General features: G+C 70.1%; 41 protein-coding genes, 1 tRNA gene and 1 pseudogene. 21 read left to right on the forward strand and 22 right to left on the reverse strand.

Going from position 1 to position 44,263, the window contains the following annotated elements:
* Positions 1-541: 541 nt before the first annotated feature.
* A complete protein-coding gene (locus AB0J42_RS33635; protein ID WP_364301743.1) occupies positions 542-1,021 on the reverse strand; it encodes a GntR family transcriptional regulator in 480 nt (159 codons plus the stop codon).
* Positions 1,022-1,122: 101 nt separating this feature from the next.
* Here AB0J42_RS33635 and AB0J42_RS33640 point away from each other — a divergent pair, with 101 nt between their 5' ends.
* Together AB0J42_RS33640 and AB0J42_RS33645 are read left to right on the forward strand one after the other, a co-directional pair.
* Positions 1,123-1,404 carry a hypothetical protein gene (locus AB0J42_RS33640; RefSeq protein ID WP_364301745.1) on the forward strand — a complete coding sequence of 94 codons (282 nt, stop codon included), beginning with the start codon at positions 1,123-1,125 and terminating at the stop codon, positions 1,402-1,404.
* Positions 1,376-1,918 carry a hypothetical protein gene (locus AB0J42_RS33645; RefSeq protein WP_364301747.1) on the forward strand — a complete coding sequence of 181 codons (543 nt, stop codon included), beginning with the start codon at positions 1,376-1,378 and terminating at the stop codon, positions 1,916-1,918. Before AB0J42_RS33640 ends, AB0J42_RS33645 begins: the two co-directional genes overlap by 29 nt.
* A gap of 235 nt (positions 1,919-2,153) precedes the next feature.
* Here the strand turns inward: AB0J42_RS33645 and AB0J42_RS33650 are convergent.
* Positions 2,154-2,238, reverse strand: a tRNA-Tyr gene (locus AB0J42_RS33650).
* Positions 2,239-2,490: 252 nt separating this feature from the next.
* Between AB0J42_RS33650 and AB0J42_RS33655 the strand changes: the two genes are divergently transcribed.
* Both AB0J42_RS33655 and AB0J42_RS33660 read left to right on the forward strand, forming a co-directional pair.
* A complete protein-coding gene (locus AB0J42_RS33655) occupies positions 2,491-2,982 on the forward strand; it encodes a YajQ family cyclic di-GMP-binding protein (RefSeq protein WP_364301749.1) in 492 nt (163 codons plus the stop codon).
* A 299-nt stretch (positions 2,983-3,281) separates the two neighbouring features.
* Complete coding sequence (locus tag AB0J42_RS33660; protein WP_364301751.1) at positions 3,282-3,866, forward strand: FMN-binding negative transcriptional regulator; 585 nt, start codon at positions 3,282-3,284, stop codon at positions 3,864-3,866.
* Between the two features lie 156 nt (positions 3,867-4,022).
* Here the strand turns inward: AB0J42_RS33660 and AB0J42_RS33665 are convergent, their stop codons facing one another.
* A complete protein-coding gene (locus AB0J42_RS33665; protein ID WP_364301754.1) occupies positions 4,023-5,696 on the reverse strand; it encodes a M14 family metallopeptidase in 1,674 nt (557 codons plus the stop codon).
* Between the two features lie 229 nt (positions 5,697-5,925).
* Here AB0J42_RS33665 and AB0J42_RS33670 point away from each other — a divergent pair, with 229 nt between their 5' ends.
* The 8 genes from AB0J42_RS33670 (at position 5,926) to AB0J42_RS33705 (ending at position 15,766) form a co-directional block, all read left to right on the forward strand.
* Positions 5,926-7,668, forward strand: coding sequence for a helix-turn-helix domain-containing protein (locus tag AB0J42_RS33670; protein ID WP_364301756.1), 1,743 nt, complete (start codon positions 5,926-5,928; stop codon positions 7,666-7,668).
* 263 nt (positions 7,669-7,931) lie between these two features.
* On the forward strand, positions 7,932-9,398 hold the full coding sequence (locus tag AB0J42_RS33675) for an ABC transporter substrate-binding protein (RefSeq protein WP_364301758.1): 1,467 nt from the start codon (positions 7,932-7,934) through the stop codon (positions 9,396-9,398).
* A 216-nt stretch (positions 9,399-9,614) separates the two neighbouring features.
* Positions 9,615-11,081, forward strand: a complete 1,467-nt coding sequence (locus tag AB0J42_RS33680; RefSeq protein ID WP_364301760.1) for an amidohydrolase family protein — start codon at positions 9,615-9,617, stop codon at positions 11,079-11,081.
* A gap of 228 nt (positions 11,082-11,309) precedes the next feature.
* Entirely contained in the window at positions 11,310-12,236 is a 927-nt protein-coding gene (locus AB0J42_RS33685) for an ABC transporter permease (protein WP_364301762.1), read from the forward strand.
* Positions 12,202-13,095 (forward strand): ABC transporter permease, encoded by an 894-nt coding sequence (locus AB0J42_RS33690; protein WP_364301764.1) that lies wholly within the window; start codon positions 12,202-12,204, stop codon positions 13,093-13,095. Before AB0J42_RS33685 ends, AB0J42_RS33690 begins: the two co-directional genes overlap by 35 nt.
* An 8-nt stretch (positions 13,096-13,103) precedes the next feature.
* Complete coding sequence (locus AB0J42_RS33695) at positions 13,104-14,069, forward strand: ABC transporter ATP-binding protein (protein ID WP_364301767.1); 966 nt, start codon at positions 13,104-13,106, stop codon at positions 14,067-14,069.
* Positions 14,066-15,055 (forward strand): oligopeptide/dipeptide ABC transporter ATP-binding protein, encoded by a 990-nt coding sequence (locus AB0J42_RS33700; RefSeq protein WP_364301769.1) that lies wholly within the window; start codon positions 14,066-14,068, stop codon positions 15,053-15,055. Before AB0J42_RS33695 ends, AB0J42_RS33700 begins: the two co-directional genes overlap by 4 nt.
* Positions 15,056-15,208: 153 nt before the next feature.
* Positions 15,209-15,766: a Chromate resistance protein ChrB gene (locus tag AB0J42_RS33705; protein WP_364301771.1), complete on the forward strand. Its 558-nt coding sequence runs from the start codon at positions 15,209-15,211 to the stop codon at positions 15,764-15,766.
* A gap of 41 nt (positions 15,767-15,807) precedes the next feature.
* Here AB0J42_RS33705 and AB0J42_RS33710 read toward each other — a convergent pair whose 3' ends face one another.
* From AB0J42_RS33710 to AB0J42_RS33725, 4 genes are all read right to left on the reverse strand, one after another.
* A complete protein-coding gene (locus AB0J42_RS33710) occupies positions 15,808-16,017 on the reverse strand; it encodes a hypothetical protein (protein WP_364301773.1) in 210 nt (69 codons plus the stop codon).
* Positions 16,018-16,026: 9 nt separating this feature from the next.
* Positions 16,027-16,821 carry a hypothetical protein gene (locus AB0J42_RS33715; RefSeq protein ID WP_364301775.1) on the reverse strand — a complete coding sequence of 265 codons (795 nt, stop codon included), beginning with the start codon at positions 16,819-16,821 and terminating at the stop codon, positions 16,027-16,029.
* A gap of 304 nt (positions 16,822-17,125) precedes the next feature.
* Positions 17,126-19,378 (reverse strand): hypothetical protein, encoded by a 2,253-nt coding sequence (locus tag AB0J42_RS33720; RefSeq protein WP_364301777.1) that lies wholly within the window; start codon positions 19,376-19,378, stop codon positions 17,126-17,128.
* Between the two features lie 162 nt (positions 19,379-19,540).
* Positions 19,541-19,756, reverse strand: a complete 216-nt coding sequence (locus AB0J42_RS33725; protein ID WP_364301779.1) for a hypothetical protein — start codon at positions 19,754-19,756, stop codon at positions 19,541-19,543.
* A 173-nt stretch (positions 19,757-19,929) separates the two neighbouring features.
* On the opposite strand from AB0J42_RS33725, the gene AB0J42_RS33730 reads away from it, so the two are divergent.
* Positions 19,930-20,394 carry an NUDIX domain-containing protein gene (locus AB0J42_RS33730; protein ID WP_364301823.1) on the forward strand — a complete coding sequence of 155 codons (465 nt, stop codon included), beginning with the start codon at positions 19,930-19,932 and terminating at the stop codon, positions 20,392-20,394.
* Here the strand turns inward: AB0J42_RS33730 and AB0J42_RS33735 are convergent.
* The 8 genes and pseudogenes from AB0J42_RS33735 to AB0J42_RS33770 all read right to left on the reverse strand — a co-directional run bounded on the left by AB0J42_RS33735 (position 20,369) and on the right by AB0J42_RS33770 (position 31,003).
* A complete protein-coding gene (locus AB0J42_RS33735; RefSeq protein WP_364301781.1) occupies positions 20,369-21,862 on the reverse strand; it encodes a hypothetical protein in 1,494 nt (497 codons plus the stop codon). The two genes, AB0J42_RS33730 and AB0J42_RS33735, sit on opposite strands and share 26 nt — an antisense overlap.
* A 1-nt stretch (position 21,863) precedes the next feature.
* The gene (gene htpX / locus AB0J42_RS33740) at positions 21,864-22,715 is read right to left on the reverse strand and encodes a zinc metalloprotease HtpX (RefSeq protein ID WP_364301783.1); all 852 of its coding nucleotides are present in this window, start codon (positions 22,713-22,715) and stop codon (positions 21,864-21,866) included.
* Positions 22,716-22,798: 83 nt separating this feature from the next.
* Positions 22,799-24,346, reverse strand: coding sequence for an NADH-quinone oxidoreductase subunit N (locus AB0J42_RS33745; RefSeq protein WP_364301785.1), 1,548 nt, complete (start codon positions 24,344-24,346; stop codon positions 22,799-22,801).
* Positions 24,343-25,950 (reverse strand): NADH-quinone oxidoreductase subunit M, encoded by a 1,608-nt coding sequence (locus tag AB0J42_RS33750; protein ID WP_364301787.1) that lies wholly within the window; start codon positions 25,948-25,950, stop codon positions 24,343-24,345. The genes AB0J42_RS33745 and AB0J42_RS33750 overlap by 4 nt, the downstream gene beginning before the upstream one ends.
* 61 nt (positions 25,951-26,011) lie before the next feature.
* On the reverse strand, positions 26,012-27,895 hold the full coding sequence (locus AB0J42_RS33755) for an NADH-quinone oxidoreductase subunit L (RefSeq protein WP_364301789.1): 1,884 nt from the start codon (positions 27,893-27,895) through the stop codon (positions 26,012-26,014).
* A gap of 485 nt (positions 27,896-28,380) precedes the next feature.
* Positions 28,381-28,683: pseudogene (gene nuoK / locus AB0J42_RS33760) on the reverse strand (NADH-quinone oxidoreductase subunit NuoK); the annotation flags it as partial.
* Positions 28,683-29,582: an NADH-quinone oxidoreductase subunit J gene (locus tag AB0J42_RS33765; RefSeq protein WP_364301792.1), complete on the reverse strand. Its 900-nt coding sequence runs from the start codon at positions 29,580-29,582 to the stop codon at positions 28,683-28,685. The pseudogene nuoK and the gene AB0J42_RS33765, both read right to left, overlap by 1 nt.
* Positions 29,582-31,003, reverse strand: a complete 1,422-nt coding sequence (locus AB0J42_RS33770; protein WP_364301794.1) for a 4Fe-4S binding protein — start codon at positions 31,001-31,003, stop codon at positions 29,582-29,584. Before AB0J42_RS33770 ends, AB0J42_RS33765 begins: the two co-directional genes overlap by 1 nt.
* Positions 31,004-31,153: 150 nt before the next feature.
* Between AB0J42_RS33770 and AB0J42_RS33775 the strand changes: the two genes are divergently transcribed.
* From AB0J42_RS33775 to AB0J42_RS33800, 6 genes are all read left to right on the forward strand, one after another.
* Entirely contained in the window at positions 31,154-32,359 is a 1,206-nt protein-coding gene (locus tag AB0J42_RS33775) for a serine/threonine-protein kinase (RefSeq protein ID WP_364301796.1), read from the forward strand.
* Positions 32,360-32,579: 220 nt separating this feature from the next.
* Entirely contained in the window at positions 32,580-33,692 is a 1,113-nt protein-coding gene (pstS, locus tag AB0J42_RS33780) for a phosphate ABC transporter substrate-binding protein PstS (RefSeq protein WP_364301798.1), read from the forward strand.
* A 6-nt stretch (positions 33,693-33,698) separates the two neighbouring features.
* Positions 33,699-34,679 (forward strand): phosphate ABC transporter permease subunit PstC, encoded by a 981-nt coding sequence (pstC, locus tag AB0J42_RS33785; protein ID WP_364301825.1) that lies wholly within the window; start codon positions 33,699-33,701, stop codon positions 34,677-34,679.
* On the forward strand, positions 34,676-35,578 hold the full coding sequence (gene pstA / locus AB0J42_RS33790) for a phosphate ABC transporter permease PstA (RefSeq protein ID WP_364301800.1): 903 nt from the start codon (positions 34,676-34,678) through the stop codon (positions 35,576-35,578). The genes pstC and pstA overlap by 4 nt, the downstream gene beginning before the upstream one ends.
* A gap of 15 nt (positions 35,579-35,593) precedes the next feature.
* Entirely contained in the window at positions 35,594-36,370 is a 777-nt protein-coding gene (gene pstB, locus AB0J42_RS33795; protein ID WP_364301802.1) for a phosphate ABC transporter ATP-binding protein PstB, read from the forward strand.
* 23 nt (positions 36,371-36,393) lie between these two features.
* Positions 36,394-37,131, forward strand: coding sequence for a response regulator transcription factor (locus AB0J42_RS33800; protein ID WP_364301804.1), 738 nt, complete (start codon positions 36,394-36,396; stop codon positions 37,129-37,131).
* On the opposite strand, the gene AB0J42_RS33805 is transcribed toward AB0J42_RS33800, so the two are convergent.
* The 7 genes from AB0J42_RS33805 to AB0J42_RS33835 form a co-directional block, all read right to left on the reverse strand.
* Positions 37,128-37,427 carry a hypothetical protein gene (locus AB0J42_RS33805; RefSeq protein WP_364301807.1) on the reverse strand — a complete coding sequence of 100 codons (300 nt, stop codon included), beginning with the start codon at positions 37,425-37,427 and terminating at the stop codon, positions 37,128-37,130. The genes AB0J42_RS33800 and AB0J42_RS33805 overlap by 4 nt on opposite strands.
* Positions 37,384-38,163: a GNAT family N-acetyltransferase gene (locus AB0J42_RS33810; protein ID WP_364301809.1), complete on the reverse strand. Its 780-nt coding sequence runs from the start codon at positions 38,161-38,163 to the stop codon at positions 37,384-37,386. Before AB0J42_RS33810 ends, AB0J42_RS33805 begins: the two co-directional genes overlap by 44 nt.
* 43 nt (positions 38,164-38,206) lie before the next feature.
* Entirely contained in the window at positions 38,207-39,151 is a 945-nt protein-coding gene (locus AB0J42_RS33815) for a hypothetical protein (protein WP_364301811.1), read from the reverse strand.
* A gap of 83 nt (positions 39,152-39,234) precedes the next feature.
* Positions 39,235-40,176 carry an NADH-quinone oxidoreductase subunit NuoH gene (gene nuoH, locus AB0J42_RS33820; protein ID WP_364301813.1) on the reverse strand — a complete coding sequence of 314 codons (942 nt, stop codon included), beginning with the start codon at positions 40,174-40,176 and terminating at the stop codon, positions 39,235-39,237.
* Positions 40,169-40,711 carry an NADH-quinone oxidoreductase subunit C gene (locus AB0J42_RS33825; RefSeq protein ID WP_364301815.1) on the reverse strand — a complete coding sequence of 181 codons (543 nt, stop codon included), beginning with the start codon at positions 40,709-40,711 and terminating at the stop codon, positions 40,169-40,171. The genes nuoH and AB0J42_RS33825 overlap by 8 nt, the downstream gene beginning before the upstream one ends.
* Positions 40,708-41,160: an NADH-quinone oxidoreductase subunit B family protein gene (locus tag AB0J42_RS33830; RefSeq protein ID WP_364301827.1), complete on the reverse strand. Its 453-nt coding sequence runs from the start codon at positions 41,158-41,160 to the stop codon at positions 40,708-40,710. Before AB0J42_RS33830 ends, AB0J42_RS33825 begins: the two co-directional genes overlap by 4 nt.
* 96 nt (positions 41,161-41,256) lie before the next feature.
* Positions 41,257-41,628, reverse strand: a complete 372-nt coding sequence (locus tag AB0J42_RS33835) for an NADH-quinone oxidoreductase subunit A (RefSeq protein WP_364301817.1) — start codon at positions 41,626-41,628, stop codon at positions 41,257-41,259.
* Between the two features lie 86 nt (positions 41,629-41,714).
* On the opposite strand from AB0J42_RS33835, the gene AB0J42_RS33840 reads away from it, so the two are divergent.
* Both AB0J42_RS33840 and AB0J42_RS33845 read left to right on the forward strand, forming a co-directional pair.
* A complete protein-coding gene (locus tag AB0J42_RS33840) occupies positions 41,715-43,175 on the forward strand; it encodes a polysaccharide deacetylase family protein (RefSeq protein ID WP_364301819.1) in 1,461 nt (486 codons plus the stop codon).
* Positions 43,176-43,421: 246 nt separating this feature from the next.
* The coding region (locus AB0J42_RS33845) for a 2-oxoacid:acceptor oxidoreductase family protein (RefSeq protein WP_364301821.1) at positions 43,422-44,263 on the forward strand (842 nt) is incomplete at its 3' end.

Consider the following 44,263-nt stretch of genomic DNA (forward strand, 5'->3'; position numbering starts at 1 on the left):
GATCAACGAGCCGCAGCCCGCCACCATCGAGACTATGGAGGACCGGCAGGCAAGCAACGCAGCATGACGTGTGTCATCCGGTTTGACAGCTACCGCCGAGGCTGTCTTGACCGCAGGCTCACCGTTCAGCTTCCAGACGCTGGAGCACCCCCCGGCATGGAGCTGGGCCGCAACAACCCTGCTCAGTGAGCCGTGCTGAGGAACGAAGCACGGATCGTCGATCGCCCCCAGCAATCTACGGCGGCCGGCCAGGCAGTGGCGATCGTAGGGCTGTATCTGTGCGGCGGCGTGGCAACCCCGGTCAGAGCGTTCGGTCGGTACGGCGGGACGGCGTGCGGTGCCCGGCCCGGTGTCCCGCCGCCGTCCGGGACCGGCCCCCAGGCCGCACGCCCGGACGGCGGGCGGGCGGAGGGCCGGGGGTACGGCGGCGCGCCGCGCCGCCGCTTGATACCTAAGAGATCAATTCGGCAACGCACCGCGGGTTGTATCCGCTCTGCTGCGCCGGGGATCACTGGCGTCGTGCGGTGTTGGCAGCCTCGGCCTATCCCTCGGGCCAGTCCTCGCGCTTGGAGACGTACGTGCCCTTCTGCGGCACGGTGAAGACCCAACCGAGTTCGCGCATGTAGGCGACCGCCTGCCTGATCGTTCCCGGCGCTCTCTCGAATCGCTGCCCAAGCGTCTTCTCACTGGAGATGAGGCGGTTTGGGGCGTAGACCCCTGCCTTGATCTCCTCGATGATCTCGTTGGCGATCTGCTGATAGACCGGGATCTTGCGGGGGCTCTGGGGTGCGCTCTTCGGCCCGACGAAGGTGCCGCGTCCTTGCTCGGTGTAGACGGCGCCCTCTTCCTTGAGGAGCTGGATCGCTCGACGGACCGTCTGTCGTGTTACGCCGTAGGTCCTCACCATCTCTGCTTCGGAGGGCACGGCAGAGCCGGGCACGAGATCGCCGGAAGCGATGCGCTGCCTGATCTGGTCCGCTATCTGCACATATAGGAGTACAGGCCCCTCACGGTCGAGCACGCTCAAACACTAAGCAAGCGCCCACATGTGCTATTGGTGCGCTACTCACAGATGCAGGAGCGTGTACAAGTGCTAGAGGAGACCATACCTTTAGAGGTACGATGCGCGCCGTCCTCCACCACGTCCTTGAATACGCGGTAGAGCTGGAAGAACTGCCGTCCAACCCACTGCACCGGATCAAGTGGAAGCTCCCGAAGACGACCGAGACCGTGGATCCGCGGGTTGTGGTCAACCCTCGCCAGGCCAGGGAACTACTCATCGCGCTGACCTACGTCGGCAAGCGCCAACGCGATGGGAAGGGACGGGGCCGGCGCTTGATGGCCATGTTCGCCTGCATGTACTACGCCGCTCTCCGTGCCCGGCGAGGCGGTCAGCCTTCGTGAGCAGGACTGCCACCTACCGCCAGAGGGCTGGGGACGGCTCATCCTCGATGGCTCCCGCCCTGAGGTGAACCGCCGGTGGACTGACACGGGCGACGCTCACGAACTGCGCGGTCTCAAGCATCGAGGCGAGGATGACGTCCGCCGAATCCCGATACCTCCGGAGCTGGTCAAGATCCTTCGGCAACACATCGCAGAGTTCGGCGTCGCCCCTGACGGGCGGCTGTTCCGTAGCGAACGCGGCGGCGTAGTCGCCTCGACGGCCTACACCGAGGTCTGGCAGGAAGCCCGCGCCCTGGCTCTCACGCCCGCCCAGGTCGCCTCACCGCTCGCCCGGCGACCTTACGACCTTCGGCACGCGGCCGTCTCGCTCTGGCTCAACGGCGGCGTACCGGCTCCGGAGGTGGCTGCCCGTGCCGGTCACGGCGTGGATGTCCTGCTCCGGGTCTACGCCAAGTGCATCGACGGCCAGGAGGACATCGTCAACCAGCGGATCGCGGACGTACTCACGGCATGAGATCACGAGCAGCACTCCTCGAAAGGCTCCGGCTTCCCCGGGGCCTTTCGGCGTTGCAGGGCCGCATCATCCCCCGCATACTCCGGATCATGGGCGTCCACCTGGGGAAACGCACCCGGATCCATCCCGCGTATATCCCGCGACCACCGACAAACGGCCGCTCAGAGCGGCATCCGGCTGCACGCCCCTGAAACGCAGAAGAGGCCCCGTAGGGCCTCTGACCTGCTGTTACTGCTGGTGGCAGGTGCAAGGTTCGAACTTGCGTAGGCTGAGCCGACGGTTTTACAGACCGCTCCCTTTGGCCACTCGGGCAACCTGCCGTGTCGTCCGCTCTCGCGGTGACAGGAATAAAGGATAGCGGACTTCCGCAGTGCACGTGACACCAGTTTGTCCCGACCCGGATCGGGTCACCCGACCCGCGCCCCGCCCGAGGTCAGCCTCGCCCGGCGGAGGTTTTCCACAGGGCCGGAGGCGGGCCCTGCACCTGGCGGGGATGCTGGCTAGGCTCGGACGCTGGACGCGTTCGGAGGAGGACGCTCACCGTTGCTGACGCAGCTGAGAGGAAGTGTGCTTTGGCCGATTCATCGTTCGACATCGTGAGCAAGGTCGACCGGCAGGAGGTCGACAACGCGCTCAACCAGACCGCCAAGGAGGTCGGGCACCGCTTCGACTTCAGGGGTACGGGCGCGAGCATCAGCTGGTCTGGCCAGGAGAGCATCGAGATCAAGGCCAACAGCGAGGAGCGGGCGAAGGCCGTGCTCGACGTGTTCAAGGAGAAGGTGGTCAAGCGCGGCCTCTCCCTGAAGATTCTCGATGCGGGCGAGCCCAAGCTGTCCGGCAAGGACTACAAGATGCTGGTCGGCCTGAAGGAGGGCATCGACCAGGAGAACGCGAAGAAGATCGCCAAGATGATCCGCGACGAGGGGCCGAAGGGCGTCAAGGCGCAGATCCAGGGTGAGGAGCTGCGGGTCAGCTCGAAGAAGAAGGACGATCTGCAGGAGGTCATCGCCCTGCTCAAGGGCAAGGACCTCGACATCGCCCTTCAGTTCACCAACTACCGCTGACTGCGGCAAGACGAGCTGGTGTTGCGTCGCTGGGAGGTTCGCGGAGGGCACATCCGGGGCACACGGCCGAGCGTGGCGTCCACGAGGGCGCGCGTCTTCTCCTGTGCCTCGGGCCACTCTCCTACGTGACCGGGGGCCGAGGGTGGGTGGCCGGCGCGCATCGGCGATCGTCGTGACGCGCGGCGTTGTGCTGCCCTCATGAGTAGGCCGGCCCGGTTGTCGGGACGGGCAACGGCGGCTGTCCAAAGTTGTCCCCCGGCACGCTGACACCCGGCGCGGTCCGCCGGTTCCATGGATCTGTGCTGGAACAAGAGATCTTCGCCTTGGACGATCCCGCCGACATGCGCGCCCTCATCGCGGAGCAGGGCTGGGCGCTGCTGGTCAGCGACGGTGGCCCCGTGGTGTCGCATGTGCCGGTCATCCCTGACCCCGCGACGGCGGGGCCGGAGATCGTCGGGCATGTGGCCAGAGCCGATGCCGAGTTGCACGGGCTGGGCGAGCGGCCCGTCGCCGTGGTGGTGCAGGGGCCGCACGGATACATCTCCCCCACGCTCTACCGCGCCGGACCGTACGTGCCGACCTGGAACTATGTCACCGTGCATCTGTACGGCACACCGGAGATCCTCGGCGCCGAGGAGACGTACCAGGTGTTGTCCGACAGCGTGGACCACTACGAACGCGACCGGCCGGAGCCGTTCCGGCTGGCGTCCGTCGAGGAGTACGCGCACCGGCTGCTCCCGGCCGTGACCGGGTTCCGCCTCGTCCCCGACCGGGTCGTCGGCAAGGCCAAGCTCAGCCAGGACAAGCCCGTCGAGATCGTCGACCGGGTGATCGCCGGCCTCGATGACCCCGTCCTGTCGGCCGCGATGCGCGAAGTTCGCTGATTCCTCATGGTGCGCGGCCGCTCGCCCTCGCACCGCCGGATCCGGACGCCGCGGTCCTCTGGGGCGTCGCGCGCTGCGGCGCGGCACGCCGGAAGGCCGGGTCACGAGGTCCGGCGCGAGCGATGCACCGGACCCGGGGACGGCCGTCATGCGGTGCTAGGAGCCCAGATTCACTCCGGCCCGCGCCGTGCCGGCACGTGGGTGGCTCGCGGTGACCGACACCGACGCGCCTGAGGGCGCGGAGACCAGCCACTCGGCGGCGGCGAGATCCGGCGTGCCGGGATTATGCCCCCACCAGGTGGTCGTGCTCTTGGCGCTGACACGTCCGTCGAGCTGCCCGAGGTCCTGAGCAAGTTCCCCGGCGAGCAGGGTGGCGTTGTCGGGGAGGGTGATCTCGACGGTCAGCGACCCGCACGCCTTCCGGTCCAAGGCGCGCTGCGAGACATAGGTAGGCAGCCAGCCACTGTTGCGGACGACGAGCTGTACGCGGTGCACACCGGGCGAAACCTCTTCGGTGGCCAGGGAGCGCACCTCCAGCTTGGGAGAGCTGAGCGCGAGATAGATCACCCACTCGGAGTGCGGCGCCACTTCCTCTTCGATCCGGTCGAAGGGCGGGTTGTACCAGTAGTTGATCATGTCCCAGCCCCCCAGCTCCACGGTGCCGAGCTGCGGATGCTCGAAGGGGTACCAGTCGACGAAGCCGCGGCCGCCGAGTTCCTCGTCACTCCAGCGGATGAGCGCCAGGTCGTCCTCGACGGGATGGTCCACCAGCCACTTGGAAGGGTGGTACGGCTTACGCCCGACCGCCTTGAGGGGGTTCCAGAACTCGGTGATCCAGGAGAACAGGCCGAGCTGGTTGTAGTACCAGCCGAGCTGGCCGCCTCTGAAGTACGTCGGCTGATGCTTCAGGTCGTGGAAGGACATGGCCGTGTAACCGGTCAGTTCTGTCGCCTTCTCCCCGAACTGCTCGTATACCTGCAGGTCGAAGTGGGGCATGCCGTCTTCGGCGTTCATCGGCGCCCGCAGGTGCAAGCCGCCGAACGTATGGCAGGTGACGAAACCGGTCAGGTTCGGCCGATCAGTGACGGCCCGCATGATGGCCTGGATCTCCGGCTCCGAGCCGGGGAACGGCCCGGCGTGGACGGGGACCTCGGGGGCGGCGCCCCAGTCGGTCGGGAGGTTCTGGCCCAGGTCGAGCCCTTCCAGAGGCGCGGCGGGCCGTACCGTCGCTCCGTCGTAGCCGACGATCTCGCCTTCCTGGAAGATGCGGTAGTACTCCCCTCCGTACTCGTCGGGCTCCCGGCGGACGAGCAGCCGCGGTTCGTCGGGATGGGGCTTCCACGGCCCGTCCGAGTCCTGGACGCGCATGAACAGGACTCTCCCGTCCCCGTCGATGTCGCGCAGCTGCAGCCCGGGTTCCTGTGTCTCCCGCGGGTGTGGGCGGACGCTGGACCGGATGTAGCGTCCCTCGTCGAGCATGTGCTCAACGCCGTCGGGGTTGAGACGGGGCACGATGTAGAGCACACGTGTGTCGAGCAGCCGTGTGATCCTCTCGTCGCTCCCATAGCCGTTCAGCACCCGGTCGGCCAGGTGGAGAGCGGCGAAGGAGGCGGTCATCTCGGCGGCGTGGATGTTCGCCTCGACGAGAAATCCCGGCTTTTCGTGATCGGGCCCGGTCGCCGTGTTGGTGAGGGTGAGCAGCCAGATGTCGCGCCCCTCCCAGGACTGGCCGATGCTGGTGAGTTCGGCCAGGTCGGGCCGGCTCTTGGTCCAGGAGTGCAACAATGCGGTCAGTTCGTCGTGCCTCAGGAACCGCTCATAGGTCAACATGGCCCTGAGTCTCCGACGGCGGCGTCCGACGCGTCTTTGTCGGGACGCCCAAGTTTCCCCGCCCGGGCTTGGCCTTCCCCATGCCGAATCCCATGTCACCAGGGCCGCCGCTCGGCCGGTCGCCAGGCGTCCGCACAGCCCACGCCGCGCTTGGGGCTATTGAGTGCTTTGTGGCTTTCTGATACCAACTATGGCTATTTGCACGTATAAATCGAAGAAGGGGGAGCCCGTGTCCAAGACCGACATGATCCCCGACGGCACTATGGCCAGCCCGTACCGTCCACCGCTGGGACAGGTGCTGGAGACACTCGGTTCGCACGTGCTCTCCGCCGCCTACGTTCACGACGTGAACGCTCCGATCGGCGAGCCCGTAGTCCATGACCCGGACGACCAGCTCGACGACGGTCCCGCGTGCGTGCTGCTCGCCGTCGGCGCGCGACCGTCCAGCCCGGAGACTCGCGACCTCGTACTGCAGGCGGCGGCCCGGAATTACCACGCCGTCGTCGTCAAGGACCGGGGTGCGGAACTCGGCGAGCTCATCGCCACCGCCCGCGAGGCGGGAGTGTCACTTCTGGTGGCGTCGACGGGAGTCCCCTGGCGCCAGCTGGACGCCCTGCTGACCGCGGCGATCTCCGGCCCGGGCGCCGCCACCGCCCCGTACTCCTCCGTCGGCATGGGGGACCTGTTCGCCCTGGCGAACGCGATCGCCACCACCATCGGCGGCGCCACCTGCATCGAGGACGTCCAGGGCAACGTGCTCGCGTACTCCAATCTGCCCGGGCAGGAGATCGATGAGATCCGCAAGCAGGGCATCCTCGGGCGGAAAACACCGCGGCGGCCGACCAACCGACTCGAGTACAGCCGGGTGTTCCGCGCCAAAGGGCCGGTACGCTTCGCCAGTCTCGGTCCAGGGCACATGCCGCGGCTGTCCACGGCGGTACGCGCGGGAGCCCAGCTCCTGGGCTTCATCTGGGTCCTCGACGGGGCGCCGCCCGTCGTCCCCGGGGCCATGCGGCTCCTTCAGGACGCGGCCCGCATCGCGGCACCGCACATCCTCCGGGCGCGCAACCCCAGCGAACCGCAGCGGTGGCAGCGTGCCGAGACCCTCCGCGCCCTGCTCGCCGGTGACATATCCGAGTCCGCAGCGGCCGCGCGGCTCGGCCTCCCCCCGACCTCCCGCGTCGCGATCATGGCCTTCGCCCCGGCGCAGCCGCTCTCAGAGCTCGGTGCGTCCGTGACGACCGTCGTCGACCTGGTCAGTCTCGCCTGCGAGGCGTGGAATCCCCAGGCCGTCTGCACCACCAGTTGGAGCGCGGTCTATGCGCTGATCCCCGTGCCGGACAACACACCATCGGCCCGGCTGGTCCGATTCGCCACAGAGGCCGCCGAATCCGTCCACAAGTCCGCCGGGATCCGCATGTACGTCGGTGTCGGCCCTGTCGCGAACCGGCTGGAGGAGGTCCCCAAGTCCTGCCGCCTCGCGGACCGGGTGGTCCGCGTGCTGGCCGAAACCGAGGGTGACGCCGTACGTGTCGCCACCGACGAACAGGTACGCAGCCGGATCGCCCTCCTTGAGCTCGCCGACAGGGAAGACGCGACGACCGACCGGCTGCTCGCACCGGTGCGGCGCATGCTGGAGCACGATGCCATGCACGCGTCCATGCACACCAGGAGCCTGCTGTCCTACCTGGACGCGTTCGGCGAAGCCGGCAAGGCCGCGGCCGAGCTGTCCATCCACGAGAACACGCTGCGTTACCGCATCCGCCGTCTGCAGGAGCTGTTCGGGGTGAACCTCGCGGATCCCACCGAGCGGCTCGTCATCTGGCTTCAGCTCCGTCTCCTCCGCGTGCGCGGCGAGATCTCGCCGGATGCGCGACGGGAACTGCTCGGAGAGTACAAGAGCTCCGAGGCGGAGACCGTGAGTGATCAGAGGAGCCCTGTTCCAGGGGACAACGGGGCCGTTACCCCTTGAACCCTTTCGACAACGACCCGTGCAGGTGGTCTATGTCACCCTCGGTTCCGGGCGAGTGACCCTCGCGAGACCCGGCGGCCGTCGTCTTCTCACTCACGCGGAGCATCCACGGAGGTGCCAACATGTATGTCTCACCGGCTGGAAGACGGCCACGACGCTGGGCGACAGCGGCTGCTTGCGCTCTGATCCTTGCCCTGACGGCCTGTTCCGGTGGTTCCGGCGGCGCCGCCGCCACCTCAGGTGAAAAATCCTACGCGGTCGGCGTGACCTCCTACTTCCTCGCCCATCTGACCCCCGGCAAGTCGGGCGGGAGCAACATCGACTACGCGCTTTTCTCGCCCTTGACGAGCATCGACAGCGCCACGGGCGAGGCTGTCAACCTGGTCGCCGAGTCGATCGAGACGACGGACAACACCACCTGGACCATCAAGATCAAACAGGGCTGGACCTTCCAGAACGGCGAGGAGGTCACGGCGCAGTCGTTCGCCGACTCGTGGAACACGACGGCGTACGGGCCCAACGCCTTCACCAACAACTACATGTTCGCCGACTTCGCCGGGTACGCCGAGCTCAACCCGGCCGACGGCGAGCCCTCGGCCAAGACTCTGTCCGGGGTCAAGGTCGTCGACCCGTACACGCTGGAGGTGACTCTCAACAAGCCGCTGTCGCTCCTGCCGTACGTGCTCTCCCAATCGACCTTCGCACCGATGCCGAAGGCGGCATTCGCCGACCTCGACGCGTTCGACCGCAAGCCCATCGGCAACGGCCCCTATCAGGTCGACGGCGAGGGCATGACGACCGGCGCCACCAAGCTGGTTCTGCGGAAGTTCGCGGCGTACGCGGGAACCCCCGGGAAGGCCGACCAGATCGAGGTCCGCTCGTACCAGGACGAGGGGGCGGCCTACCGGGACCTCCAGGCGGGCACCATCGACGTCACGCTGGTGAGCGGCAACAACTTGACCGACGCCGCGCAGAAGTACCAGGACCGGCTCGTCCGGGTTCCCTTCCCCGCCGTGATCTATCTGGGCTTCCCCCTGTGGGACAAGCGCTTTGCCGATCTTCGTGTACGACAGGCGTTCTCCCAGGCCATCGACCGGGACACGATCGTGAAATCCCTGCTGGGCGGTTTCGGTGCGCCCGCCCGCGGACTGGCTGACGAGAACCTTCCCGGTGGCGGTGCGGAGGAATGCATGTCCTGCGCCTACGACCCGGCGAAGGCGAAGGCGCTGCTCGACGAGGCCGGCGGGTGGAGCGGCCCGCTCACGCTCTGGACGTACCAGGACCCCATGAATACGGTGATCTTGGAGGCTCTCGCCAACCAGCTCCGGACCAACCTGGGTGTCCCGGCCGTGACGACCCAGGTCCAGCCTGTCGACCAGATCTACCCGAACCTCAGCGCCCAGAAGATCGACGGGCCGTTTCTCCTGTACACGGGCGCCGTCTACCCCCACCTGTACGCGCTGGCCAACCAGTTGTTCACCAAGGGCTCCGGCTACAACGTGACCGGCTTCGACAGCCCCGAGTTCGCGTCGCTGCTCGACAAGGCCTCCTCTGCGGCACCCGACGAGGTGATCCCCCTGACCGGGCAGGCCGCGAAGAGCGCGATGGACGGCCTGCCGCTGACGCCCATCTACCGCCCCGAAGGCGGCCTGGTCCACTCCCAGCGGATCGGCGACGTACAGCCCGAGTTCCTAGGCGGCGTCGCACTCTCGGCAGTCACGGTGAAGTGACGGAACCCACGCTGCCGATTCAGCCCTGGCAGGGCCACGGGGACGGGCCGAAGCCCCTTTCCCCGCCCGCCAGGGCTGCGCGCGTCGCAGAGCTGTCCTCGCTGGTTGCGGCGGCTCCAGCCCGCGGTCGGGCTGTCGCGTGGGACAAACCACTCCCCGAGGGTCGTCCGCTTTCAACGATGAACGTACGGCACCGCCACTCCTAGCGTCATGCCCATGTCCTCTCTCTTGCTGCGCAACGCGCGGGTCGGCTTGAGCGGGCCGGTCCGCCACGTCCTGATCACCGATGGCCGGGTCGCCGAGGTGAGCGCCGAGCCGTGCCCGGCCGACCAGTCGGTGGACGTCCAGGGCGCCACGCTGCTGCCCGGACTGTGGGACGCGCACGTGCACGCCGTCCAGTGGGCGCAGGCCCGCCGCCGGGTCGACCTGAGCGGCGCGCGCTCGGCGCGAGAGGCCGTCTCGCTGATGCTGCCCGGTTCCGGGCTCAGCGTCGGGTACGGCTTCCGCGACGGTCTGTGGCCCGACACTCCCAGTAAGGAGATGCTGGAGACGGCGGCCCCTGGCAGACCCATCGTGATGATCAGCAATGACCTCCACACCGCCTGGCTCAGCCCCGCCGCGCTCGCCCTCATCGGCAGGGGTGACCACCCGACCGGGGTGCTGCGCGAGCAGGAGTGCTACGCCGCCGTGGCCGCGCTGCCCCCGCCGCCGCTCGACGAGCTGGACCGCTGGGTCGCGGAGGCCACCACGGCCGCCGCGGCGCGGGGTGTGGTCGGGATTCAGGACTTCGAGCTGGCCGACAACGTCACCGATTGGAGCCGGCGGGCGCGCGCCCACCGGCTCGACACACGAGTCGTCTGCACGATCCCGAAGCACCGGCTGGACGAGGCCATCGGCAGGGGCCTGCGCACTGGCGATCCGGTGGCGGGCTCCGGCGGGCTGCTGGAGGTCGGCCCCGTGAAGATCTTCGTGGACGGCTCGCTCAACACCAGGACCGCCTACTGCGACACCCAGTACCCAGGCACGGACTCGTACGGGCTGCTGGAGACGCCCCCGGAGGAGCTGCACGCCACGATGGCGCTGGCTGCGGCGCACCACCTGCACCCGGCCGTGCACGCCATCGGCGACCTGGCGGCGAGCATCGCGCTCGACGCGTTCGAGAGCGTCGGCTGCCCCGGCCGGATCGAGCACGCCCAGTTGCTGCGGCGCACGGACCTCGCCAGGTTCGCCAAGCGCGACCTGGTGGCGAGCGTGCAGCCCGCGCACGCCCCCGACGACAGGGACGTGGCCGAGCTGCACTGGCCGGGACGGACCGGCCGCGCCTTCGCCTACGCCGACCTGCTGGCCGCCGGCGCGACGCTGGAGTTCGGCTCGGACGCGCCCGTCGCACCGCTGGATCCGTGGGACGGCATCGCCTCAGCGGTCGCCAGGACCGACGACGAACGCGCCCCCTGGCATCCCGAGCAGGCGGTCCCGCTGACGGCCGCGCTGCCCGCCGCCAGCAGGGGCAGGACCGGGGTGCGGCCCGGCGACCCGGCCGATCTCATGCTCACCGCGTGCGACCCGGCCGGGCTCACGCCGGCGGAACTGCGCGAGATCGAGATCGTCGGAACACTCCTCGGCGGGCGGTGGACGTACAGGTCATCCGCTGTGCTGGGTGACAAAGCAACCGACCGGGGTTGAACTTTCTCAACAATGTCACGTCCTGTAACACTGTGGGACTCTCGTGCTCTCCCCCAGCCTTATGGAGACCACGCATGAAACCTCATTCACGTCGCTCATGGGCGGGAGATGACCTCCACGCCCGGATCTTTCAACCCGCCGTGGGTCCGGCCCCCTCGACCAGGGCCAGCGGGGTAGCACCCCGGTTCCTCCGCGGGGTACGGCCGGCGGCGGTCAAGGTCGGCTGAGATGGGGGCATACGCGCTGCGCAGGACGTTGACGGCGATCCCCGTCCTGCTCGGCACCACCTTCATCATCTACCTGGCGGTCTACGCCTTGCCGGGCGACCCCATCCGGGCGCTGGCCGGTCCCAACCAGATGATCTCCCCCTCGGTCGAGGCGGCGCTGCGCGAACGGTTCCACCTCGACGAGCCACTGCTCGTGCGGTACGGCCACTACCTCGGCGGGCTGCTGAGCGGTGACCTGGGCACCAGTTTCTCCGGCCGGCCGGTGGCCGAGATCATCGCGGCCAGCTGGCCGGTCACCGTGCAGCTCGGCGTCACCGCCTGGCTCATGATGACCGTCGCCGGGGTGCTGATCGGAGTACTGGCCGCGATCCGGCGGGGCGCCACCGACGTGGCCGTCCTGGCCGGCACCACGGTCATCATGGGGGTGCCGTTCTTCGTCGTCGCGTACGTCGCCCAGATCGTGTTCGGCGTCCAGCTCGGCTGGCTGCCCGTCGCCGGCACCGACGCGGGCTGGCCGCTCGCCTACCTGCTGCCCGGCCTGACCCTGGCGCTCTACGGGCTGCCGCAGGTGGCCCGGCTGACCCGGACCAGCGTGCTGGACAGCCTCGGCGCCGACCATGTCGACACGGCCGTCGCCAAAGGCCTGCCGCGCCTGGCCGTGCTCGCCCGGCACGTGGTGCGCAACTCGCTGATCCCGGTGGTGTCGCTGCTCGGGGTCAGCCTCGGCTACCTGCTGGGCGGGACCGTGCTGGTTGAGGGCATCTTCAACCTGCCCGGGCTCGGCTACCAGATCTACACCGCTATCCCGCAGCACGACGGCCCGGTCGTCGTCGGCATCGGGACGCTGCTCGTCATCGTGTTCATGCTGGTCAACCTCCTGGTGGATCTGCTCTATGGCCTTCTTGACCCTCGAATCCGCCTCGACTGAGGCGCCGCCGGCGGTCCGCTCCGGGCCGTGGCAGGCGCTGCGCCGCAGGCCCGCATTCCTGCTCGCGGCCGCCGTCTGTGCGGTGGTGTGCCTGATGGCCGCCTTCCCGCAGCTGTTCGCCGGCTGGTTCGGCGCCGGCGACCCGCGCGCCTGCGACCTGGCCCGCAGCGGGCAGCCGCCCGTCGCCGGTCATCCGTTCGGCTTCGACATCCAGGGCTGCGACCTGTACGCCAACGTCGTGTACGGGGCGCGCTCCTCCGTCCTGGTGGCCGTGATCGCCACCGCCGGCATGCTGGCGATCGCCGTGCTGCTCGGCTGCCTGGCCGGCTACTTCAGGGGCTGGGTCGACGCCGTCATCGGCCGGATCATGGACATCTTCTTCGGCTTCCCCGCCCTGGTCGGCATGATCGTCATCCTGCAGACGCTCAGCGTGCACAACGAACTCACGGTCGCGGCCGTGCTCGTGCTGTTCGGCTGGCCGCCGCTGGCCCGCGTCATGCGCGGCTCAGTACTGGAGACGGCCACCAGCGAGTACGTCGCCGCCGCGCGCGGAGTCGGGGCCACCACGCCGCGCATCCTGCTGCGCCACGTGCTGCCCAACTCGTTCGGGCCCGTCGCGGTGCTGACCGGCCTCAACGTGGGCGCCGTCATCGCCTCGGAATCCGCACTCACCTTCCTGGGCGTGGGCCTGCGCACCCCGGCCATCTCCTGGGGCGTGCAGCTCAACACCGCCCAGCAGTACTTCACCACAGCGCCGCACCTGCTGATCTTCCCGTCGGTGTTCCTGACGGTGACGGTCCTCGGCTTCGTCATGCTCGGCGACGCGATGCGCGACGCCTTCGACCCCCGGCTGCGCTAGGAGACGCCATGTCACCCGTACTCGCCGTTTCCGACCTCCACGTACGTTTCGGCGCCGCGCACGTCGTCAACGGAGCCGGGTTCTCCGTCGCCGCCGGGGAGACCCTCGCGCTGCTCGGCGAGTCGGGCAGCGGCAAGAGTGTGACGGCGCGCGCCGTCATGGGCCTGGTCCGGCCGCCGCGTGGCCAGGTCACGGCCGGGACGGTGCTTCTGCACGGGAGGGACCTCCTCACGCTGCCCGAGGAGGAGCTGCGCAAGCTGCGCGGCACCACGATCTCCATGGTCTTCCAGGACGCGCTGTCCGCGCTCAACCCGGTGCTCAGCGTCGGCTACCAGATCGCCGAGCTGTTCCGGGTGCATCGCGGCATGACACGCAAGGAGGCCCGGCGCGCGGCCACGGACGTCCTCGGGCAGGTGCGCATCCCCGACGCCAAGCGGCGCGCGGACGACTACCCGCACCAGTTCTCCGGCGGCATGCGCCAGCGGGTCGGCATCGCGCTGGCCATCGCACTACGGCCGGAGGTGATCATCGCCGACGAGCCGACGACCGCGCTCGACGTGACCGTCCAGGCGCAGATCCTCCGCCTGCTCGGCGAGATCCAGCGCGAGCACGGCACCGCGCTGGTGCTCATCACGCACGACATGGGGGTGGTCGCCGACGTCGCCGACCGGGTCGCCGTCATGTACGCGGGGCGGGTCGTCGAGCAGGCCACCGCCGCCGAGGTGTACGCGGCGCCGCGCCACCCCTACACCGAGGCGCTGCTGGGCGCCATCCCGCGTCCTCAGCTGCGCGGCCGCCGGCTCTCCGTCATCCCGGGCTCGCCTCCCGACCTGTCGGCGCCCGACCCCGGCTGCCGCTTCCGTCCCCGCTGCCGGTACGCCGGTGACGGGTGCACGCGAGCGCCTGTCGAACACGACCTCGGCGACGGCAGGCACACCGCCTGCCACGAGTGGGAAAGGGTGGGCAGCGCATGAGCGAGACCGTGCTCCGCGTCACCGACCTGGTGAAGCACTTCCCCGTCCGGCGCGGGCCGATGCGGCGCACCGTGGGTGTGCTCAAGGCCGTGGACGGCGTCAGCCTGGACCTGCGGGCCGGCGAGACGCTCGGCATCGTCGGCGAGTCGGGCTGCGGCAAGTCGACGCTGGCGCGCATGCTCACCGCGCACGAGCGGCCCACCTCCGGGACGGTGGAGGTGCTCGGCAGGCCGCTGCACCAGCTGCGGGGCGGCGAGCTCCGCCGCGCCAGGCGGCACGTGCAGCTCATCTTCCAGGACCCGTCGGGCTCGCTCGACCCGCGGATGACGGTGTCGGCGTCGGTGCGCGAACCGTACGACGTCAACCCCGACCTGGCGCCGCGCGGCGACGTCGACCGGCGGGTGCGCGAGCTTCTGGAGGTGGTCGGCCTCAACCCCGACCACGGCGGCCGCTACCCGCACCAGCTCTCCGGCGGGCAGCGGCAGCGGGTCGGCATCGCCAGGGCGCTGGCCCTGCGGCCCGAGGTGCTGGTGTGCGATGAGCCGGTGTCGGCGCTCGACGTCTCGGTGCAGGCGCAGATCGTGAACCTGCTGGAGCGGCTACGCGACGAGTTCGGGCTGGCGTACGTGTTCATCGCGCACGACCTCGGCGTGGTGCGGCACCTCGCCGACCGGGTCGCCGTCATGTATCTCGGACGGATCGTCGAGACCGGCTCCCAGGACCGCGTGTATGAGCACGCCGCTCACCCCTATACCCGGGCCCTGCACGCCGCCGCCCCCGCCCCCGACCCCGCGCTGCGCGGCACCGGTGGCGACCTGCTGGAGGGCGAGCCGCCGAGCCCGATCGACCCGCCGCGCGGCTGCGCCTTCCACCCGCGCTGCCCGATCGCGGTGGACCGGTGCGCCGGCCAGGTGCCGAAGCCGGTCGAGCTCAGCCCCGGCCACCTCGCCTTCTGTCATCTCGCCGCGGACCGTGCCGGCGTTTGATGTCCGGAGCCCCGAAGCCAGCTCAACTCGGGCACGCGGCGCCCGACCGTGAGCGCCCCGGCATCATCGCGATACGGGACATGACGTACCAGATCGTCCGAGCCCTGCCACGCGCGACGGTACGATCGGGGGTGCGGCACGCGGAGGAGGCGCATGATGGGTGGCACCGACGGTCACGTCACCTGGCTCATGCTGATCTACCGGGTGCCGAGCGAGCCGACCCGGCTGCGCGCCGCCGTCTGGCGCAAGCTGCGCAGCCTGGGCGCCGTCTACGTACAGAACTCCGCCGCCGTCGCGCCCCGCACCCCGCAGAGCGAGCGGATGCTGCGGGCGCTGCGCAACGAGATCATAGAGTCGATGCACGGGCAGGCGTTCCTGATCAGCACCTCCTCCGTCCTCGGGGAGGCCGATCTGGTGGCGCTCTACAACGCCGCACGCGACGACGAGTACGAGGAAATCCTCGACAAGTGCGAGGACTTCCACGCCGGCGTCGAGAAAGAGGTGGTCGCCCAGCACTTCACCTACGGCGAGCTGGAGGAGAACGAAGAGGATCTCGCCAAGCTCAAGGGCTGGTACGAGAAGGTGAAGGCGCGCGATGTGCTGGGCGCCAAGCGTGCCGCCGAGGTGGCCAAGGCGATCGAAGACTGCTCGAAGGTCCTGGAGGAGTTCGCCGCCCGGGTCTACGAGGCCGAAGACAGCGCGATCTTCTAACCGGGCGGGCGCGACGGCCCGCCCGGTTCGCAGGCCGGCCGCTACTTGCGCACGTCGATCAGCAGCGCGACGACGAATGCGGCCATCAGGGCCACACCGAGCACCGGCGTGAACACCAGCTCGGCCAGGCCGGTGGTGAGCAGGACCACCGTGCCGAGGGCCAGCGTGGTCGCGACGGCGGCGGCGACCTTCCAGTCGTCTCCGACGATCAGGTCGTACCAGAACTGACCGAATCCACGGATGAAACCCACGATGTCCTCCTAGACCTGCTGACTTTCGGGCACCTTCGGAGCGGCCACAGGCCCAGGGCGCCTGAGCACCGCGACCATCACCCGCGACAGCACGAACCACATGACGATGAGCACCGGGATGGCCAGGTCGGCACCCGGCCAGGCCAGGCTCTCGCGGCTCTCGGTGAAGATGCCGATGCCCTCGACCGCCCAGTAGGTGCCGAACCCGGCCAGGAGCAGGCCGACGCCGTACTTGAGGGTGTTCTCCGGGACTCTCGACAGCGGGCCACGGACGGCGACGCCGACGACGAGGACGAGCAGCATGCCGACGACGGCGGCGCCGATGGCCACCGGCATGTTGTTCGCGCTCAGGCCGAAGGTGATCACGATGAACACCACCTCGACGCCTTCGAGGAACACCCCCTTGAAGCTGATCATGAAGGAGAACCAGTCGAGACCGGAGGACTTGACCTCGCCCGCCTGTTTCGCGGCTGCCACCTCCTCGGCGAAAACCTGGTCCTCGTCATTCATGGCCTTGCGCCCGGACGAACGCAGGATCGCCTTGCGCAGCCATTGCAGACCGAAGATCAGCAGCAGACCACCGATCGCGAGTTGCAGTGCCGCCTCCGGCAGCCAGGTGGCGAGCGCGTAACCGGCTGCGACGGTGAAGGCGGCAAGCGCGACCAGGGCAGCACCCACACCCAGGAGTGTCGAGCGCCAGCTGCGGGTCATGCCCATGGCCATGACGATCGTCATCGCCTCGACCATTTCCACGATCGAGGCCAGCAGCACCGCCGCAACCAGGCCCCATGCGGCCGCATCCATCGGCCCCACTTCCTTTCACGAAGATGTAACCATCGTTAGTCTGTACATCTATCCATGGATAAGTCCACGCTAAGACGAACATTGGTTCCCAAACGTCACGAGCGTCACACATCGCGGGCAGCACGGCTCGGGACCGGTAGCCTCCAGCGCCGGCGAACGGACCGATCCGGCGTGTCCTGCCGGATGCGGCGCAGCTCAGCGATCGATGGCGGCACGGCGGACTTGATGGCTTATCTGAGGCCGACAGGCGAAGAGGACAGCGGCATGCCGAAGCCCGCACTGTCCCGGCGGAGCGGAAGCGGCGTTACTTCCTCGCGGCTTTGCGGTAGGTGACCACGTCGTCGCCGCGGCCCGGGTAGGCCATGATCAGGAGGCGCTGGCCGTAGGGTCGCTCCCCCTTCCAGGTGAACCAGTCGTAGTGGACGCGGATCCGGTAGTGCCCCTTGCGGCCGTCGAGTGAGAGGTCGGGGAGTGGGGTGCCGCTCATCGGGTCCGAGAGCTCGATGGCGCCGGTCGGGCTGTCGTAGCCGACCTCGACGACATGGTCCCAGCCCTTGGTCTCCACGGGCGGGCGGCGGGGGTAGGTTTCGACGGTCACGCAGACGTCGAAGTCCGAGTGCGTCAGGACGATCAGGTGCCCGGGGCGGGCGGCGACCAGGCCGTTCTCCTGGGCCTTGTCCAGCAGGTCCAGCGAGGACGGGTCGTAGTCCTCCGTGTGCTCGATCGCCTCCATGACGCCGTAGTCGGTCCGCTGGGGTTCCCTGATCACGGTGCGTCTGGCGGGCTTGATGCGGGGGCGGTGGCGTGGCTGGGAGTCGCACATGCGCTGCGCGTCCGCCTTCCATTCCGCCACCTCCCGGTCCAGGTCCTCTTGTGCGGCCCTGAGGGTGGCGGCGGCGCTGGGGCAGATGTCCGCCAGCACCGGCGTCAGGGCCTCGCGCTGCAGCCCTTCCCGGGCCAGTTCACGGGGGTCGTCGCGGGTGTAGACGCCGCACAGCCGGCGGCCCTGGGTGAGGATGATCTGGTCGGGGGTGGTGTCGGGGAAATGGAGAGGTGTGCCCCGTTCTCGGATGCGGCAGACGTACCTCTCCTCGGGCGTGAGTACGCGCTCTTCCCCCGTCCAGGGTTCGGGCGGCGCGCAGTCGGCGGCGGTGGTGACGCGGCCGCGGGCCTGGTCGGAGACCGGGAGGAAGCTGAGGACGACGGCGGCGGCGATGGCGGTCACGAGGACGTGGCGGCGCATGCGCAGGCCGGGCGGTGCGCCGTACAGGAGTTGCAGGAGGAGGGCGGAGGCGAGGAGTGCGGCGCTGTACCAGAGCGGCGAGATGCCGAAGGACAGCTCGCCCTGCTCACCGGTGACGAACAGGCTGTCGGGGAAGAGCGGCAGCTCGTCCGGGAAGAACTCCCAGCGGAGGTCGGCTGCGACGGTGAGCGCGCTGACCGCGCCGGCCGCGGCGAGCAGGACCAGAGTGAGAACGGTGACGCGGACGAGGCGGAGGGTGCGGCGCAGGACCACGGCCAGGACGAGCAGCGCGGGCGCGCCCACCCCGACGAGCACGTCGATCCCGACCCAGGCCAGCGCCGCCTCGTCGCTGGTGTACTCGAAGACGACCCGCCGCACCTCGCCGCGCGGGCCGATCCAGAACGGCATGCCCTGCGCGAGGTTGACGGCCGCGGGGACGAGCGGGAGCGCGATCGCCACGGCGGGGAGCGGCCACGCCCTGGGCGGCATCCTGACGGCCTGGCGTGCCGCCGGGGCCGCGGGCGCGCCCGCCAGTTCGTGGGCGGTGCGGGCCTCCCAGACCAGGCCGAACACGTTGACCGCACCTAGCAGGGCATACGCCATTATCGGGTACGAGACCTCGCCGTAAGAGAAGTCAGTAGCCGACGTGGGCTGCAGCACCGACATCAGCAGCGCGAGAACCCCGACGCGCACCGTGCCCCGGCTCCAGCGGGGATCCCTCGCCTGGGCGGCCAGCAGCGGCACCATCCACGCCGGCCAGAGGATGCCCTGCAGCCACAGGACGGTGTACATCCAGGTGGAAAAGAAGGCCAGGATCTCGCTGAGGGCGCCGGCGAGACCGGCCACCGCGGAGATCAGCCCCGTCACCAGGATGAGGAGCCGCCACCAGGCGGGCACGGTGTCCCGCAGCACGCGGAAGAAGAGCCAGACGATGACCGGCTGGACGACGCTTCCGAGGAGGAACAGCCACCCTGTCCACGACCCCGCCCACAGGAAGAGCAGGGGGTAGGGGAGCAGGGAGAGGCCGACGCTCACGTACAGCAGGACACGCAGCAGGCGGACCGGCCTGTCGCCGGCGGGCTGCGCGCCGCGCTCCGGCCCGCGCAGCACCTGCCAGTACGCCCACGCCTGCACCACCGCGACCGGCGCCGCCACGAGTGCGCTCCACCAGAGCTGGGAGGCACGGCTGAACGGGTCGCCCCGCGTGACGATCTGCCAGAGGAGATCGGTGTCGAGCGCGGCCAGGACGGCGAGGACGGCGAGGTACAGCACGGCGGCGAGCGCGGCGAGGCGCCCGAAACGGTAGCGGCGCACGGTGCTTCCCGGGGGATGAGGTGGAGAAAACGCTCAACCTTAACGGGATCCCGTAAAAAGGATCAACGATGTCTATAGACGAGCTCTTCCAGAACCAGCTCGTTCCAGCACCCCCGGCACCGTCAGCAGCGCGACTTGTAGCCGTTCGAGGCGTCCGGGGCGTCACTTCGGCGACAGCAGGCGGTAGCCGACCCCGCGCACGGTCTGGATGAGCGCCTGCGCGCCGTCGGACACGCCCGTGACCGCCACGCCTTCGCGTCCGAGAGCCTCGGCCAGCGCCTCGGCCCCGGCCGTGTCGGGGTCGGCCACCAGCAGCACCGGCACCGAAGGCGCCCCCTGCCGCGCGCCCCCGTCGAGCGGCGTCCGGGGCTGGGTCACCCGGATCGCCGGGTGCCTGTGGGCCTGGTCATGGTCGGTGTTCTGCTCCAGCGGAGTTCGGGAATGGACGCACCTTGATGGAACCGGTCGCACGTGAACAGCCGGCGAACAGCGGCTGACGGCCTCAGAAGGGTTTGCCTAAACCTCGTGACGTAGGCTTCGTCGGCGTGACGATGATCCCCCTGCGCCGGTTCACCGCGCGCGCCCTGCCGATCGACGATCTGGACCGTGTCCTGCTGCTCCACGGGTTCGACCCGGCCCGGCCCGATGAGCTGTTCTGGTTCACGATCGGCGGGGCGGTGGAGGGCGGGGAGACCCTCCAGGAGGCGGCGGCGCGCGAGCTGTTCGAGGAGGCCGGCATCCGGGCGCCGGCGTCGGCGTTCACCGGGCCTCACGGCAGCGGCACGGTCGAGTTCTGCTTCGACCGGTACGCGATCGTCCAGGATCAGACGTTCTTCGCGGTGCGCGTCGGGCGGGCCGAGGTGTCGTTCGACCACATGGAGCAGATCGAGAAGGACACCACGATCGGGCACCGCTGGTGGAGCGCCGAGGAGCTGGAGGCGACCGGCGAGGTGGTCTTCCCGGCCGACATGGCGGCGATCCTGCGGACGATCACGTCGGGCGGAGCACCCGCGTAGCGCCCGCGATCAGCGCCGTGGCCAGGATCCACCCCGACACGATCAGCCCGTAGGCGAGCGCCTGCGTCCAGCCCGCCGGATCGAACATGTCCCGCTGCCCGAACGTCGACCAGGGCAGCAGCAGGTCGAAGGTGTAGGCGAACGGGTCGAAGCCGGGGGCCTCGTCCGGTTTGAGCGGCCGGGGCGGGTTCAGCCCGAACACGACGGTGCCGATCAGCAGCAGGATCCCGAACCAGACGGCCGCCAGCCAGGGGCGGTACCCGTATCCGACGGTGACGTCCAGCAGCCGGCCCCACAGCCGCCCGCCCGGCCCCTCCGTCTGCCGGCGGCTGCGCAGCTTGGCGAGCTGGGCGCGGCGGGCCAGCGCCTCGTTGCCGTCGCGCCGGTACCACGCCGCGAGCTGCTCGTACGGCTGCGGCCGGAACCCTTCCGGGTCGCGGCTCACCCAGTCGATCCGCCGGGTGACGCCGCTGCCGCGCAGCCGCTCGTACGTGAGGCCGTTCAGGCGCAGCTTCTCCGGCCAGGTCTCGGGCGAGTCCTGCAGCGTGCCGACGGTCGAGTGGGCCAGCGTCACCACGCCGTCGATCGGCTCGTCCGGTTTGAGGTAGAGCTCGCGGGCCTCCAGGTGGCTGGCGTGCAGCGCGTACGGGGTGTCGGGGCTGCGGATGACGCCCCTGATCGCGAGCAGGCCGTTCACCCGCGACCCGCGCAGCCGCACGCAGCCCAGCGCCAGGAAGCCGTCGGTGCACCGCATCGCGTCCTCGACCACCATGCCCTCGGCGTCGAGCGCGATCCTGCCCGGGTTGCGGATCTCCGTGCCCGCCAGGGAGAGCCCGCCGTTCAGCCGGGCGCCGGCCAGCCGCACCATGCCGGTGACGCGGGCGTTGCCGAGGAAGGCGACCGAGTCGACGATCATGCCGGTGGCCTGCAGCGCCGGCTCCTCGTCGTGCGGGTGCTCCATGATCGTGCCGGCCATCCACACCCCGGTCGCGAACTGGGCGCGCATCACCTTCACCGGCCCGGTGATGTGCGAGCCCGACAGGCTCAGGTGCCCCTCGACCCGCATGCCGACCCCGCCGAACGAGGGCATCCGGCAGTCGGTCACCCGTACGGTCCGCGTCCGGGAGTCGGTGAGCCGGACCGGGCCTTCCAGGTGGCACCCGCTGAGCACCAGCTCGTGCTCGACCGTACCGCCCAGAATCTCCAGGGAGCCGGTGATCCTGGCGCCGCTGATCCGCACCGCCGGGACCGCGCCGGCGCCCGCCCCGCGGGCGCCGAGCAGCAGCTTCGCGATCACTTCCGCCCGGACTGTGCGCTCGGGCCCCCACGTGTCGCCGTCCTTCGGCGCGTTGGCCCCGGGTGTACGGGTCGGGACCGGTTGGTGGTTACCGAACTCCACCGGTCTGCCGGTCGGGAAGGCGTTCCACACCCTCCGCTCGGCCTCGGTCAGGCGTAAGGATCGGGCCATGTCAGCGCCGGTAGCCGGCCATCCTCTCCAGCCTGGCCACCCGCTCGGAGGTGGGCGGGTGCGTGGAGAACAGCCGGCCGAGACCGGCCCCGCTGAACGGGTTGGCGATCATCATGTGGGAGGCGGAGGTGAGGCGGCTGTTCTCCGGCAGCGGCAGCCTCCGCGCGCCCATCTCGATCTTCCGCAGGGCGGAGGCGAGGGCCAGCGGGTCACCGGTCAGCCTGGCCCCGGACTCGTCCGCCTGGTATTCGCGGGTGCGGGAGATCGCCATCTGGATGACGCCGGCCGCGACCGGGCCGAGCAGCATCATGAGCAGCGCCCCCAGGAAACCTGGACCCTCGTCGTCGTCGGACCCGCCGAAGAACACGGCCACATAGCTGAGCCAGGTGATCATCGTGGCGAGCGCCGCCGCCACCGAGGAGATGAGGATGTCGCGGTTGTAGACGTGGGACAGCTCGTGCCCGATGACGCCGCGCAGCTCGCGCTCGTTCAGGAGCTGGGTCAGCCCGTACGTGACGCAGACGGCGGCCTGGCGGGGGCTGCGGCCGGTGGCGAACGCGTTGGGCTGGACGGTGGGCGAGATGTACAGGCGGGGCATCGGCTGGCGAGCCTCCGTGGAGAGCTCGCGGACGATCCGGTAGAGCGTGGGCTGCTCGACCTCGCTGACCGGCCGCGCCCGCATCGCCGACAGCGCGATGCGGTCGGAGAAGAAGTAGGCGAAGCCGTTCGTCACGAGGGCGAGCACGAACGCGATCTGCAGACCGGTGCCGCCACCCAACCACCAGCCCACGGCGATGATCGACGCGGACAGGCCCCCGAGCAGGAGCGCGGTGCGCAGACCGTTGTGGTGCAAGGTTCCCCCCTTTCGTGGACCGGGTGCACCCCGTACAACGACCACCACCCACCCCAACGTTCCCCGGGCAGGCGCGTCCGGGATCAGCCGGACAGGAGGGACAGATCCAGCACCAGCTGGGGCGCGACCGAGAACAGCACCGCGGCCGCCACCGCCACGCCCGCCGCCGCCCACGCCGCGGGGAACGCCCGCCGCGCGACCGGCGCCGGCTCGGGCACGAACAGCCGGGCCGCCCAGACCACGTAGTAGTAGAGCCCGATCACCGTGTTGACCGCCATGACCACGGCCAGCCAGCCCGCCCCGCCGTCGACGATCTCCCGGAACACCACCACCTTGGCGAACAGCCCCGCCAGCCCCGGCGGCAGCCCCGCCAGGCAGATCAGGCAGAACGCCAGCGCCAGCCCCGCCGCCGGCCGCCGGAACACCAGGCCCCGGTAGTCGGCGAGCTCGTTCCGTACGGCGGTCCGCGCGACGAGCATGACCACCGCGAACGCGCCCAGGTTCATCGCCGTGTAGATGACCAGGTAGGCCACGGACGCCCCGACCGCGCTCGTCATCCAGCCCTGCCCCGGGGTGTGCAGCGCCACGGCGAGCGGCGCCAGGATGTAGCCCGACTGCGCCACCGACGACCAGGCCAGCAGGCGTACGGCCGAGGACTGCCGCATCGCCAGCAGGTTCCCCGCCGTCATGGTGAGGGCCGAGACGACGGCGACGATCGGCGCCCAGGACGCCTCCTGCCCGGGCAGCGCCGCCACCAGCACGAGGATGAGCCCCGCGAACCCGGCCGCCTTGGAGATCACCGAGAGCAGCGCCGCCACCGGGATGGGCGCGCCGTGGTAGACGTCCGCGGCCCAGGAGTGGAACGGCACCGCCGCGATCTTGAAGGCGAAGCCCGCCACGACGAGGACGATCCCCACCGTCACCACCCCGGGCAGCCCGTGCTCCGCCGCCATGAACGACTCCGCGCCCTCCGGCCACCCCGGCGCCGGGGCCTCACCGCCGAGCACCGCCGCCAGCGGGGACAGGAACACCGTGCCGCCGACCCCGTACAGCAGCGACACCCCGAACAGCATGACCGCCGTCGAGACCACCGACACGAGGAACAGCTTGACCGCCGCCTCCGAGGCGCGGCCGTCGTACCGCTTCAGCGCGGTCAGCGCGAAGACCGGGAGCGAGACCAGCTCCAGCGCCACCACCAGCATGATCAGGTCACGGGCGGCAGGCAGCGTCACCGCGCCCACCAGCATGCAGAGCAGCAGGAAGTACCACTCCCCGACCGGGATGCCGCCGCCCGCCAGCTCGGCCATCGACATCAGCACGACCACCACGGCCGCCGCCAGCACCAGCCCGGCGAGCACCAGCGTGAACCGGTCCACCACGAACGAGCAGAGCCCCGGATCGCCGCCCCCGAGCCCCGCAGGCACGCAGAACGTCTCCAGCGTGCGGCCCGCGAACGCCTGCGCCACCACGAACCCCAGCGCCACCAGGACCCCCGCCAGCGTGACCACCCCGAGCCCGGCCCTCACCCTCGGCCCGGCGGGCAGGAAGGCGTCGAGCAGCAGCACCAGCCCGGCGACCAGGGCGAGGGTCAGCGGGGCCGCGATCGCGAAGTAGTCGATCTGCTGGATCATGACAGGGCTCCCAGCAGGGTCTGCACGGCCGGTGTGGTGAGGGAGAGCAGCAGCTTGGGCCAGAGCCCGAACAGCAGGATGAGCACGATCAGCGGCACCCAGGCGACCATCTCGTACGGCCGGATGTCCGGGGGTTCTTCCGGCAGCGGATCGACCGGATGCTCGCCGGGGAGCGTGGCGGTCGACCGGCCGGTGACACTCGCCTCCGCGACCTGCAGAGTGGCGGGGGTGCCGTGGGTGACGCGGGAGAGCATGACCAGGAAGTACGCGGCCGTCAGGACCGCGCCGAGACCGCCGATGACCATGAACGTGCGGAACAGCCCGAGCGGCAGCACCTCAGCGGGCTGGAAGGCGCCGAACAGCGCCAGCATCTCCCCCCAGAACCCGGCCAGCCCCGGCAGCCCCAGCGACGCGATGGCGGCGAAGGTCAGCACGGCGCCCAGATGCGGGAGCCGGGCCAGCATGCCGCCGCCCAGCGAGGGGATGTCGGCCGTGTGGTAGCGGTCCTTGATCGCCCCGACCAGGAAGAAGAGCAGGCCGGTGATCAGCCCGTGGGCGACGTTCGCGAACAGGGCGCCGTTGATGCCCGCGGTCGACAGGGTGGCGAACCCCAGCAGCACGAACCCCATGTGGCCGATCGACGAGTAGGCGATCATCCGTTTCAGGTCGCGCTGCGCCAGGCAGGCCAGGGCGCCGTAGATGATGCCGACCACGCCCAGCGCCCCCAGCCAGGGCGCGACGGCCACCGCCCCCTCGGGCAGGACCGGGATCGCGATGCGGGCGAAACCGTACGTGCCCATCTTCAGCAGCACCCCGGCCAGCAGGACGGAGCCGACCGTGGGCGCCTCGGTATGAGCGTCGGGCAGCCAGGTGTGCAGCGGCCACATCGGCGTCTTGACGGCCAGCCCGAGCCCCACCGCCACGAACGCCACCACCTGCACCCCGCGGCTCATTCCCGCGCCGTGCGCCTCCGTCAGCGCGACGATGTCGAGTGTGCCCGTCTGCGCCCAGATGAGCAGCAGCCCGATGAGCATCACGACCGACCCGAGCAGCGTGTACAGGATGAACTTGATCGCCGCCGCCCTGCGCCCCTCGCCGCCCCAGATGGCGATCAGGAAGTACATCGGCACGAGCACGATCTCGAAGAACACGAAGAACAGCAGCAGGTCGAGCGCGAAGAACGTGCCGATCATGCCCACTTCGAGCACCAGCAGCGTGAACACCAGCGCCCTCGCCCGCGCCCCGCCCGGCCTTGGGTGGAACAACTGTCCCGCCCCGTCGCCACGCCCCCATCCCAGGTACGCGAAGCACAGGAACGTCAGCAGCGCCGTCAGCGCCACCAGCGGCAGCGAGACCCCGTCCACACCGAGCTGGAATCGGAGGTCGAGCCCCGGAATCCAGTCCCAGTCCACCGTGAACTGCGGCCGCCCCGCCTGCCCGTAGTCGAACGTGGCCACCATCACCACGGCCAGCGCCAGCGTCACCCCGGACACCGCCATGCCGTACGCGCGAAGCACCGGCCGCACCACACCCGGCGCGACCAGCAACACCAGCGCCCCCAGCAGCGGCGCCGCGATCATCGCAACGGGAAGCCAGCCGCTCATGCCGCCACCACCGCCCTCATCACCGCAGAAGCCCAGCCACTCACACCGCGAGAACGGTCGCTCATGTGAACACCACCGCCCCGACCGCGATCAGCAGAACCCCGGCGAGCAGTCCGCTCAGGTAGAGCTGCACGTTGCCGTTCTGGGCCAGGCGCAGCAGACCGGAGAGCCCGCGCGCCACCCGCCCCGAGCCCCGGACCGCGCCGTCCACCGCCGTGTCGTCGGCCCGCAGCACACCCCTGGCCAGCGCCATCACCGGCCTGACCAGGATCGCCGAGTAGAGGCTGTCGACGTAGAACGCCCGCTCACACGGCACCCGCAGCACACCGAGCAGCCGGGCCGGGTCCGCCACCGGATCGGCCCGCCAGGCCACATACACCACCCCGGCGCCGAGCAGCGCGAGAGCAACGCTGATCGCGGCCACCGGCAGGTCGAGGTGCGGTTCGACGGCGAACCCCAGCAGCAGGGCCGGGACCGCGAGGAGCATGACCGGCACCAGCATGACGCGCGGCGCCTCGCGGGTGTCGACCACGTGCGCGGTCCCGGGCTCCGGTTCGGGGAGCGCGACCGTACGCCCTCGGCCGAAGAACGTCCGCAGCCAGGCCCGGGTGGCGTACGCGCCGGTGACCGCGACGGTCGCCAGCGCGCACCCGTACAGCAGCAGGGCGGCGGCGTCCGTGAGACCTCCCGAGAGCGCCCCTTCCATGGCGACCAGCAGCGCGTCCTTGCTGAAGAAACCGCTGGCGGGAGGCAGCCCCATGAGAGCGGCGAACCCGATCGTGGCCGTCACGAACGTGACCGGCAGCGCCCGCCGGAGCCCGCCCATCTGGCTCATCAGGTTGGTCCCGACGTGATGGATCACCAGGCCCGCGCAGAGGAACAGCAGCGCCTTGAACGCCCCGTGCGTGACCAGGTGGAAGATCGCGGCCGTGTCGGAGCCCGCGGCCAGCCCACCCGCCATGTAGGCGAGCTGACTGACCGTCGAGTAGGCCAGGACCCGTTTCAGATCGTCCTGGGCGAGCGCGGCCAGAGCCGCCCCGAGCATGCCGAGCGCGGCCATGACCGCGAGCACGTCCATCGTCGGCCGGGCGGCGGCGAAGGCCGGGAACAGCCGGGCCACGATGAAGATGCCGGCGGCGACCATGGTGGCGGCGTGGATCAACGCGCTGATCGGCGTGGGACCCGCCATCGCGTCGGGCAGCCAGGTGTGCAGCGGCACCTGCGCACTCTTCCCCGCCACCCCCGCGAGCAGCAGCAGCGTGGCGGCCACCAGCGTCCCGGAGGACATCTCGGGCACCGCCGCGAGCACGTCCGCGATTCGGAAACTGCCCGCGCCGATGCCCAGCACGAAGATGCCGAACAGGAAGCCGACATCGCCGAGCCGGGTCACCAGGAACGCCTTGATCGCGGCCCGGGAGTTGCCCAGGTCCTCCCACCAGTGGCCGATCAGCAGGTACGAACAGATGCCCATGATCTCCCAGCCCACGTACACGACCAGGAGGTCGCCCGCGTACGCCACGAGCAGCATGGCCGCGGTGAACAGGCTGACGAACGCGCTGTAGGACGGATACCGGGGATCGTCCCTGAGATACCCGATCGAGTAGACCTGCACGGCCAGCGCCACCAGCGTGACCAGCGCCCCGAGCAGAGCAGAGAGGTCGTCGGCCTGCAAGGTGAGCGAGATCGGCACACTCCCGGTGACGATCGTGCCGTAGGTCGCCCCCACCGCCTCCGCCCGCGCCCCACCTGTCAGGAACCCGAGCCCCTGCCCCCAAGCCAGCCACCCGGCAAGCACAGCGGCACCAGCCGTCGGAACCACCGCGATCCACGCGGCCCGCCGATTCGCACCCCCCGCCGCCCGCCCCCGCGGCCACCGAGACAGCAACAACCCCGCCGCCGCGCCCACGAACGGCAGCAGCACGGCCAACAGCGGGAAGCTCGTCACGACGTACCCCCTCGCCTCACGGAACCGGCATCCTCACCGGCCTGCCCATCCCCCGCCCCCGACCCGCCCTCCGGCGCCCCATCCGTACTGCCCTGTCCGGACGGCAGATCCTCCCCGGCCGCACTCCCCGATCCGGCCCGGTCATCCACCCCTGACGACCCCTCACGCCCGGAACCGCCCTCCGATCCGGGCTCGTTCACCCCCAACGGGCGCTCATGTCCCGGACTACCTGCCGATCCGGGTGGGTCGTCCTTACCGGTGGGATCGTCCTGGGCAGGTGGGCTGGGCTTTCCGGGTTCGCTGTCAGGGGCTGCCTGAACGACTCCTTGACCGGGGCCCGGGTGTGGCGCCCCTGACGGTCCTCGGCTTGGGGCTTTGACTTGTGCGGGGCTTCGGGCCGGGGTGACGCCGGCGAGGGCTGGTACGGGGTCGGAGAGTAGGCGGGTTTCCGTACGGTCGTCTTCGGCTGTGCGGTCGCCGGGGGGTTCCGCCAGGGCCCGCAGGCTGTCGACGTCGATCGTCTTACGGTTGCGGAACAGGGCAAGGACGATCGCCAGGCCGACTCCCACCTCGGCGGCGGCGATGACGATGATGAACAGCGTCAGCACCTGGCCGCTGTGGAGCCGGTCGCCCAGCCACACGTCGAAGGCGACAAGGTTGAGGTTGACGGCGTTGAGCATCAGCTCGACCGACATCAGCACGAGGATCGTGTTGCGCCGGGCGAGCACGCCGTAGACGCCGATGGAGAACAGGAGCGCGGCAACAACCGCCGGATAGACGATGTGCACTAATGACCCCCGGTCTGATCGGCTGGTGGCCCGCTGGAGTCGCCCGTACGAGAAAGATCCGCCGAGTCGGCATGACCGGACAGCCCTCCGACACGCCCAGCAGCCAGGTCTGCGGCAGGCCCGTCACCGTCGACTCCGGGCGGGTCAGCGGCAGGTGCGTCGCGGCCCGCACCCAAGCTGGGCGGATCGGTAGTAGGCGCGTCACTGCCAGCATCAGAGCCGGACAGGTCGGCGGCAGGTGCGTCACGGCCGGCACCGGAGCCGGGCAGGTCGGCGGCAGGTGCGTCGCCGGCTGCCTCCGAGCCGGGTTGGGCGGTGGGCTGGGGTGGGATGCTGTCGGTGTTCGGGGCGTTCTCGGGGGCGGGAGGGCCGTTGATGTCGGTGCGGGACAGGACGATGGCGCCGATGAGGGCGGCGAGGAGGAGTACGGACAGGGCTTCGAACGGCAGGACCCAGGTGCTGAAGATGCTTGCGCCGAGCTCGCCCGCTGCGCCCGCGCCGGGGGTCAGCGGGGTGTAGGCGGTGCGGAAGCCGTCGATCACCACCGTCACCAGGACACCCGCGGTCGCCAGCGCCACCACGGCCGCTGCCACCCGGTTGCCGCTGTCGAGGTCGGCGGAGCGGCCGACCGGGGCCCGGGTGAGCATGATGCCGAACAGCAGCAGCACCACCACGGCACCCACGTAGATGAGCACCTGGACCCATGCCACGAACTCGGCGGTGAGCACCAGGTAGCAGCCCGCCAGCGCGCCGAACGCGACGACCAGCCACAGGGCGGCGTGGACGAGCTGTTTGGTCGTGACGACGAGCAGCGCCGAACCGACTGCCACCGCCCCCAGCAGCAAGAAGACGACCTCTTGTCCGGTGGGTGACAGGTAGGAGGGCACCGCCTCGGTCACTACTCCTCCTCGGGCTCCCTGGGTTCATCCGGGCCGAGCCCGCCCGGCGGACGGATGGAGCGAGGATCGACCATCCTCCGCCTTCGGGGTCTCGCGCCTGAAGTCTGCTCCCCCGAGCCGCTCTCGGGCCGCGTTTCCGCCGCCCCTGTGGACAACTCCTGTCCAGACTCCCCACCTGTGGATGACGCCTGCCCAGACGCCTCATCCGCCGATGACCGGCCTGACGTCTCATCTCCGGACGTCTGGTCCGTGGACGGTTCCCGTTCCACCGTCTCTCCAGCAGACGCCTGGCTCGGCGTCTCACCTGTAGGAGACGTCTGGCCTTCACTCGTCGAGGGCGTCTCGGTGGACGCGCCCGAGGTGTCGCCCGGGTCCGAAGTGGGGGGTTCGGAGGGCGTGCCTTCGGTACTGCTCGGTGTCGGCAGCGAGCCGGGCGGGCGGATGCTGCGCACGTTGGTTATGGGCCTGCGCGGGCGTCGCTGCCGGGGAGTCTCGGGAGTTTCCCCTGCCGAGGGGGTTTCCGTCGACGCGGATGCGCTCTCCTGCGCGGCAGGCCCCTCCTCCGCCGCAGGGCTCCCCGCCCGTCCGGGTTCCTCCGCTCGCGCGGATTCCTTCGCCTCCGGCGTGCCTGTCGCGCCGGAGGCGCTCTCCGCCGTGGTGCCCTCCGCCGAGGCGGGACGCTTCGTACTCTCCGCCGACTCAGGAGCCGCACCTCCAGCAGAAGCGGCACCCGCCGCAGATACGGGACCCGCCGCAGACGCAGGACCCGCCGCAGATGCAGGACCCGCCGCTCGGGCTGCGGCGTCCGGAGTCGTCTCTCGGGGAGTGCCTTCCGTTCGGGAGGCTTCTTCCGCGCGGGAGGCGCGGGCGCCGGACTCCCCCGTACGAGCAACCCCCGTACCAGCAGGACGGCGGGCGGCGGGGCGGCGGGGTGTGGCCGTGAGTTCCTTGGGGAGGTCGGCGCCGGGGTCGTGGGCCGGTGGCGGCGGGACCGTGGGGACCCAGGTCGCCAGCCTGTCCTTCTCGTGGAGAAGGTCCCGGATGTCACCCTCGGCGTACGCGAACTCCGGCGACCAGAACAGCGCGTCGAACGGGCACACCTCGATGCAGATCCCGCAGTACATGCAGAGCGAGAAGTCGATCGCGAACCTGTCGAGGACGTTCCGCTGGCGCGGCCGGCCGCCTTCGGGCGCCGGGATCGTCTCCTTATGAGAGTCGATGTAGATGCACCAGTCGGGGCACTCCCGCGCGCAGAGCATGCACGAGGTGCAGTTCTCCTCGACCAGGGCGATGACGCCGCGGCTGCGGGGCGGCAGGTCCGGCTGGACCTCGGGGTACTGCTGGGTCACGGACCTGCGCAGCATCCGGCGGAGGGTGACGGTCAGCCCTTTCGCCAGCCCTACGCCCGGTATCCGCGCCATGGCTCAACATCATGACGCACTTGGCCCTCCACGTGAATGCGCCAGCCCGTTGTCCCCAGGTTTTCCACAGCTATCCACAGCCTACGGGGAGTTATCCACAACTAGGTCAGCTGACCGTTATGTGCCAGTACACAGATGTAGTCTCTCGCCATGTCGTTGCACCACCCGAGCCGCCCGAGTGTCGGGGCCTGGGCCGCCTCCATCGCCTGGGCGGCCCTCTCCCTCCTTTCGTGCGGCTTGGCGATGCCGTTCACGATCGGGTTCGCGGCCTTCTGGCTGAGAAGCGCCTTTCAGCTGGTCGCCGCGTGCCTGTACACGGTCAACGTGGTGCTCTTCGTCGTCACACTCGAAGCCTACGACCAGATCGACGACATTCCTGAGCCGTGGGGCACCACCGTCTCCCTGCTGTTCGTCGCGGGCTGGTTCGGCGGCGTGGTCCACTCCGCCATCCTGGTGCCCGCGATGGCCAGGGCGCGTTCCGGCGGTCAGCCCGTCACGGCCCCGCCTCCGGGGCCGCGCAGCCACCACTACCCGCCGCCCAACATCCACCAGCGCACCACCGCGCCGTCGGCCCACCGCCGTCCCGGCGAGCCCGAGTGGATCGGCCACTACCGGGTGCTGCAGCCGCTGGGGCGCGGCGGCCAGGGCGCGGTCTACCTGGCGATGGCGCCCAACGGCGTGCGGGTGGCCGTCAAGGTGCTGCACGATCTGGTCGACGAGACGGCGCGGGCCAGGTTCGCCAGGGAGGTCGACGCGGCCCGGCGGGTGGCCACGTTCTCCACCGCCCGGGTGCTCGACGTGAGCATCACCGGCCAGTTCGCCTACATCGTCAGCGAGTACGTGGAAGGCCCCTCCCTGGAGCAGTTGGTGCGACGGCACGGGCCGCGCGACGAAGACGGCCTGACCCGGCTGGCCCTGGCCACGGCGGGGGCGCTGGCCGCCATCCACAAGGCGGGGGTCGTCCACCGCGACTTCAAGCCGAGCAACGTGCTGATCGGCCACGACGGGCCCCGGGTGATCGACTTCGGCATCGCGCGGGCGCTCGACCAGGCGACGGTGACCTCGGGCCACATGGTCGGCACTCCCTCGTACATGTCTCCCGAGCAGTTGTCCGGCACGCCGGTGGGGCCGCCGTCCGACGTGTTCAGCTGGGCGGTGACGATGATGTTCGCGGCCACGGGCCGGCCCGTCTTCGGGGAGGACACCGTGCCGGCGATCTTCAACCGGGTGCTCACCTTCCACCCCGACCTCTCGCCGCTGCCGCCGTCGCTGCGCGGCGTCGCGGGCGCCTGCCTGGCCAAGAACCCCGAGGACCGCCCGTCGGCGTCGGACGTGATGCTGGCCATCGTTCACTGAGCCTTCGTACGAGGGTGAACACCCGAAGCCGTGACCTGCGGTCTGTGTCGATGAACAGCCATTTCCATAACGGCTTTGTCACGGTTATCGGTATGTGCGGCGGCGGTCTCGATCAGGAACCACGCAATTCACTTTCCGTTCACTCTTTGCTGGGGAGTCGCTTCACCTTGCCCTCCTAGCGTCCTGAGCAACGCAGGGACCAAGTGGGAGGAACCCAACCGTGAAGTATGCAGGCAGGCTCGCCGCCGTGGCCGTCGCCGGCGCGCTGTCGCTCGTCGCGTGCGGCACAGACGACAACACCCCCGCAGGCAGCAGCGGGACGGCGTCCGCCAGCGCCTCCGCCGCGGGCGGCCTGAGCGGCACGATCAACGCAGCGGGCTCCTCTGCTCAGGCCAACGCCATCGACGAGTGGAAGAAGGGCTTCCAGGTCGCGAACCCCGAGGCCAGCATCAACTACCAGCCGAGCGGCTCCGGGGCGGGCATTCAGGCGTTCATCCAGGGCACGGTCGCGTTCGCCGGCTCCGACTCGGCGCTGAACGAGGAGAAGGGCGAGCCCGAGCAGGCCGACGCCCGCTGCCAGACCGGCAAGGCCATCAACATCCCGATGGTGACCGGCCCTGTCGCGGTCGTCTACAACCTGCCCGGCGTCGACGGCCTCCAGCTGACGCCGAAGGTGCTGGCCGGGATCTTCAACAGCAAGATCACCACGTGGGACGACGCGGCCATCAAGGCCGACAACCCCGACGCCGAGCTGCCCTCCACGCCGATCCAGGCGTTCCACCGCTCGGACGAGTCCGGCACCAGCGACAACTTCACCAAGTTCCTCAAGGCCACGGCCGAGTCGGACTGGCCGCACGAGCCGGGCAAGGCCTGGCCGGCCGACGCCAAGGGGCAGGGTGCCAAGGGCTCCGACGGCATCGCCTCCTCCGTCAAGGACACCGAGGGCTCGATCAGCTACGTCGAGATGTCGTACGCCGAGAACTCCGGACTGCAGACGGCCAAGGTGGCCAACGGCTCGGGCGAGTTCGTCGAGCTGACCGCGGACAGCGCGGCCAAGACGGTCGAGACCGCCGAGGTCAAGGGCACCGGCAACGACCTCAAGCTGTCGATCGACTACAACACCAAGACGCCGGGCGCCTACCCGATCGTGCTGGTGACGTACGAGATCACCTGCGAGAAGGGCCTGCCCGCCGAGGAGGTCGAGCTGGTCAAGTCCTTCCTCACCTACACCGCCAGCGACGAGGGCCAGGCCGCGCTGAAGGACCTGGGCTACGCGCCGCTGTCCGGCGAGATGCTCACCAAGGTCCGCACGGCCATCGAGGCCATCTCCTAGCGGATGATGGCAACCGAGACGACGACCCGCGGCGGCGGGCCGGCCACGCGCCGGCCCGCCTCGCGGCGCACCTATGGTGAGGGGCTTTTCCGGTACGTCTCCACAGGGGCCGGCATCACCCTGCTGGGGATCATGGCGGCGATCGCCGTGTTCCTCATCGCCGAGGCGATCCCCGCGCTGCAGGCGAACAAGGGCAGCTTCTTCACCGACCTGATCTGGGACCCGAACGGCAGCCAGGTCTTCGGCATCGGCGCCCTGGCGTTCGGAACCGTACTCAGCTCCATGATCGCGATCTTCATCGCGACCCCGATCGCGGTCGGCGTGGCGCTGTTCATCTCCCACTACGCCCCCCGGCGCCTGGCCGGGCCGCTCGGCTACCTGATCGACCTGCTCGCCGCGGTCCCCAGCGTGGTCTACGGCCTGTGGGGCCTGGCCTTCCTGGTGCCGGTGCTGCGGGAGCCCTCGCAGTGGCTCAACGACACCTTCGGCTGGTTCCCGCTGTTCGCCGGCGAGGGGGCGATCGGCGGCAAGACCATGCTCGCGGGCGGCGTCGTACTGGCGATCATGATTCTGCCGATCATCGCGGCCATCGCGCGGGAGATCTTCCTGCAGGTCCCGAAGACGAACGAGGAGGCGGCGCTGGCGCTGGGCGCCACCCGCTGGGAGGTGATCCGGATGGCGGTGCTGCCGTTCGGCCGGCCAGGCGTCATCAGCGCCGCGATGCTCGGTCTCGGCCGGGCGATGGGTGAGACGATCGCCGTCGCGCTGATCTTCCCGGCGACGTTCGACATCACCTTCCGGATCCTCACCCCGCACGGCAACAGCATCGCGGCGAACATCGCCAACGGCTTCGGCGAGGCCACGCCGATCGGCCGCGGCGCGCTGATCGCGTCGGGCCTGGTGCTGTTCGTGATCACTCTGCTGGTCAACATGGCCGCTCGCATGATCATCAACCGGCGCAAGGAGTTCTCGGGGGCCGACTCATGACCCTTCAGCAAGAAGCCGTGAGATCAACTGCGATCCAGCGCGTCTCGACCGGCCGCCGCATCAAGGACCACCTCGTGCGGGGGCTGGTCTATTTGGCGTTCGCACTGGCGGTGGTGCCGCTCGTGTCGGTGCTGTGGCTGGTGATCTCCAACGGCATGGCCCGCTTCGACCTGGAGTTCCTCACGCACTCCATGCGGGGCATCGGCGCGCGCGACGCCGGCGGCGGCGCCTACCACGCCATCATCGGCACCCTGGAGCAGGTCCTGCTGGCCTCGCTCATCTCCGTCCCGATCGGCCTGTTCACCGCCATCTATCTGGTGGAGTACGGGAGCGGGGGCCGGTTGAGCCGGGCCATCAGCTTCTTCGTGGACGTCATGACCGGCGTCCCCTCGGTGGTCGCGGGGCTGTTCGTCCTCGCGTTCTGGATCCTGGTCCTGGGCATGCCCTACAGCGGCTGGGCTGGCGCGATGGCCCTGTCGGTGCTGATGATGCCGACGGTCGTCAGATCGGCCGAGGAGATGCTGCGGCTGGTGCCCAACGACCTGCGCGAGGCCTCGTACGCGCTGGGCGTGCCCAAGTGGCGGACGATCGTGAAGGTCGTCCTGCCGACGGCGTTCACCGGCATCGTCACCGGCGTCATGCTGGCCATCGCCCGGGTCGCCGGCGAGACGGCGCCGCTGCTGCTGACCGTGTTCTTCACTGACTCCATCAACAACAATCCGTTCAGCGGACCGCAGATGGGCCTTCCCCTGTACGTCTTCGACCAGGCGGGCCGTCCCAACGACACCGCCATCGACCGGGCCTGGACCGGGGCGCTCACACTCATCCTGATCGTCATGCTGCTCAACCTGGCGGCGCGCCTGATCGCCTGGTGGCGTGCGCCCGCCAAGGGCCGTTAGGGGGTTGTCTCCGCAATGTCAAAGCAGATCCAGGTCTCAGGGCTGGACGCGTACTACGGGTCGCACAAGGCGATCGAGGACGTGTCGATGACCATCGAGCCCCGTTCGATCACCGCGTTCATCGGCCCGTCCGGGTGCGGCAAGTCCACCTTCCTGCGCACGCTCAACCGCATGCACGAGGTGATCCCGGGCGCCCGGGTGGAGGGCAAGGTCCTGCTCGACGGCGAGGACCTGTACGGTCCGGGCGTCGAGCCGGTCTCGGTGCGCCGCCAGATCGGCATGGTCTTCCAGCGCCCCAACCCGTTCCCCACCATGTCGATCTACGAGAACGTGGCGGCGGGGCTCCGGCTCAACGGGCGCGTCTCCAAGTCGGAGCTCGACGGGATCGTGGAGGAGTCGCTCAAGGGCGCCAACCTCTGGAACGAGGTCAAGGACCGCCTCAGCAAGCCCGGCGCGGGCCTGTCCGGCGGTCAGCAGCAGCGGCTCTGCATCGCCCGCGCCATCGCGGTCAGGCCGCAGGTGCTGCTCATGGACGAGCCGTGCTCGGCGCTCGACCCGATCTCCACGCTGGCCATCGAGGACCTGATGGCGAAGCTCAAGAACGACTACACCATCGTCATCGTCACCCACAACATGCAGCAGGCCGCCCGGGTCAGCGACCGGACCGCGTTCTTCAACCTCGCCGCGCAGGGCCAGCCCGGCAAGGTGGTCGAGATGGACGAGACCTCCCGCATGTTCACCAACCCGAGCAACAAGGCCACGGAGGACTACATCACCGGCCGCTTCGGCTGACCGACTCGGAGAGGAGGACACGGGTGATCCAGCCGCGGACGGCACCCGGTGTTGAGGGGGACACCCGGCACATGCCCCTGCTGCTGGTGGCCGACCCGGACGAGGCCCAGGTCAAGGATCTCGCCGACGCCCTGGAACTGGAGGGCATCAGGGTCGCCGGCGTCGCCGACGGCGCGCGGGCCCTCCTCCAGGTGGGAGCGCTCAGCCCGAACGCCGTCCTGATCAGCGCCGGCCTGCCGGTCCTGGGCGCGGTGGACCTCATCACGGCCATCCGGGCCGACCGCGACCTCCCGGTGCTGCTCGGCGTCGGGGACGCCGACGCCGAGCAGGCGGTCCAAGCCCTGAAGGCGGGCGCCACGGCCTGCGTCGCGCGTCCCTACCGCGCCCATGAGCTGCTGCCCATCGTCGGCGCCGTCCAGCCCGCCGCGGGCCCGGACCGCAACGTCCTCACCGTCGGGTACGTGCAGATCGACCTCGACGCCTACCAGGTCCACTGCCGGGGAAAGCTGACCCATCTCCCGCTGCGCGAGTTCCAGCTGCTGGCCTTCCTCATGCGCCATGCCGACAAGACCGTGACGCGCCGGCAGATCATGCGCCACGTCTGGCAGAGCGACCAGCTCACCAGCGGCACCACCAACACCCTGGCCGTCCACGTCAAACGGCTGCGCCGCCGGCTCGGCGACCACGACGACAAGCTCATCCAGACCGTGCGGAGCGTCGGCTACCGCCTGGTCACGCCACCCGGCGACAGCGCGCCCTAAAACCGGCCCGCCAGGGCGCGGACGGCCTCGTCGAGACGGCGGTCCGCGGTGAGGGTGACCGGCCTGCCCCGGACGTACGCGGAGAGCGGGGCCGCCGGAGGGTGGTCGATCAGCTCGACCATCGGCGGGATCGCCTCCCGCACCGGCTTGGCGAACAGGGCGGTGGCGAGCAGTTCGGCCGCGCGGGCGCCCTGCATGGTGGCCTTGAACGCCCGGTAGCCGCGTTCGAACTGCAGGTCGTCCCAGTGGATCTCACCTGCCTTGATCCCGCCGACACCGCACAGGTCGAGGATCACGGGTGTCTCGGCCTTCTCCAGAGAGGCGCGCAGGCCGCGGGTCATGAGCCAGCGGATCGTGACGCTGGAGGACATGGCGTTCGTCATCTGGGGAGTGGCGGGCGCGGCGGGCGACCAGTGCCCGGTAGAGGCCACGGCCGCGCCAGCCCGGGACGGTGCCGCCACTCCAGAGGCCCGCGAAGCCCGTACCTGGATAAAGCTCCATCCGGGCGGCGCTGACCGGTTCATCCCCGGCCATCGCCACAAAGGCCACCAGGCTGCCCTGGGCGAGCTGGGCCCGGAGAGCGGGCGCCAGGTCGGAGGAGACACCGAATGCCTGGTCGTGGACGGCCATCATGAGATCCACGTCCGCGTCGGTGGCGACCTGGTGGAGACGGACCCCGTCGGGAGGCGGGACCTCCGTGTCCAACTCGGCGATCTCGGCCACCATCAGCGTCTCTTCCTCGCCGGGGACGAACCCGGCCTTCAGCAGCCGGGACGGCAGATCCGGCGGCTGGTCGTAGCCGTAGAGCTTCCACTCGAACCCGCGCCCCAGCGAGGTGAAGTACGAGACCTGAGCGGCGATCTCCGCGTCGGCCACAGCGCTGTCGAAACCCGACCAGATGACGCAGTCCCAGCCGTCGCCGAGGTAGCGGATCACCCGGCCCGCGCGTTCGACCCGATCCCCCGGGCCGACAGGCCGCGCGCCCCGCCTCAGCTCGCGGTCGAACGCGGCCAGCACCTCGTCACGATCCATGCCGCCACCCCAGCACCGCGGCCACGCGAGGCGCAACAGGAATCTACGGGGAGCCGCGGTCGCACGTCCGGAGCAGATTCAGGTACTCCTCGCGGCTGAGCCGGAGAACCGCCAGGCTGAGACCGTTGCTGGAGGCGAGGCGGTTCAGGTCGTCAGAGGCCCACGGCCCGGGGATGTGGTGCAGGGCGCGGCCGGACTGGTTCAGCAGGAACAGGCCGGACCGGTCCTCGTACTGGTACGCGAGCAGCCCGGAGACCCGCCCCGGAGCCTGGCCGATCCGCATGGCGAGCTTCTCCCCGCTGCTCTGGATCGCCAGTTCCTTGTCGCGCTCGATCACCAGGTTGGGGCCGTCCGGCGGGCCTGCGCGCATGCCCTTGCTCGCCTCGTACCGGCGCCAGCGGGCCGCGAGCGGGCGGAACACCAGCAGCAGCGGGCTGAACGCGACGGCCAGCCACTTCACCTCGACCAGCTCGATGAGCACCCGGCCGAGCACCGACAGCCCGCGCCAGGCCGCCCAGGCGCCGACCGAGATCAGGTAGACCATCAGCGCCAGCCCTGCCACCCCGGTCGCGTAGATCAGCGGCCTCCGCCACCGCGCCGGTTTCGCCGGGGGCAGGCCGAACATCCGCCGCCACCCGGGGGCACGGCCGGACAGCCGGGCGCGCACCCGATCGGAGGTCTCGAACCGGCTGCCGCCGACCGGGACCCCGGCCGCACCGCCGAAGCTCGCGACCTGCTCCGTGTCCCAGGCGCCGGGCAGGTCGAGCATGACCAGGCCGTCGCAGTCGAGCGCGGCCAGCCCGGCCCACTGCTGTGCGCCCGACTCCAGGTGCCGGTGATAGAGGTACTGGTAGAGCGCGACGGGCCGCACCCGTACGGAGTCATCGCGGGTGGTGGCCACCAGGTCGGGGCCGTCCCAGGTCAGGACCGTCTCCGGCACCGGGCCGCCGCTCACCGCCGGACCGACCGGGGACAAGCGCAAGGTCATCGAAACCCCCTCAAAGGCCCCCTAACGGTAAGACGAACGGAGACGGCCGGGAGTTTCACCTAGAAGAGCTTCCAGGGCAGGTTTCAGATCGCGACGCGGACGACGCCGGTGATGGCGAGCTGGACGAGTGCCAGAGGCACCAGGACGGCCCAGGCGAGCTTCTGCAGCTGGTCCTCGCGGAAGCGCGGGAAGGTGACGCGCAGCCAGATGACCACGAACGCCAGCGCGAACACCTTGACCAGCGTCCACAGCCAGCCGGGCAGCAGCGGCCCCTGCCAGCCGCCGAGGAAGAGCACGCTGGTCAGGAACGACAGCACGACGATCCCGGCGTACTCCGCGAGCATGAAGAGCGCGAAGCGGATGCCGGTGTACTCGGTCATCGGGCCCATGATGATCTCGGACTCGGCGATCGGCATGTCGAACGGCGGCCGGCGCAGCTCGGCCAGCCCGGCGACGAAGAACACCACGCCGCCGATGGCCTGCCACGGCAGCCACCACCACTGCCACGCCTCGACGATGCCGGGCAGCGACAGCGTGCCGGCCGCCATCGCGACGGAGGAGGCGGCCAGCACCAGCGGCAGCTCGTACGCGACGAGCTGGGCGGCCGCCCGCATGCCGCCGAGCAGCGAGTACTTGTTGGCCGACGCCCACCCGGCCATGATCGCGCCGAGCACGCCGACGCCCATGACGGCGAGCACGAAGAACAGCCCGAGGTCGAGGTCGACGCCGACGAACCCGTCGTCGATCGGCAGGGCGATCAGCACCACCAGGTAGGGCACCAGCGCCACCCCGGGGGCGAGCATGAAGACGCGCCGGTCGGCGGCGGCCGGGACCACGTCCTCCTTCTGCATGAACTTGACGCCGTCGGCGATGAGTTGCGCCCAGCCGTGGAATCCGCCGGCGTACATGGGCCCGAGACGGGACTGCATGTGGGCCATGACCTTGTGTTCGGTCTGCCCCACGATCAGCGGCAGGGCGAGGAAGATGAACAGGATCACGGCGAAGTGCAGCACCACGTCAAGCATCGGGTGACCCCCAGTCGGCCGGCACGCCCGGCGGCAGCGTCTTGCGGCGGCTCGGCGCGCCGTGGCCGGACTCGCCGGGTTCCTTGGCGCCCGGCCACTGCTTGGCGACCCGGGCGGCCAGGATGAAGTCCTTGCGGAGCGGGTGGCCCTCGAACCCGTCGGGCAGCAGCAGCGGCACCAGGTTGGGGTGGCCTTCGAAGATCACCCCGAACATCTCGTACGTTTCGCGCTCGTGCCAGTCGGCGCCCCGGTAGACGCCGACGGCGGTGGGCAGGCGCGGGTCGTCGCGCGGCACGGCGGTGCGCAGCAGCAGCCGTGAGCGGGTGTCGGGGTTGTAGACGTGGGCGACCACGTGGAAGGCGTCCGGCGGCTCGTCGACGCCGGTCAGCCAGTCGAAGAAGGCGTAGCCCAGGGCGTCGCGGACGTGGGTGAGCAGCTCGATCCAGTCGCCGGGGGCGACGTCGACGACGGTGTCGCCGTAGGAGTCGGTGACCTCCGCGCGGCCTTCCAGCGGACCGGCGGCGAAGGCGGTCACGAGCCCTCCCCGGCGTAGCGGTCGCCGAGGTTCTCCGCGGCGATCTTCTCCTGCAGCTTCATGATGCCGTGGAGCAGCGCCTCGGGGCGGGGCGGGCAGCCGGGCACGTAGACGTCGACGGGCACGATCTGGTCGACGCCGTTGGTGACGCAGTAGGAGTCCCAGTAGGGGCCGCCGCTGTTGGAGCAGGCGCCGAAGGAGATGACGTACTTCGGGTCGGGCATCTGCTCGTAGAGGCGCTTGACGGCCGGGGCCATCTTGTCGGTGACCGTACCGGAGACGATCATGAGGTCGGCCTGGCGCGGCCCGTTGGCGAACGGGATGACGCCGAACCGGATGAAGTCGTGGCGGCTCATCGAGGTGGCGATGAACTCGATCGCGCAGCAGGCCAGCCCGAAGTTGAACACCCAGAGCGAGTAGCGCCGCCCCCAGTTGAGCACGAACCGCATGGGTTTGGGCGCGAGCCGCGAGACCGGCCCCACCGTGGGCATCGGGAGATCCGTCGCTGCCATGTGACCCATTGTTGCGCGGATCAGGGTCGAGAGCTACGTCCAGGTCAGGACGCGCTTGCGCCAGGCGTAGAGGATGCCCAGGGCGATGACGCCGAGGAAGACGAACATCTCGACCAGCGTGGTGACGCCGTAGCCGGGCGCGGCGAAGACGGTGGCCCACGGGAAGAGGAAGACCGCGTCGACGGCGAAGATCACGTAGAGGTAGGTGAAGACGTAGTAGCGGACCTGGGACTGGGCCCAGCCCTCGCCGACGGGGTCGAGGCCGCACTCGTAGCTGGTCAGCTTCTCGGGCGTGGGCCTGGACGGGCGCAGCGCGCGGTTGACGAGGAGCGCTCCGGCCACGATGGCGACGCCGATCGCGAGCAGCGCCGCGACCAGCAGGTAGGACCCGTAGTAGCCGTCCATGCCCGCGATGGTAACCCAGCAAAACCTAACGCCCTATACCCCCAAATCCCGGCAAATCATAAGATCCGCGACATATCCTCATACGCATGTTCAAAGTTCGATCTTTGGGAGGAATCGCCCTGCTGGCCCTGGCCACCTCCGGCTGCGGTCTCGCCGCTGCCGCGCCCCAGCAGGACACCCGGCTCCCCGCCGACCCCACCAGGATCGAATTCGTCGACCCCGCGAACATCTCCGGCCTGGCCCCCCGGACGCTGAGCGGCGGCGACGACCTGACCCGGCGCGTCCGCATCAACTACCCCGAACTGAGCGGCGCGACCGCGCTCAACAAGAAGCTCCGCGGGGACGCCGAGCGGCGGCTGCGCGCGTTCCGGGAGAACGCCCGCGGCGTGCCCGGCGCCGAGCTGAACGTCGACTGGGAACTCGTCGCCGCCGGCGACGTCGTGGGCGTCCGGCTGCGGGCCGGCCGCTCCCTGACGGCCGGCCGTGACCACGCCACCACGACCTTCTGGTACGACACGAGCACCCGCAGGGCCCTTGACTCGATCGACCTGCTGAACGGCGACGGCGCGCTGGACGAGGTGGCCCGCCTGGTCAGGGCCGGGCTCGAGAACCGCGGGCCGGTGGTGGACCGCGAGCAGGTGATGCCGGGGCGCGCCCGGTTCGACTCGATGGCCTTCAACGCCTCGGGCGACCTGGTGGTGGAGTTCGACGACTGCGAGATCGCGCCCTGCTCGCTCGGCAGGCTGGCCGTGGCCATACCCGCGGACCAGGCGTCGCCGCTGCTGTCGGAGACCGGGCGGCGCGCCCAGCGGGACGTCCGCCGCCACGGGCAGCGGGTCGCGGTCAAGCGCCCCGAGACGGCCCCCTCCCCCGCCCCGGCCGCCATCAGCAACCGCGCGGGCACCGTCGACTGCGCGAAGACCAAGTGCGTCGCGCTCACCTTCGAGGACGGGCCGGGCCCCGAGACGGGCAAGCTCCTCGACGCGCTGCGCGAGGCCGACGCCCGCGCCACGTTCTTCGTCATGGGCAGCAGCGCGGTCGGCGAGCCCGAGCTGCTGCGCCGGATGGCCGCCGAGGGCCACCTCATCGGCAACCACTCGTACCAGCACCGCGACCTGGCCCGGCTGCCCTCCAGCAAGATCGCTCACGCGTTCACCCGCACCGAGGAGGTCGTGGTCGCGGCGACGGGCGCGCGTCCGACGCTCGCCCGCGCCCCCTACGGCTCGGTCAGCACCGAGGTGCGCAACGTCGCCCGCGCCCAGGGGCTCGCCCTCGTGGACAGCGACGTGGACCCCGCCGACTGGCGCGACAGGGACAGCGCCGCGATCGCCGACCGGGTGGTGGAGCGCGCCCATCCGGGCGCGATCGTGCGCCTGCACGACACCCAGCGCGCGACCGTCGCCGCCGTCCCGGACATCCTGGAGCGGCTCGCCGGGAAGGGTTACACCTTCGTTACTGTTCCAGAGTTGTACGGGTCAGGTGGGATGAAGGCAGGAGACCTGTACAAGTCGGGGAGCGCGCCCGCGCGAAAGCAGCCCCTGACGTAGCAGACGCGGCAGGGGGACGTATAGTTGGCGCTCGTGACCCGAACTGTCCTCTTCGCGCGCCTGCATGTGGATCTCTGCAGGCTTGCAGCAGGGCTGTGTCGCCCTTCTGTCGCCTCCGTTTCCTGAATCCCACCGCGTTTACCCGCTATGGGCGGTGTGCAAACGCGCGACGTCCCGAGGATCTAGCATGAAAATGAGTACGCGCCAGAAGCGAACGCGCACAGGCGCGTCGAGGAGGACCGAGCTGTGAGCAAGCAGGTTCAGCAACTCGATCGCGTGATCATCCGGTTCGCCGGTGACTCCGGCGACGGCATGCAACTGACCGGTGACCGGTTCACCGCCGGCACCGCCGAGTTCGGCAACGACCTGTCCACCCTGCCCAACTTCCCCGCCGAGATCCGCGCACCGGCCGGCACCCTGCCCGGCGTGTCCAGCTTCCAGCTGCACTTCGCCGACCACGACATCCTCACCCCCGGCGACGCCCCCAACGTCCTGGTCGCGATGAACCCCGCCGCGCTCAAGGCCAACCTCGGCGACCTGCCCCGCGGCGCCGACATCATCGCCAACACCGACGAGTTCACCAAGCGCAACCTGGCCAAGGTCGGCTACACCACCAACCCCCTGGAAGACGGCTCGCTCGCCGAGTGGCGGGTGCACGCCGTCCCGCTGACCTCGCTGACCGTCAAGGCGCTGGAAGACTTCGACATCAGCAAGAAGGACGCCGAACGCGCCAAGAACATGTTCGCGCTCGGCCTGCTGTCCTGGCTCTACCACCGCCCGACCGAGCAGACCATCAGCTTCCTGGAGACCAAGTTCGCCCGGAAGCCGGAGATCGCCAAGGCCAACATCGCCGCCTTCCAGGCGGGCTGGAACTACGGCGAGACCACCGAATCCTTCTCCGTCTCCTACGAGGTCAAGCCCGCCCGGCTGGCGCCGGGGGTGTATCGCAACATCTCCGGCAACCAGGCCCTGGCCTACGGCCTGATCGCCGCCAGCGTCCAGTCGAAGCTGCCGCTGTTCCTCGGCTCCTACCCGATCACCCCGGCCTCCGACATCCTGCACGAGCTGTCGGCGCACAAGCACTTCGG

The sequence above is a fragment of the Nonomuraea sp. NPDC049649 genome (genome assembly GCF_040675175.1).
Taxonomy (GTDB): domain Bacteria; phylum Actinomycetota; class Actinomycetes; order Streptosporangiales; family Streptosporangiaceae; genus Nonomuraea.

Bases quoted from the DNA above. Each gene is read 5' to 3' on its own strand.
- AB0J42_RS33640 (WP_364301745.1), top strand. From the start codon at position 1,123: ATGCGCGCCGTCCTCCACCACGTCCTTGAATACGCGGTAGAGCTGGAA.
- AB0J42_RS33665 (WP_364301754.1), bottom strand. From the start codon at position 5,696: ATGTTGACCTATGAGCGGTTCCTGAGGCACGACGAACTGACCGCATTG.
- AB0J42_RS33680 (WP_364301760.1), top strand. From the start codon at position 9,615: ATGTCCTCTCTCTTGCTGCGCAACGCGCGGGTCGGCTTGAGCGGGCCG.
- AB0J42_RS33685 (WP_364301762.1), top strand. From the start codon at position 11,310: ATGGGGGCATACGCGCTGCGCAGGACGTTGACGGCGATCCCCGTCCTG.
- AB0J42_RS33690 (WP_364301764.1), top strand. From the start codon at position 12,202: ATGGCCTTCTTGACCCTCGAATCCGCCTCGACTGAGGCGCCGCCGGCG.
- AB0J42_RS33695 (WP_364301767.1), top strand. From the start codon at position 13,104: ATGTCACCCGTACTCGCCGTTTCCGACCTCCACGTACGTTTCGGCGCC.
- AB0J42_RS33700 (WP_364301769.1), top strand. From the start codon at position 14,066: ATGAGCGAGACCGTGCTCCGCGTCACCGACCTGGTGAAGCACTTCCCC.
- AB0J42_RS33705 (WP_364301771.1), top strand. From the start codon at position 15,209: ATGATGGGTGGCACCGACGGTCACGTCACCTGGCTCATGCTGATCTAC.
- AB0J42_RS33715 (WP_364301775.1), bottom strand. From the start codon at position 16,821: ATGGATGCGGCCGCATGGGGCCTGGTTGCGGCGGTGCTGCTGGCCTCG.
- AB0J42_RS33730 (WP_364301823.1), top strand. From the start codon at position 19,930: ATGATCCCCCTGCGCCGGTTCACCGCGCGCGCCCTGCCGATCGACGAT.
- AB0J42_RS33735 (WP_364301781.1), bottom strand. From the start codon at position 21,862: ATGGCCCGATCCTTACGCCTGACCGAGGCCGAGCGGAGGGTGTGGAAC.
- AB0J42_RS33745 (WP_364301785.1), bottom strand. From the start codon at position 24,346: ATGATCCAGCAGATCGACTACTTCGCGATCGCGGCCCCGCTGACCCTC.
- AB0J42_RS33750 (WP_364301787.1), bottom strand. From the start codon at position 25,950: ATGAGCGGCTGGCTTCCCGTTGCGATGATCGCGGCGCCGCTGCTGGGG.
- AB0J42_RS33770 (WP_364301794.1), bottom strand. From the start codon at position 31,003: ATGGCGCGGATACCGGGCGTAGGGCTGGCGAAAGGGCTGACCGTCACC.
- AB0J42_RS33775 (WP_364301796.1), top strand. From the start codon at position 31,154: ATGTCGTTGCACCACCCGAGCCGCCCGAGTGTCGGGGCCTGGGCCGCC.
- pstC (WP_364301825.1), top strand. From the start codon at position 33,699: ATGGCAACCGAGACGACGACCCGCGGCGGCGGGCCGGCCACGCGCCGG.
- pstA (WP_364301800.1), top strand. From the start codon at position 34,676: ATGACCCTTCAGCAAGAAGCCGTGAGATCAACTGCGATCCAGCGCGTC.
- pstB (WP_364301802.1), top strand. From the start codon at position 35,594: ATGTCAAAGCAGATCCAGGTCTCAGGGCTGGACGCGTACTACGGGTCG.
- AB0J42_RS33810 (WP_364301809.1), bottom strand. From the start codon at position 38,163: ATGGATCGTGACGAGGTGCTGGCCGCGTTCGACCGCGAGCTGAGGCGG.
- AB0J42_RS33815 (WP_364301811.1), bottom strand. From the start codon at position 39,151: ATGACCTTGCGCTTGTCCCCGGTCGGTCCGGCGGTGAGCGGCGGCCCG.
- nuoH (WP_364301813.1), bottom strand. From the start codon at position 40,176: ATGCTTGACGTGGTGCTGCACTTCGCCGTGATCCTGTTCATCTTCCTC.
- AB0J42_RS33830 (WP_364301827.1), bottom strand. From the start codon at position 41,160: ATGCGGTTCGTGCTCAACTGGGGGCGGCGCTACTCGCTCTGGGTGTTC.
- AB0J42_RS33835 (WP_364301817.1), bottom strand. From the start codon at position 41,628: ATGGACGGCTACTACGGGTCCTACCTGCTGGTCGCGGCGCTGCTCGCG.
- AB0J42_RS33840 (WP_364301819.1), top strand. From the start codon at position 41,715: ATGTTCAAAGTTCGATCTTTGGGAGGAATCGCCCTGCTGGCCCTGGCC.